The organism is Salaquimonas pukyongi, assembly GCF_001953055.1.
Taxonomy (GTDB): domain Bacteria; phylum Pseudomonadota; class Alphaproteobacteria; order Rhizobiales; family Rhizobiaceae; genus Salaquimonas; species Salaquimonas pukyongi.
In genome coordinates this window covers 57,672-114,961 of the sequence record NZ_CP019044.1, presented here as the reverse complement: position 1 = coordinate 114,961, position 57,290 = coordinate 57,672, and the positions used below count along the sequence as shown (strand labels likewise).

The window sequence follows — 57,290 nt, the reverse complement described above, 5'->3', positions numbered from 1 at the left end:
AGATAAACAAGTTTCTGCCGGCTATCGATCGAGTAGATGACCGGCGGGGTGAATTCGGGATCCGGGGCGATATAGGTGATGCTTGCTGTCAACCCCGGCGGGCAGTTGTCGCAATTGACCGCCAGCATGCTGCCGGCCGAAAGCTGCGCCAGTGCAGATTCTGGCACGTAGACGCGCAGTTTCACGGCACCTTGCGGCAGGACGGAGAGGACCGGTGCCTGGGGGCCGGCAATTTCGCCCGGATTGCGGATGATGTCATAGACCGTGCCCGCCACGGGAAGCGTCAGTTCGCGCTGGGAAAGCCGCCACTGGGCATTTTCAAGCGCGGCCTGTGCCTGTTGGACCCCGGCCTCGGCGGCGGAAATCTCGGCCGGCCGCGCGGGCAGCCGGGCAACGGCAAGATTGGCGCGGGTTTCGGCAACCTTGGCCTTGGCAACTTCAGCGCCCGTTACCGCATCTTCCAGCCGGGCCGCCGTGGTGGCGCCGCGTTTGATCAGGTTCTGCTGGCGCTCAAGCGTGCGCTCGGCCTCATTTGCCTGGGCGGCAGCGGAGGTAAGGGCTGCCTCCAGAACGGCGATTTCCTCCGCCCGGCGGCCGGTGCGCAGGTTTTCCAGCTTCATTTTTGCCTCGGCCAGGGCAGCGCGCGCCTGGGCAACGGCAATTTCCGCGTCGCGCTTTTCAAGACTGCCAAGCACACTACCGGCTTTAACGCGGTCGCCGCGCCGCACGGAAAGGGTTTCAAGCCGCGCCGTTTCCACAGGGGCGGCCAGCACGAACTCGCCTTCCACATAACCGGTTGCCAATGGTGGCGGCGGGGCACAGGTTTGGATCAGGGTTGCCGCCAGCGGCAGGGAACAAAGCAGGCCGGTCATGGCGCTTTCCTTTCTGTGGTACGGGCAGCGGTGCTGGCAGTGGCGGGAGCGGGCACCTCTTTTGCCTGCCGGGCGGCAAGGGCGGCGGCGCGCAGATTGGCCGTAATGGCCGCCTTGATGGCGTCGGCCTCCGCTTCTCCCATCTGCTGCCAGCCAAGCCGGCGCATCACCACCGGGCGGGCGATACGGAAATACACGATCTGGCCGATCAGCGAAAACACGGTGAGCTTCACCGTCTGGCTGTCCGGTTCGCCGCCGGTGGCCGCAGCCCAGAGCCGGCAGGCAGCGGTATGAACAGGCTGCATGATCTCGTCATAAAGAATATCGAGCACCAGGCCGGGACTGCCCAGTTCGCGCATGATGAAGCGGGCGATGGGCCGGGATGCCTGCTGGCGAACGAGAAAATCGACCATTGCGGAAAGGGCCCGTTCCAGCACCGCAAGCGAGGCATCGGGTGGCGGCAGTTCGCCTGCCTTGCCGCCGAAGGGAAGAATGGCGTTCCCGGCAATGGCGGAAAGCTTGGCGACGATGTCGCGGGCACAGGCTTCGTACAGCCCCTGCTTGCCACCGAAATAATAGGAGATGAGGGACAGGTTGACCCCCGCATCGGCGGCAATCGCCCGGATCGAGGTTGCCGCAAAGCCTGCCTCGCCGAACCGGGCGGTGGCGGCGGCAATCAGCGCCTCGCGGCTGCCACCGGCAGAGGCATCCGCCCGGCCCTTTTGATCCGGCGTCTCTTCAGGTCGCGCTTCTTTCCTTGATGATGGCGGCTTTTTCATCGTGCTGCTTTCGGCAGTTCCGGTATCGGCTGCGGGGGGACCAGCTTCTTCAGGATCCGTTCCGCGCCGCAGCCAACCGGCGCCGGGCCGTAGCACCCGGCTGCGTGCCACAAGTTTAATCAAACGATTGATTAATTGTCAAGAACAGGATGCCGTGCCCTGTCCGCTCGGATAAATGCCGGACAGATGGACGTGAACTGCCGTGATTTGACGGCAACGGTCATCCGCGCCACAAAAGGCGCAATGGGAATTGCCGGCCGCCCCCGGGGGAGGAGGGCGGAAATCTGCAATCTCCCTGAAGACGCGACAAACGGATACGAGACAATCGGGCAATATCGGCAATGGGCATTTTCGATACCGCGCTGGAAAAAATCGGGAAGTTTCTTGCCCGGGTGCTGGTCAAGGAATCCTCCGGCTACCGGCCCTATACCCCATCGGACCCGGCAACCCTGTCGCGCACCCTGGAGCCAGGCGACATTCTGCTGATCGAGGGCAACCAGTTCGTCTCTGCCTCGATCAAGTATCTGACCCAGTCGACCTGGAGCCATGCCGCCTTTTATGTGGGCGATGTGCTGGACAAAACCGATCCGAAGCATGGCGGGCCATGCGTGCTGATCGAGGTCAATCTCGGCGAGGGCTGCGTTGCCACTTCCCTCGACCGCTACAAAAGCTACAACACCCGCATCTGCCGTCCGGTGGGGCTGACCAAGGAAGACCGCCAGAAAGCGATCGATTTCATGATCTCGAAGATCGGGCTGAAATACGATACACGCAACATTTTCGACCTGTTGCGCTATTTCTTCCCAACCCCGCCAGTGCCCATCCGCTGGCGGCGGCGGATGCTGGCCTTCGGCTCGGGGGAGCCGACCAAGGCGATCTGTTCCTCGCTGATCGCCCAGGCCTTTCAGTCGATCAAATACCCCATCCTGCCGGAGGTGACGCTGGCGCCGGGGCGGGCGCATGCGGAGTCACGCTATGCACGGGGCGAGATCCTGCACATCCGCCATCACTCGCTGTTTACCCCGCGCGACTTCGACCTGTCGCCGTATTTTCGCATCGTCAAACCGACGATCGAATACGGCTTCGACTACAAGAAGCTTTCCTGGAGCGGCAAGGTCTCCGAACGCGACATTCTAAGGGCACGGCAGATCGTGGACGAGGAGAAGGGGTGAAGGGGAAGGGAAGCGGAAGTTCTGGAACTGGCAAAAGCAATCAACAGGTCCAAGAGAACCAGTTATTGGTGCTGAATTCCATCGCCCCCGTACCTTCCCGTCCGATCACCGCGTTCGATCCTCAAACAACCAGACCATTGATCAAGGCCCAAACTGTGTGATTTCGGCAACAGCGTTGTAGTAACAAGCCCAAATTGGACCGGGTTTTGCTGTGTCCAAGACGCAGATAGTGGCAAGCTTTCTCGATTAGCTTACCAATAAGATTTTGTTACCTTTGAACGAGTCACGTTTGGGGATATCGTGAACGCGTCGCTGAAGACCAGCACAAACAGCATCTCAAAAAAGTGGCAATCAACGTCGATTGGCACTGTGCTGTCGGGTGCGATGACCGCCTGTCTTTTTTTGGGATTGTCTGCCTCCTCGGCGAACGCTCAGTCCGCAGAGTTCCTTGCCTTGGGGGACCTACCGGGGGCGGGTTTTTTACCCAGTCATTTGGCATTTCTGCAGATGGTACTGCGGTAGTTGGTGGCGGTTCCTCGAGTAATGGCGATGAGGCGTTTCGTTGGACGCAAGCAACCGGCATGACCCCACTGGGTGACCTGCCAGGAGGGTCCTTTTCAAGTAATGCATTTGGTGTATCTGCCAGCGGTTCTGTTGTCGTGGGACAAAGCGAATCTGCCAGTGGTTTTGAAGCGTTTCGTTGGACGCAAGCAACCGGAATGGTTGGGCTCGGTGACTTGGCTGGAGGGAGTTTCAACAGCAATGCCCTTGGCGTTTCCTCTGACGGGTCCGTGATTGTTGGCAGAGGCAATTCGGGGTCTGGAACCGAAGCCTTTCGCTGGACGCAGGCAACGGGCATGGTCGGCCTTGACGATCTGCCCGGCGGTGGATTCGACAGCCAAGCATTTGCTGTTTCCGGTGATGGGTCTATCGTGGTCGGTCGAGGTAATTCCGCTCTTGGAACCGAGGCCTTCCGCTGGACGCAGGCAACCGGAATGGTCGGGTTGGGCGATCTGCCGGGTGGCAGTGCGTCATCGCAAGCTTTTGGGATTTCATCAGACGGTTCCACCATCGTCGGACAAAGTGCATCGGCAAACGGGACAGAAGCGTTTCGGTGGACACAATCGGGGGGAATGCGGGGGTTGGGCGATCTGCCTGGAGGCGCTTTCTATAGCTCCGCCCATGACGCATCCAGCGACGGATCGGTTATCGTCGGCCAAAGCCATGGTGGAAGTGGTTTCGAAGCCTTTCGATGGACCCAAGCAATCGGGATGGAGAGCGTCAGGCAGCTACTGGTCGATGACGGCATCGACATGACCGGCTGGTCTCTTGATACGGCGCAAGGTGTAAGCGATGCCGGTGATGTGATCGTTGGATATGGCAACAATCCATCCGGCAATACAGAGGCATGGCTTGCCCGGCTCGGTTCGGGCTTGATCACCGCATCTGCTGCCCAGAACTCCGTTGCGAGCCTTGCCGGTGTGACAGCGCGGCTTCAATACAGCGTTCACGATACCTCGGCAGGTCTCCTCGATGTGGCTTGGAATGGAGCATGCAGTACCCCAAAGCCTGATGATTTCTCAGATCGCTGGTGCGCATACATGGTCGGTCAGGGCACGTCCTCGCTTGATGACCTGGAGCAACTCACCGGTGCCTTGGCAGGCGGCTTTGCTTACAGGGGAGCAACTGGCTTCCGCACTGGTATAGGACCGACACTGATTGGTGGTCAGAGCGATCTTGCCGGGGGCGGCAGCAGCGATCATTTCGGCTATGGGATCGGAGGCTTTATTGCTGCAGGAGAACCCACCAGCGGTCCACAGGTTGCAGCCTCAGCGGCATGGGTAAGCATCGAAGCTGATATTGAGCGTGCCTATTTGAACGGCTCGGGGACAGACATGTCTCAAGGTACGACAAATGGCTCTGCTTATGGGGGCGAGATGCAAGCCGGTTGGCGTATTCAAACCGGACCCATGCAGAGCGTAACGCCCTTTGCCAACCTTCGCTACAGCCAGGTCGAACTCGATGGCTACACCGAGAGCGGAGGTGGTTTCCCGGCGATCTTTGACGACATCGACCAGGCAATGAGCACCTTGCGTCTTGGGATCGAAGGCAAACTGCAAGTCACGCAGACCATGGAGGTGACCTCGTCGGTTGCATGGGGAACCCACTTGAACAGTAGCGGTTCGGGCTTCAGCGGTAGTTTGATCGGATTGTTTGGTGTTGATGTAGCCAATCCAGATGCCGGAGAGGACTTCATCGAAGCATCCCTTCGGGCCAAGTGGACCAGCAATGGGACCCATATTGCCGCGACGATTGGCGGAATGATTGGTGTCGAAGGGGACGATGCCAGCCTGTTCGGTCGGCTCACCTTCACCAATTAGGCTTTTGGTCTGCCTCATTGGCAGACCGTGTCGCTTTAGCGACCCCGCGTATAAAAACCCGGGTTAGCCGGCGCGTTTATCAGCAACCAAATCACACTTATTCAAGCCCTCACCAGCCAATGCAGCTTTTACCAATGACCGCTTCGGTGAGCCACGCGCAGCGGATTTGAAAGGCAGCAACGGGCCGGAATCTTCCATGCCTGCCACACCGAACATCGGCACATCATGGAATGGATTCCCTCCTCTCGGCGATTGCAGGCAATCGCCTGCCGGGCAGTGGCGACAAGCACAGGAATGACGGCGGTGGTGGGATGAAGCCTTGCCCTAAGCGGGTATCGGGGACAACATGCCCGCTCTTGCCTCATGGTGAGCCTCCTGAGCTTGTCGAAGGGCGAAGGACGAGGGAAGCCCCTGAGGGGTTCAGCACAAAACAACCTGCGCCCCTTCGACAGGCTCAAATCCCTCCGTAGTCATCCTTGTGCCTGAAATCTTGCGCATCCCTTCGCTTCGCTGCGGTCCCATTATTGCGGTCTACGTGCGATTTCAGGTGAAAAACATATCCCCGCTCCCATTTCTTCCCCCTATCCTTTGCCCACTGTCTTCCAGCGCAAACGCCGGATTGATCGATCGCCGTCGAGACGGAGGAAGGCAGCAGCGGAGCGCAGCGCCGTTGGTGAAGGGTCTTGTCTGCTTTGGGCAAAGCCCGACGGACCATGGGCCTGCTCGAGGGCCGGGCTGGACTGTGTGCTGAATAGCCTCCCGGCACCCAAAATCTCCGCGCGGGGCGGCCTTCGGGGCCGCACGCAATGCCCCAGGAACATGGCGAGGCCGCCCCGCGGTTTGTGCTTGTTTCCTCAAACCAATGCATGCCACGGACAGGAAGGTGCCGCGTGGGCGATGATGCACATCCTCAGGAAGCCGAAGAAGCTGCACCAGCGCTTCGCTTTTCCGATCATCCCATTGCCCGGTTCAGGCAGAAAAAGGCACTGGCCCATTTTGCCGGCAAATGGCGCGATTGCATGTGGATGCGCTGCCGCCAGCGAAAACGCTGTACCGGCGGGCCGCGCGGGCAATGCCGGCGCTCCGGTACGCCCCTTTGCGAAACGGCGGAGGCAGCCTTCTGGCCATCGGCGCCGACGTGGCGCTGACATGAAGGCCCGTTCATGCAGGATGCCGGTAATTTTCCCCTTCCCGTTTGGCGCCGGCGCCTCTATATGCTCGCACCATGAGCAGCAATTCCACCTATCCCGGACGCGACCGCATCCGCAACTTTTCCATCGTCGCCCATATCGACCACGGCAAGTCGACGCTGGCCGACCGGCTGATCCAGGAAACCGGCAGCCTGGACAAGCGCGAGATGAAGGACCAGGTGCTCGACGCCATGGACATCGAGCGTGAGCGCGGCATCACGATCAAGGCCAATACGGTTCGGCTCGAATACGATGCGAAGGACGGCGAACACTATGTTCTCAATCTGATCGACACCCCCGGCCATGTGGATTTCGCCTATGAGGTTTCACGCTCGTTGTCGGCCTGTGAAGGCTCGCTGCTGGTGGTTGATGCCAGCCAGGGCGTGGAGGCGCAGACGCTGGCCAATGTCTATCAGGCCATCGACAACGACCACGAGATCGTCACCGTACTCAACAAGATCGACCTGCCGGCGGCCGAGCCCGAGCGCATCAAGGAACAGATCGAGGAGGTGATCGGGTTGGATGCTTCCGGGGCGATCGAGATTTCCGCCAAGACGGGCCTTGGCATTGGCGATGTGCTGGAAGCGATCGTCACGCAGCTGCCGGCGCCCAGGGATGGCGACATCGATGCACCGCTCAAGGCATTGCTGGTCGATTCCTGGTATGATGCCTATCTCGGCGTTATCGTTCTGGTGCGGGTCATCGACGGGGTCCTGAAGAAGGGCCAGACCATCCGCATGATGGGCACCGACGCCAAATACCCGGTCGAGCGCGTCGGCGTCATCACGCCAAAAATGGTGCAGACCGGCGAGTTGCGGCCCGGGGAAATCGGCTTCATCACCGCCTCGATCAAGGAGGTTGCCGACACCCGCGTGGGCGACACGATCACCGAGGACAAGCGACCGACGCAGACCGCATTGCCCGGCTTCAAGCCGGCGCAACCGGTGGTCTTTTGCGGGCTGTTTCCGGTCGATGCCGCCGATTTCGAGGACCTGCGCGCCGCGATGGGAAAACTGCGCCTCAACGATGCGAGCTTCTCCTTCGAAATGGAGACATCGGCAGCGCTCGGCTTCGGCTTCCGCTGCGGCTTTCTGGGACTGTTGCACCTTGAAATCATCCAGGAGCGGCTGGAGCGCGAATTCGACCTCGACCTGATCGCCACGGCGCCCAGCGTCGTCTACCGGCTGGAAATGAAATCCGGCGAGGCGATCGAGCTGCACAATCCCGCCGACATGCCCGATGTGACCTTGATCGAGGAAATCCACGAGCCCTGGATCAAGGCAACCATCCTCACCCCCGACGATTATCTCGGCGGCATTTTGAAACTGTGCCAGGACCGGCGTGGCATCCAGACGGAGCTGACTTACGTCGGCAAGCGGGCGATGCTGACCTACGAACTGCCGCTCAACGAGGTGGTGTTTGATTTCTATGACCGGCTGAAATCAATCTCCAAGGGGTATGCCTCGTTCGATTATCAGATGATCGGTCACAGGGCCGGCGATCTCGTCAAGATGAGCATTCTTGTCAATGAAGAGCCCGTGGACGCCCTTTCCATGCTGGTGCACCGCAGCCAGGCCGACAAGCGCGGCCGCACGATGTGCGAAAAACTGAAGGATCTGATCCCCCGGCATCTGTTCAAGATCCCGATCCAGGCGGCCATCGGCGGCAAGGTGATTGCCCGCGAGACGATCTCGGCGATGCGCAAGGACGTGACCGCCAAGTGCTATGGCGGCGATGCAACGCGCAAACGCAAACTGCTGGAAAAACAGAAGGCCGGCAAGAAGAAAATGCGCCAGTTCGGCCGGGTGGAAATTCCCCAGGAGGCATTCATTCAGGCCCTGAAGATGGGGGATGAGTGAGCGGTGCAGTTCGGAGCGCTACCGGTTAGTGAAAGTTCCGGCCCTTGGGCAGGACCTGGTGGGTTGAGGAAACCGCCGCATCGTTTTTCCGGCCGCTCTCCAGCGCCTGATCGAAAACCTGGCTCAGCCTGCGGCGGGGACGGTTTCCAGGCCCCGTCTGGTAGACGGGTTTTCGAAGCGCATCGGCGCGGGCAAGCCCGTCCAGCGGGGTATCCATGTTGACGACGGCCGAAAGCATCGGCGTCAGGTCTTCCAGATATTCCGCCACGAGGTGGACGACCCCGTCCTCGTTCTGCAGCTTGCCGCGCACGCCGATGCAGCGGCTGCCCAGAACGATGGTGCGGAACTTATCAAACACCTTGCGCCATATGATAATATTGGCGATCCCGGTCTCGTCCTCGATGGTTTCGAAAATCACGCCCTTGGCCGTGCCGGGTCGCTGGCGCACTAGCACAAGCCCGGCTACCTTTACACGCATTCCGGTGCGCATTTTTTCCAGGCAGACATTTTCCACACAGCCATGGGCAAGCAGGCGGCGGCGCAGAAATCGCATCGGATGATCTTTCAGGGAAAAGGAAAGACTGCGGTAATCGCTGATCACTTCTTCCCCGCCCGGCATAAGGGGCAAGGCAACCGCTGGCTCGCTTTGCAGGTCTTTACGGGCAGCACCCTGGCTTGCCGCCGCAAACAGCGGCAGGCGCTCCGCCGCGCTCAGCGGGTCGAGGGTCTTGACCGCCCAAAGCGCATCGCGCCGGGAAAGGCCAATGGAAGCAAAGCAATCGGCATCGGCCAGTTTTTCCAGCGCCCGTTTCGAAAGACCGGAACGCATCCACACATCGCGTATATTCGCATAGCCTCCGGCGCGGGCCTCAACCAGCCGCTCAGCATCGGTCTCGCCAAGCCCCTTGATCTGGTGCAGCCCCAGCCGCACTGCGTGGGTGTTTTTCATGATGCCGGCCATTTCCTGGTGGCGTGCATTGACGGCACAGGGCTCTGCGCCCGCCTCGAGGGTGGAATGCCAGCTGGAATGATTGATGTCAGCAGGCCGGATTTCCACGCCATGTTCGCGGGCATCGCGGATGAGCTGGGCCGGCGCATAAAACCCCATGGGCTGGGAATTCAGCATGGCGGCGCAGAAAACGTCGGGATAATGGCATTTCAGCCAGCAGGAGACATAGACCAGCAGGGCAAAGCTCGCCGCGTGACTTTCGGGAAAGCCATAGTCGCCGAACCCTTCGATCTGCCTAAAACAATGCTCGGCAAAGTCCCGCTCATAGCCATTGGCAACCATGCCCTCGACCATCTTGCGGTTGAAATTTCCGATGGTTCCAACACGGCGGAAGGTCGCCATGGCCCGTCTCAATTTGTCGGCCTCGCCCGGCGAAAAACGGGCGGCAACAATAGCGATGTTCATCGCCTGCTCCTGAAACAGCGGCACGCCAAGTGTCTTTTCCAGCACCTGTTTGAGTTCCGGTTTGGGGTAGCTGACATCCTCCAGCCCCTTGCGGCGCTTCAGATAGGGATGCACCATCTTTCCCTGGATGGGTCCCGGGCGGACGATCGCCACCTCGATCACCAGATCGTAATAACAGCGCGGCCTCAGGCGGGGCAGCATGGACATTTGCGCCCGGCTTTCGATCTGGAATACGCCAAGCGTGTCCGCCCGGCAGATCATGTCATAGGTTGGCGTGTCGTCCTCCTCGACGGAGGACAGGGTTTCCGTTCGCCCGTAATGGGTTTTCAAAAAAGCGAATGCCTTGCGCAGGCAGGTCAGCATGCCCAGCGCCAGCACATCGATCTTGAGCATGTTGAGGCTCTCCAGATCATCCTTGTCCCATTCGACGATGGTGCGATCCTTCATCGCCGCGTTCTCGATGGGAATAAGGGAAGAGAGTCGGTCGCGGGTGATCACAAAGCCCCCCACATGCTGGGAGAGATGGCGCGGAAAACCGATGATCTGGCGGGCAAGATCCATCATCTGCATGATGTGCTTGTCTTTCGGATCAAGACCCGCACGCTGGACATCCTGCGCATCGGGTGCGCCGGAATGACTGCCCCAGCGCGTGCCGGAAAGCGCGGTAATGGCATCTTCGGAAAGGCCGAACACCTTGCCCACTTCACGGATTGCCGATTTGGAGCGGTAGGTGATCACCGTTGCCGCCAGACCGGCCTTCTCCCGCCCGTATTTTTCATAGATGTACTGGATGACCTCCTCGCGCCGCTCATGCTCGAAATCGACATCGATATCGGGCGGCTCGTTGCGCTCCTCGGAGATGAAACGCTCGAACAGAAGATCGACCTTGCCCGGATCGACCTCGGTGATTTCAAGACAATAGCAGATGGCGGAATTGGCCGCCGAGCCGCGCCCCTGACAAAGAATGCCTTTGCTGCGGGCAAAACGAACGATGTCGTAGACCGTCAGAAAATAGGGCGCATAGTTCAGCTTGCCGATCAGCGCGGTTTCATGGGCAATCGCGTCAAGCACCTTTTGCGGGGGCCCGCCGGGATAGCGTTTCTTCAATCCGATGGCGGTCAACCGCTCCAGCGCTTCCTGGGAAGGAACGGGCTTGCCGCCAAGTTCCCTGAAAACCGGATCATCGGGATATTGATAAGACAGTTCGTTGAGGGAAAAACCGATCCGCGCGACGAGTTTTCCGGTTTCCTGGATGGCTTGCTCATATCCCTTGAACAAGCGCAGCATCTCTGCCGGCGCCTTAAGATGACGCTCGGCATTGGCAAGCAGTCTGGTGCCGATACTGGTCAGGGTTTCATGTTCGCGGATACAGGTGACAACGTCCTGCAATGCCCGCCGTTCGTGCACGTGGTAGAACACGTCGCCAATGGCCAGAAGCGGCGTTTGCGTCTTGCGCGCCACCGCTTCCATGGCCGCAAAGTGACGCTGGTCGCCCGCTCCATACCGCCGGCAAAGCGCAAGATAGGCATGTCCGGGGAAGGCACGGTGCAACTGCTCAAGACATTGTTCAACAGGGCCGGGCCGACTATCGGCTGGCACAACAGCCAGCAGGCAGCGCCCGCCCCATGCAAGCAAATCCTGCAAGGTCAGATGGCATTCGCCCTTGGGCGCGCGGCGTTTTCCAAGGCTGAGCAACTCACAAAGATTGCCATAGGCTTTGCGGTCCTTCGGCCAGATCAGGATGTCGGGCGTTCCATCCATGAATACCAGCCGGCAGCCGGTGACAAATTCAATGCCCGCTTCCTTGGCGGCCATGTGCCCGCGCACGATGCCGGCCAGCGAGTTTCGGTCGGTGATGGCAATTCCGGCAAGGCCGAGTTTCTTTGCCTGCTGCACCAGTTCTTCGGGATGCGAGGCACCGCGCAGAAAGGAGAAATTGCTGGTCGCACAGAGTTCTACATAACCCGGTTTGGAAGCGGTTTCGGGCGTCATGCAAACAGTCCGTGCATGAACCACTTGGGAGCGCTGGTCTCGCGCACGTAAAGCCCATGACGAAACAGCCAGAAACGGTACCCTGCCTCATCCTCGATACGGTAATAATCGCGCGTGTGATATCCGCGCCCGTCCTTCCACCATTCGCAGGCAATGCGTTCTGGCCCTTCGCACCGGTTGACCGAATAGGGCACCTTGCGCCAGCGGAACCGGCTGGGCGGGCCGTCGGGAACTTCTGCAATAACGTCGATCAGCTCAGGCCTCGTCAGCAGAAGAAGCGGACGGGTAACGGGACGCACGGTATCTGCCTCGGCAACGGCCAGCGCGCTTTCATGCAAACCGAACCGGGCGGGAGCAGAATGTATGGCGGGAGAAAAAGCGGCCCGGCGCTCCGGAATGTGGCTGTCATTGGCTTTGATAACCTGAATTTTGGCCGCCCCGAGCCTTGCCGACAGGCGGTCAAGGAGATACCCGATCCCGTCCTGTGTGCCGGAACTGGAAATCATGTCATGCTGACTTGCGGCAAGGGGTTCGGTTGCCTCGACGGACAGCCGCATCAGGTCGAAACCGAAACCGGCATCCCACCCGGCTTCACTGCCATCATGCAGGGCAGCGAGGCGCTCGTAAAACAGCGCTGCCATGCGGTCTGCCGCACGCAGGGCATTGCCCGACTGAACGCTCAGCGAAACGACATCGCCATCGACGCGAAAAAGGCGAAGCGTGCATTGGCGCATGCCGAGACCGCGGCGCTCAAGCAGCGGGACGATGTTGCCAATGAGCCGGGCAAGCATCTGCCGGATATCCTCTTCATGAACGATCGGATCGGCAAAGCGTTTTTCGGAAACCAGTTCCGCCACCGGCTGCATGGGCGAGAGCACTTCATCCTCCCGGCCAAGCGCATGGTCGAGCTGGCGCAACAGATGCGCGCCGAACCGGGCGGCAAGCGGCGCGCGAGGCAGTTCGGCGATGGAACCGATGTTGACAAGGCCCAGCTTGATCAGTTCGGCCGCTGTCTGCTGCGGCAGGCGCAAGGCGGATACGGGCAGGTGTTCGAGTGCTGCCGGGTGCTCGTCTGCAGGAACGATCCGCCGGGTCTTGTAGCCGGTCCCGTACCAGGCAATGGCCCAGGCAGCTCCGGCGGTATCGGCAATGGCGGCCGAGGCCTTGAAGCCCTGGGCGGCAAGCCGGGTTTCAAGATCTGCCAGCAAGGGAGCTTCCCCACCGAACAGGTGGGCACAGCCGGTAATGTCGAGAAACAGGCCATTGCCGTCACTCAGCGCCACCAGTGGCGTATAGCGTTCACACCAGCTGGCAAGGGTAGACAGAAGCGCGTGATCGGCCGCGCTGTCGTGCCGGATGCATTCAAGCTCCGGAATGATGGCGCGGGCATCGCTCAGATTCTGTTGTCTGGCAATTCCATGGCGCTCCATTCCTTCTTCATGAGCAATGATGCGCTGGGCATTCTTGATTGTGCCGATGACAACAAATGGAGGGCCTTCAGGACGCCCGGCCAAGCGCCAGGACCTGCCCCATTTCTGGCGGGCGATCCGGTCGGTGGCAAGAAACGGAAAGAGGATTGCCAGGATGCGCTGTTTGTGGGTTTTGCGCTGCATGTTCAAAGGCTCCGGTCCGCGGATTCCATGAAACGTGCCATTGTCCCGTCTGGCCGTTGCGGTTCTTCTCAAGGGTCAGGGCAAGCCGCATGCGCCCGATCCCCCAAGGGGTTTGTTCGCCGTACAGTCCTTCATCCGGCAGGGAGGGGCAGGCGCGCGCATGCCAGCGTGTCAGCGCAGCACTCGCCTCTTCCCCGCCGCTCTGGCGCAGAACCATGGTGAAAACACCGTTTTCACGCGCCCGCAGCAGCAAGCGCCGGCTTGCCGTTGCATCAAAGGCGGCCGGATTGCCCCTGATCTGGACAATCACCGCGGCCAATTCACCGCATCTGGCCGCCTCACCGGCGCTCCAGACCGCATCCTTCAGCCGCGATGGCCGGACAAGAACAAGGCGCCCTGCATCAATGCCGTGCTGCCGCAAGCCGTCGGCAAACGGCAGGCCGCCGTCGACAGCCGCAGCCGGATCGATGATCCAGAGGACCCGCCCGGCCACAGAGCCACCTGCCTTTCCGGCCCGCGCCAGCAAGGACAAGGCAAATCCCGTCGCTGCCCCGATGTCACGGCCATGGGCGCAGCGCACTTCGTGCAAGCCGTGCCGGGCAAGGCCGCCCGAAAGACAGCCATCGATGGCAGGCACGCCAAGAGACAGCCGGGATTTCTCCTGCGCGGCATTGGCATCCGGCAAGTGCCCGTCCTGCCCGGCCATCTGCTTGAGCATGGATAGGGAAGGCATGGCGTTTATCTACAATGTTCTTCTTTTGTTCCAGTTAATCAAAGCTGGTGAAGAGAGTCAAGCGGCTGCTTTCAGGAACCGTTCAGGCCGGATTGACCGGCGCATAGAGCAGGTCGGCAAAGGGTGCGAACCGCGCATTCTGCTCAACAAGCCCCAACCCGGCCTGCCAGATCTTGCCGGTGCGTTCCGGCCCGAGCATTCTCAATGTCATTGTATCGAATTTTTCGCGCAGTTCTTCATCGCTGAACGGCGAGTCGGGCCCGCCGCGGGCATTGATGTCTCCCGATTCAAACCGGGTACCATCCTTCAGTTCCACGGTTGCATCCGCCCAGCGCCCCGCGGGAAACCGGTCATTGTGGCGGTCGCATTCCTTAACGGTGATCAGGGAAAGCAGTTCGGCAGCTTTGGGGTCGGAAAGCGCTTCCCCTTCCACATGCTCCGGCCCGATGCGGCCATTAAGCAGAAAGGTCGCCACCGCAAAGGGCAGGCTGTATTGGGCCTGTGTTGTGTTTTCCGGTATTCCGGCAAAAAGCCTGGATCCCTCATGAAACGTCCGCACCTCGATGGAGGCAATGGCATCCGGCGTGATCTGGTTGGTGAGCATGATGGACCGCACCGCATCAATCGAGCCGTGCGCCCAGCGGCAGATCGGGTAGGGTTTTATGTAGTTGTGTTCAATGGTCCAGTGTTCGCCGAGGTCCTGCCAGAAGGGCGCTGCTTCAGCCGTTTCCACCGTCGCTGCCGGTGCGCCGGTAAAACCCATGGCTGCCAGAAGAACGGAGGATATGCCGACCATTGCCCCCATGCCGGAACCGTCATGCAACATGGAAGGATTGTCGATTTCGCGCATCATCTGGCTGCGGGGGCCGTGATATTCAGCAATGCCGATGGCATGGCGCAGGGTGTTTTCATCATGCCCGAGCAAGCGGCAGCCGAGAGCCGCAACACCAAGCGCATTCCAGGCACCGGAAGTGTGGTAATCGCTGACCGTGCCATGCAGCGCCAGTCCTGCCCGTGCGGCCACTTCATAGGCAATCACCAGGGCTTCAAGCGCTTCGCGCCCACCCAGCTCCGGCCGGTTCCCAGCAAAGGCCAACAGCGCGGGCACCACCGCACAGCCAATATGCCCTTGACCGGATTGAAGCCGTCATGACCATCCAGATTGTCGATCTGGGTTGCTGCCGCATAGGCGGCGCCCGGCAGGCTCGCCACTCTGCCGTCAAACAGGATCGGAGCGGATTTTTCTTCCGATCCCCCGGCAAGGAAACCGGTGGCAAATTCCCGTGCAATCTTTCCCACTTCCAGGTTTGCAGCACCGGCACAAACGCCAAGCGTATCGACCAGCAGCCGGGCGGCAAATTCAACCGAGCTATCGGGGATGGCCGGTTTGTCAGCCAGCACGAATTCGGCAATCTTTTCAAATTGCCCGTGAACCGGTTTGTATCCTGCGCCCGTTACGGAATCTGGCATGAAACCTCCTATACCGGATGGCCGGCCTGCTGGAACACCATCCTGCCTTTCAAGCGGCCAGGCAGCCTTTCAGATAACGACGGGATTTGGCAAGCCATGTCGGTATGAGAGAGTCAGCTTTGTCCGGGCTTGATGCCAAGCTGGCAAAGCGCAGCCAGCTTCAGGCTGTTCAACAAGGTTTCAAGATGACGGTGGTCGCGCGCTGTAAAGATGAAACTGGTGGCAGCGGAAACGACGAGCCCGGCAAGCGCCTCGGCCGTCGTGCCGCTCTTTTGCAATTCATCCGAATACGGAAGAAACATCGAGGTGAGAGCAGCCGTCTTCCTGTCTTCTGCCTTTTTGATCTCCGCTTTTCCTTCGGCATTGAAGCCTTCAATCAAATCACCGGAGTCGGGCATGGCGCGCAGCTGGTCAAAATAGGGCGTAACGCAGACGGCAAAAAAAGCATCCAGCTTGTCTTCCACCGCCTCAAGGCTGCTCCATGCATTGTCGACGGCCTCCAGCTTGTTTTCCGTGAGTTTTTTTATGACCGCGACCAGGAGCTCATCCTTGTTGGCGAAGGATGCATAAAGCGTCTGGCGTGAAATGCCGGCTTCCGCGGCAATATCAGCCATGGTCGTACGCCGTACCCCGTATCGGGATATGACGTTGACGGCAGCTTCAAGAATACAGGGTACGCGACGGTTCATTATTACAACTTGACAAAATTTGGTTATATGTCAAATACTGGTTTCCAGTATTGATGCCCCGGCCTTGTATTTTGAAGCTGGCAACATCGCGCACAACTAGCACAGGAGCGTTTGGTGACAAGTCTGACCGTGAATGGAAAACAATATGAAGTGGAAGTCGAAGGCGACATGCCACTTCTATGGGTGTTGCGTGACGAATTGGGCATAACCGGCCCCAAATATGGCTGTGGCATTGCCCAGTGCGGCGCGTGCACGGTGCACGTGGACGGCGTGGCCGTACGCTCCTGCCAGTTGGCAATCGGCGATCTGGACGGGGAAGTTACCACTATCGAGGGCCTCGGCACGCCGCAAACCCTGCATGCGGTGCAAGCTGCCTGGATCGAACATCAGGTCGCCCAATGCGGATACTGCCAGTCCGGCCAGATCATGCAGGCAGCTTCCCTGCTGGACGTCAACCCCGAGCCAACCGACGAGGATATCGATGCGGCAATGAGCGGGAACCTATGCCGGTGCGGGACCTATGTGCGCATCCGTGAAGCTGTCAAATCGGCAGCCGCCAAACTGCAGGAGGCGTAATCATGGGCAAGCTTGGAACCATCGCACGGCGCACATTCCTGATCGGCTCGGCGGCAGTGCTCGGGGGCGTTGCCTTTGGCACCTACATCGTGCGCAAACCCCACGACAACCCCTTGGCGGACAGCCTGCCGGAAGGATCGGCAACGTTTAATCCGTGGGTGCTTATCGACCAGGAGAAAATAACCCTGATCACGCCTCATGCTGACAAGGGTCAGGGCGTCGCATCGGCACAGGCCGCACTGATTGCCGAGGAACTTGACGTTGAGTTTGGGCAGTTTGAAATCAGTTTCGGTCAACCCAGTGCGGCCTACTGGAACACTGCCATGGCCGACGAAAGTGCTCCCTTCAAGTCCACAAACGAAAGTTTCACTGCCGAAACAGTACGTGGAATCATGGGAAGCGTGTTGAAGGTTATGGGTTTGCAGGGCACCGGCGGCTCGACCACCATTCCCGACAGTTTCGAGAAACTGCGATACGCCGGGGCGGTTGCCCGCGAAACGTTGAAACTGGCCGCAGCCGAACAGTCCGGCGTGCCCGTTGAACAGCTTAAAACCGCCAACGGGGCCGTTCTTCTGCCTGATGGCAGTCAACTAAAATATGTCGAACTGGCCGCAGCGGCCGCAAAGCTTGATCCGGTCGGTAACGTCACACTGCGCGATCCGGGCCAATGGCGCCTGATCGGCAAACCGATGCAGCGCCTTGACATTGTCGGCAAGTCGACCGGTACGCTTGACTACGGCATTGATCTGAAAGTCGATGGCATGGTCCATGCCGCCATCAAGCTGAACCCGCGCCAAGGCGGCGCGGTGAACGGCTATGATGCGAGCGCTGCGGAAAAAATGCCCGGCGTCAGCAAGGTTGTCCCGGTCACCGGGGGCGCAGCAGTCATTGCCGACAATACATGGCGTGCTTTTCAGGCAGCCGACGCAATTGAGTTTGACTGGGGCGAGGCACCTTATCCTGCCGAACAGGAAGAACATTGGAAAACGGTTGCCGCCTCCTTTACCGATGAACTTCTCGATAGCGAGTGGCGCAACGACGGTGATGTGGAAGCGGCCCAGGCAGAGGGTGGGGTGATCGAAGCCGAATACCGCTCGCCCTATGTCGCCCATGCCCCCTTGAACCGCTTAATGCTATCGTTCTGGTTACCGACGAACGCGTAGAGGTATGGACCGGTCACCAGCTTCAAAGACAGATGCAGGTTTTGGTAGGCGCCATCACCGGACACGAGCAGGATCAGGTGATTTTGCACAATCAGTTCATTGGCGGCAGCTTCGGCCACCGCCTTGAATTCGAGCACGTCAAACAAGCCGCCGAAATTGCCAACCAGATGCGCGGGACGCCCGTCAAGCTCACCTACACCCGTGAGGAAGACTTTGCCCATGACTTCCCCCGCCACATTTCGATCGGTCGCAGCAAGGGGACGGTGGCGAACGGTCAGGTAACCTCAATCGATCTTCAAATCGCATCACCATCGGTCATTGCATCGCAGATGGGTCGGGCGAACATTCCGATGCCTGGCCCGGATGCCCAGATATCAGCAGGGTCGTGGAACAATCCCTATGACCTGCCGAATTTCCGTATGCGCGCCTACCGCGCACCCGAACTGGCGCCGGTTTCTTCCTGGCGGTCCGTCGGTGCGCCGGGAGCCGGATTTGAATTTGACTGCTTCCTGGATGAATTAATCCATGCGGCCGGCGCCGATCCGATGGAGGAGCGCATCCGGTTGATGGGGCACGATGTGTCGAGAAAGGTCCTGGAGACCGTTGCCGATATGTCATCCTGGGGCGGCGAGCTTGGGGCCGGCAAGGGCAGAGGCGTTGCATTTATCGAAAGTTTCGGCGTGCCGACAGCTGAAGTCGTGGAAGTCACCGACACAGGTCAGGGCATCAGGATCGACAAGGTCTGGGTGGCCTGCGATGTGGGAACCATTGTCGATCCGGTGAATTTCGAAAACCTGGTTCAGGGCGGCGTTGTATTTGGACTGGGCCATGCGATGAACTGCGAGATTACCTATTCAGACGGGATGGCGCAGCAGAGCAATTATCATGCCCATGAGGCCATGCGGCTCTATCAGTGCCCCGAGATCTTCGTGAAAGGCCTGGAAAACGGCGCCAAGATAAGGGGCATTGGCGAACCCCCTGTCCCGCCGGCGGCTCCAGCCCTCTCCAATGCGATTTTCGCCGCAACCGGCAGGCGCCTGCGCGAAATGCCGTTCAACAAATTCATAGATTTCGTGTGAGGCTGAACAAGATGGGATCAACCTTGAAAACGCTGCACCTTGCAGCCTTCGTTCCGCTGTTTCTTGTTTGTGGCGGTACGGCACTCGCACAGACCACAGGCACTCAACAGCAGGCAGAATCCGAGCAGCCTGCGGCGGCTACCGCTGGCCGTGAGGAAGGCCTGGAAGCCTGGGCACGCATCCACGAAGTCGTCAGCCATCCGCGCTGCTCGAACTGCCATGCAGGGCCGGACAACCGGCCCATGTGGTCCGGTCCAAGTTATGGCAAGGCTCGCTTCCACGGCATGAACATCAATGCCGGTGAAAGCAGAATCGGGGCAGAGACAATTGCCTGCTCAACCTGCCACACCACGCTCTCCAGCGGCCGCGATGACGCCAACACAGTTCCTCACGCTGCACCGCGCGTTGCCGCGGACTGGCGTATGGCACCGGTGGAAGCGCATTGGTTCGGGAAATCCGGTGTGGAAATCTGCCGCCAATTGCGCGACCCGGAGCGAAATGGCAATCGTACATTCCAGGAACTGGCAGATCATCTGGACCATGACGTGATCCTGCACTGGGCATGGAACCCTGGGGCAGGCCGCGAAGCAGCACCTTATTCCCTCAAAGAGCATGTTGACGACATCCTTCTTTGGGGTGCTGCAGGAATGCCCTGTGAAGGCGACTGACAAAGCTGCACGCACCCTTCCGTTTTTCGCTGAACATTCACTTTCCGGCGCATACTGGTGACGGCCGATTCCGTTCTTGACGGTTCTGGCGGCACCGGTAACAGTTGAAATTCATCGCAAGGAGTGCTTTTGCAGGCGGGAAAGAACGAAAGGGAGGAATTGTAATGCGTATGAAATCTTTGGCATTTGCCGCAGCATTGTCGCTGTCGGTGGCTCTGCCGGTTGCAGCCGAACCGGTGAAGGTCGGCATGATCACCACACTTTCGGGAGGCGGCGCCGGGCTTGGAATCGACGTGCGTGACGGTTTTCTGCTGGCGGTCAAGCAGGCCGGCAACAAGGACATCGAGGTTGTCGTCGAGGACGACCAGCGCAAACCCGACATCGCCGTGCAACTCGCAGACAAGATGATCCAGAGCGAGAAGGTGGATATTCTGACCGGGATCATCTGGTCGAACCTTGCGATGGCGGTGGTTCCTGCCGCCACTGCGCAGGGAAAATTCTATCTTTCGCCCAATGCGGGCCCGTCCGCACTGGCCGGCAAGGGGTGCCATGAAAACTATTTCAACGTCGCCTGGCAGAACGACAATCTGCATGAAGCAGCAGGGGCCTATGCCAATGATGCAGGTTTCAAGAACTCGTTCGTCATGGCGCCGAACTACCCGGCAGGCAAGGATGCCCTGACCGGTTACAAGCGCTTCTACAAGGGAGAACTGGCGGGCGAAGTCTACACCCAGCTCGGCCAGAAGGATTATGCTGCCGAGATTGCGCAGATCCGTGCTTCAGGAGCCGACAGCGTCTTTTTCTTCCTTCCCGGGGGCATGGGCATTGCCTTCATGAAACAGTATGCAGCCTCCGGCGTGGACATTCCGCTGGTCGGCCCGGCATTTTCTTTCGATCAGGGTATTCTTCAGGCGGTTGGCGAAGCCGCGCTTGGCGTAAAGAATACGTCCCAGTGGAACAAGGACATCGACAATCCCGCGAACAAGGCTTTCGTCGAGTCGTTTCAGGCCGAATACGGGCGCCTGCCTTCGCTCTATGCAAGTCAGGGCTTCGACACCGCAAATCTCATTTTGTCAGCCATGGGCAAGGCCAGCGTAACAGATGCCGGCGCCTTCCGCTCGGCGCTTGAAGAAGCGGACTTTGATTCGGTGCGTGGTTCGTTCAAGTTCGGTACAAACCACCATCCGGTTCAGGACATCTATGTGCGCGAGGTGATCAAGGAAGGTGACGTCTTCACCAACAAGATCATCGGCACCGCACTGACCGGGCATGCAGATGCCTATGCGGGCGAGTGCACGTTCTAGGATTCGCCGATAAGGCGGAGACAGAATTGAACATCATCATCGCGGATGGGGCCGGCGCTCCGTCCGCCAGATATTTCTTCCGCCAACTGCCGGCGTCATCTGATAGCATCCGCAATGTCACCCATCCTGTTCATTGAACAACTGCTGAACGGATTGCAGTTCGGTGTCATGCTGTTTTTGATGGCATCGGGCCTGACGCTGGTGTTTGGCGTAATGGGGCTGATCAATCTGGCGCACGGTTCCCTTTTCATGATCGGGGCTTTTGCGGCAGCGGCGGTTGCCGGCTGGTCGGGGTCCTTTGTTCTTGGGCTGGCGGCTGCCCTGGCTGCCTCCGCTGCTGCCGGTGTCATCATCGAACTTGTTGTCATTCGCAAGCTGTACAATCGTGACCATCTCGATCAGGTTCTTGCGACGTTTGCCCTGATCCTCATCCTGTCAGAGGGAACCCGATGGGCCTTCGGCTCGTTCCCGCTTTATCTGGAGCGCCCGCAATGGCTCGCCGGGCCGGTCACCTTGCCGGGCGGGATCGAGTATTCCTCCTACCGGCTGGCGCTGATTGTTGCCGGCCTCGCGATCGCCGCAGGCCTGTTTTTTCTGGTGACCCACACCAGGCTGGGCGACCGCATCCGTGCCGGTGAAAGCGACCGGGAGATGATCGCAGCGCTGGGGGTCGATATTTCCAGGCTCTATACGATCGTTTTCGCCCTTGGGGCAGCCCTTGCCGGCCTTGCCGGAGCGCTGGTCGGCGCCATCCAGTCGGTTCAGGTCGGCATGGGCGAACCGGTCCTCATTCTGGCATTCGTCGTCATCGTCATCGGCGGCATCGGCTCGATCAAGGGAGCGCTGGTCGGAGCGCTGTTGGTCGGCTTTACAGACACGCTGGGGCGCTTTCTTCTGCCAATTCTTTTCGGAGCCGTAATGGACCCCGCCTCTGCCATGCTGGCAGGTTCGGCCCTGGCCTCGATGTCGATTTACGTGCTGATGGCACTGGTCCTCCTGATCCGGCCCCAGGGCCTTTTTGGAGAGGCGCCGTGAGCAGCACCTACCGGGAATGGGCGGTCAATGCGGTGCTGCTGGCTGGCCTCGTTCTGGTGCCGCTTTGGGCCTGGCTGACAGACGAACCCTTCACCATCACACTGGCAACGCGTGCGGTTATCCTTGCGCTGGCGGGAACCGGTCTTAACATCGCGCTGGGCATGGGCGGTCTGGTCAGCCTCGGACATGCGGTCTTCTTCGGCATTGGCGGTTATGCCATGGGCATACTGGCAAGCCATGCCCAAAATCATGAGCCGATTTTCATCTGGCCATTTGCCGTCGAGGGCACCCAGTCCATGCCGGCGATCTGGCTGACGGCGATGGTGGCCGGCGCCCTTGCTGCGCTTGTCATCGGTGCCCTTTCGCTTCGCACAAGCGGTGTCTATTTCATCATGATCACCCTCGCCTTCGGCCAGATGTTCTATTACTTCGCCATCTCGTGGCCTGCCTATGGCGGCGAGGACGGACTGGCGATCTATGTGCGCAACGGCTTTCCCGGCCTCAACACGCTTGACCCCATTCAGTACTTTGCGCTCTGTTTTGCCGTTCTTCTTGGCGTTCTCTTTTTCAATGCCCGGCTGATCCGCTCACCCTTTGGCCTGGCCCTCAACGCAGCCCGGCAATCGGTCCAGCGGGTTGAAACCGCAGGCATTGACCCCTTCCGCCTGCGGCTTGCGGCTTTCGTTGTATCGGGGGTGGTGACCGCACTTGCCGGCGCACTGTTTGCCGATCTCAACCGTTTCGTCAGCCCGGCAATGTTCTCCTGGCAGTTAAGCGGCGAAATCATGGTTTTTGTCATCCTGGGCGGTGTGGCGCGCCTGTGCGGCCCGCTGGCGGGCGCCGTGGTCTTTATCGTGCTTGAGCATTACCTGGGCGGTTTGTCGGAATACTGGCACATTTTCCTCGGCCTGCTTTTGCTGCTGGTCGTCCTGCTGGCAAAAGGTGGGCTTATCGGTCTGCTCTCCGGCAAGGGGGCTGCTCATGGTTGAGCATGATCAGGCCGCACTGGCGCTCCAAACACGAAATATCACCAAGGCTTTTGGCGCCTTGAAAGCCAATGACGATGTTTCAATCGACCTGAGGCATGGGGAGATTCATGCCATTATCGGTCCCAACGGGGCAGGCAAGTCGACGCTCATTCAACAGATCAGCGGCGCGCTGTCGCCCGACAAGGGGGAGGTCTATCTGGCCGGTGAAAACGTCACGCCTCTCAAACCCCATCGCCGCGCCCGCAAGGGGCTTGCGCGCACGTTTCAGGTTTCCGCACTTGCCACCGAGGACACCGTGCTGGAAAATGCCGTTCTGGGAGCGCTGGGTGCACGGGGCGGCGTGGCAGGGGTTTTCTTTCCCGCGCTTGGAAATCATGTGCTTTGCGAGAAAGCGATGACAGCGCTTTGCCGTGTCGGACTGCAGGACAAGTCCGACATACGCACCTCAAATCTTTCCCATGGCGAGCGCCGCCAACTCGAACTTGCCATTGCCCTGACGCTTGAACCGAAAGTGTTCGTGATGGATGAGCCCATGGCCGGGCTTGGCGCTTCCGGCTCAAAGCGGATGACAGGACTTCTGGACCAGTTGCGCGCCGAAGCACCAATCCTGCTCGTGGAACACGACATGGATGCAGTGTTTGCGCTCGCGGACCGTGTATCGGTGCTGGTTTATGGCCGCATCATCGCAACCGGGACAGTCGATCAAATCCGCGCTGATTCCCAGGTGCGCGAATCCTATCTGGGAGAAGATGCATGACGCTGCTGACGCTCGAAGGCGTTACCGCTTATTACGGCTCAAGCCAGGCGCTATTCAACGTCAACCTGGAGGTAGGCGCCGGTGAAGTCGTTGCGCTGATGGGCCGCAACGGCATGGGCAAGAGCACCACGGTCAAGTCGGTGTTCGGGTTGCTGCCAGCTGCGGGCGTTGTTCGCTTCTCCGGCCATGATCTTCTGCCGATGCCGCCCCATCGCGTCGCACGCCTGGGCATCGGTCTCGTGCCGGAGGGGCGTCGCTGCTTTGGCAATCTTAGCGTTGAAAAGAACCTCACCGCCGCAGCAAGGCCGGGCGACTGGTCCCTTAAATCGGTGACGGATCTCTTTCCCCGGCTTGGCGAGCGGCTCCCACAGATCGCTTCGTCCCTTTCAGGTGGAGAACAGCAGATGCTGGCGATTGCTCGCGCTTTGATGACCAACCCCAAACTGCTGGTTCTTGACGAAGCGACCGAAGGACTTGCGCCGCTGGTACGCAAGGAAATCTGGAAGGTTATCGCCCGGCTCAAACAGGAGTCCGACATGGCAATCCTGATCATCGACAAATCGGTTCGCGAGCTGCGCCAGATTGCCGACCGGGCGGTCGTCCTGCAGCGTGGCGAAACCGTGTGGAGTGGTCCGGTTGCCGCACTTACGCCCGAACTGACTGAGCGCTATCTGGGAGTGTGATTTTCTATTCTCCTCGCGGTTTCAGGAACGGCGTCAGCGCACGGATAATCCTGCTGTCGCGGCGCTCTTTCAAGGTGATGAGCGCTTCATCCATGACCAGCCTGGCATCGCGGATTGGAATTTTCACCAACCCCGAATCAGCGTCGAATTCCGCTTCCGAGACAATCCCCACCCCGCCACCGTGCAGCACAACATCACGCACTGCTTCGCGGCCCTCTACCTCTATGCCGGCGTTAAGCCTGACCCCTTTGCCAGAAGCATACTCTTCCAGCATGGCACGGGTTTTCGAGCCTTGTTCGCGCAAGACCAGCGGCAATTTCGCGAGTTCTTTCAATGTCAGCGAACCCTTGCGGGCCACTTCGCTTCCTTGCGGCGCAAAGGCGATGATCGGGGTGGAGCTCAGCCGCATCACGTCGAAATCCCGGCTGTCGGGAATATCGCCCAAAACGCCGACATCGGCCTTGTAGCTGTAGAGACTTTCCAGCACTTCCACCGAGTTTCCCGAATGGATCGAGACAAAGACATCCGGGTATCTCTGTCGAAATGGCCCAAGCAGATGCAGGATGTGATGCGGGGAGTCGGCGATGATGTTCAGGCGGCCGCTCTTGAGCGTGCGTTCAGCATTCAGATACTCTGCCGCCTGTTGTTCAACTTCGAAGAGCCGATGCGTAAATTCCAGCAGCTTTTCGCCGTGGGACGTCAGTGCAACCTGTTTTCTGTTCCTATCGAACAAACGGATATCATAGTCGATTTCCAGTTTGCGGACCTGATCTGAGACAGCGGGCTGCGTCAGGTGCAGGGCTTCAGCAGCCCGGGAGAATCCGCCGCACACCGCCACATGGTGAAAGGCTCGCAATTGCACATACCGCATGAAGCTGTCTGATCCCTATCATAAGTTTTTCACATACTTAGATAAGAACTATCGCTTTGAATGATGCAAGGGTGAATTCCGATAATGGCAAACCTCCGGCGCGCCGCCTTTCGTCTGGGCAATATCGATCTTTAGGTCGGAAAGTTTCCAACGGCAAATTCCGGTGGTACTCGTAAGGCCGGGAAAAACACCGGAAAAGGTACATGCAGCTTTCATTATTCTTGTTGCAACTGACCGCAGCGGTAATGCTGCTGCTTTATTCCACGCGCATGGTGCGCACCGGCATTGAGCGCGCCATGGGCGTCAACCTGCGCAACATGTTTCTGCGTTCCCGCAAGGGGACTGTCTTGAACGTGCTCGCAGGTATGCTGGCTGCGATATTGCTGCAGAGTTCAACGGCTGTCGCGCTGCTGGTATCCGGCTTTGCCGCGACCGGTGTCATGGGGGTAACCGGATCACTGGCCATCGTGCTGGGTGCCGATTTGGGAACGGCGGCGGTGGTGAAATTCCTCAGCCTCAATCTTTCGGCAATCGTTCCGGTACTTCTGGCCGGCGGAGGCATCCTGTTTCTCAAATTCGATTCGCGCACCACCAAGCAGGCCGGTCGGGTGCTGATGGGCATCGCTTTCATCCTGATCTCGTTGAAGATGATCGGTGAGGCCACCCTGCCGATGCGCGAAAGCCGGTTTCTTCCAGCTGTTGTTACCTATTTGAGCGCAGATCCCGTTACCGCTTTTGCAGGCGGAGCACTGATCACCTTTCTGTTCCATTCAAGCGTTGCTGCAATCCTCCTGTTTGCCACTTTTTGCGCGCTGGGCATTCTGCCGCTGGCGGCCGGGCTTTCACTGGTATTGGGGGCGAATGCCGGGGGCGGACTGGTAGCCGTCTGGCTAACCCGCAACTCGCACATAAAGGCCCGGCGCATTACCCTTGGAAATCTGATCGTACGGACGACCGGCGCCCTGCTAGCGCTTCTGGCTGTACGCTTTGCCGATCTCCCGCTTGACCTTCTGGGCAGCAGCGCAGCAACCCAACTGGTCAATTTTCATCTGGTGTTCAATGCAGCGCTGGTGATTGCCTTCCTGCCGCTGATCGTTCCGATGGCAACGCTTACCAAACGTCTCATATTGGAAAATGCAGAGGAAACTGGCGCCACAAGACCGGTGAGCGCACTCAATCGCGAGGTCCTTAATCAACCAAGTCTGGCGTTTGCCAGTGTAACGCGGGAATTGCTGCGCATGGCAGAACAGATCGAAGTGATGTTCAAGCCGTTGACGGACTTCTTTCTGGTTTCCAATCCTGCCGAAGCTGCCCGGATCCGCGCCATGGATGAAGAGGTCAACCGGCTGCATACAGGCATCAAACTCTACATTGCCGATCTCAGCCAGCGTGACCTGACCCCCGAACAGGCAGGCAGAGCAGCCCAACTGGCCAATTTCGCCATCGGCCTTGAACGGGCCGGTGATATCGTTGCCAAGGACATTCTGAAACTTGCCGACACGCTACACCGGGAAAGACTCAGCTTTTCCGAAGATGGCTGGGATGAACTTACCAGGCTGCATGACAGGGTTTGCGCCAACATCCAGCTTGCGATGAACGTACTGGTGTCAGAGGACCTTGAATCGGCCCGTCAGTTGATCCGCGAAAAGGAGAACATCCGCAACATGGAGCAGGAGAGCAACGACCGGCATCTGGAGCGGCTCAGCCATGGCGAAAAGGACAGCATTGCCACCAGCGACATTCATCTGGAGCTGGTGCAGGCGTTCAAGGAGATCAATTCGCGGTTCGTTTCCTTTGCCTATCCAGTCCTCACAAGGCACGGGGAGTTGTTGGAAAGCAGGCTGGCACAGGAAGGAAGCACATCATAAGTCTGACATATAGTTAGATACATGCTATCGATTTTACAGATGGTCAAGAAGCTCCTATACGCAGAAGGCATCGTACGTCCACCAGGGCCTTTCCCGCATTTTTCTGGAGTTTCTGATCCATGCCGGCAGACCACCATAGTGTACAACCCGCAAAGATTAGCCCTCCGGCCATGGGGGAGCCCTATTTGCTGACCCCTGGTCCCCTGACCACGGCGGCCAGCGTCAAGGAAATGATGCTGCGTGACTGGGGGTCCTGGGATGGTGATTTCCGAGCCATGACGGCGCAGATGCGCCGCGAACTGCTTTCCATGATCGGCGATCATGAACAGGCCTATGATTGCGTGCCGATCCAGGGCAGCGGCTCTTTTGTGGTGGAAGCCATGCTGGGATCGCTTCTGCCGCGCAATTCGCGCACGCTGGTACTGGTAAATGGCGCCTATGGGCAACGCATCGTCAAAACGCTGGCCTATATCGGCCGTGAAGCAGTGGTCATCGACAAGGGCGATTATCTGCCACCCAGGGGTGCGGAAGTGGCGGCTGTGCTGAAACAGGACCCGGCCATTACGCATGTGGTGGCCGTTCACTGCGAGACATCATCGGGCATTCTCAATCCGATCAAGGAAATTTCTGATGCTACCTACGCGGCAGGCCGAAAGCTGTTGATCGACTCCATGAGTGCCTTTGGGGCCATCCCCCTCGACGTAAACGAAATCCGCTACGAGGCGCTGGTGTCTTCCGCCAACAAATGCATCGAGGGCGTGCCCGGTTTCGGCTTTGTCATTGCGCGCAAGGGTGAACTGGAGGCGGCCCGCGGCAATGCCCATTCGCTGAGCCTTGATGTACATGATCAATGGGCGCATATGGAAAAAACCGGCCAGTGGCGATTCACCCCGCCGACCCATGTGGTTGCCGCCTTCGGTGAAGCCCTTCGCCTGCACCGCCTCGAAGGCGGGGTTGAGGGCCGTGGCGCGCGCTACAAGGAAAATTGCGAAAGCGTGGTGGAGGGCATGCGCAGCCTAGGCTTTGAAACCCTGCTGCGTGATCGTTGGCTGTCGCCGATTATCGTAACCTTCTTCTGCCCTCAGGACCCGAAATTCGAATTCGGCGCCTTCTATGATCTCATGAAGCAGAAGGGGTTCATCATCTATCCCGGCAAACTCACTGTGGTTGAAAGTTTCCGCATTGGGTGCATCGGCCAGATGGACCGTGCGGTGATGCGCAACGTAGTCGAGGCAGCCGGCCAATCACTCAAGGAAATGGGGGTGGACAGTGCCGCCCCGCCACAATCGGCGCTGGCTGAACGCGAAAAGCTGGCTGCATGAACAACAAGGAACGGAATTTGTCATGAACGATATGAGCGGTGTTAGGATTGGTGCAAACGGGCGCAGTTACGCTGTGCCGAAGGTGTGCGCGATCGGGATTTGTCTGGACGGTTGCGAGCCGGCTTATCTTGATGCAGCGATTTCGGCGGGTCTGATGCCGGTTTTGGAGCGGATGCGGGAATCCGGCACGGAGCGCCGAGCACACAGCGTCATTCCCAGCTTCACCAACCCGAACAATCTGTCGATCGCCACGGGCACGCCGCCGGCGGTTCACGGCATTTGCGGCAACTACCTCTTTGATCCAGACACGGGGGAGGAGGTGATGATGAACGATCCCAAATTCCTGCGTGCACCAACGGTATTCAAGGCGTTTTACGATGCGGGCAAGAAGGTGGCGGTGGTCACCGCCAAGGACAAGCTACGCGCCCTGCTTGGCCACGGGCTGACGTTCGATGACGGGCGGGCGATCTGCTTTTCCTCTGAAAAATCGGACACGACAACAGCCAACGAGCATGGCATCGACAACGCCTCTGCATGGCTGGGCCGGGACGTGCCGGAAGTTTATTCAGCGGAATTGTCGGAATTCGTCTTTGCTGCCGGTGTAAAACTGCTGAAGGAGTTTCAGCCCGATATCATGTATCTGACGACGACGGACTATGTTCAGCACAAATACGCGCCGGGCGATAAACAGGCCAATGCGTTCTACGAGATGTTCGACAAATATCTGGGCGAACTGGACGCGATGGGCGCGGCAATCGTGGTAACGGCCGACCACGGCATGAAGCCCAAGCACAAGGCGGACGGCACGCCGGCGGTGATCTATTTGCAGGATGTGCTGGATGAATGGCTCGGCAAGGATGCTGCCCGCGTCATCCTGCCGATCACCGACCCTTATGTGGTGCATCATGGTGCGCTGGGCTCGTTTGCCACCGCCTATCTGCCGGATGGCGCCGACGTTGACGGGGTTCTGGAAAAGCTATCCGCAATGGAAGGCATCATCGTTGCCGTAGGCAAGGCAGAGGCCTGCAAGCGGTTCGAACTTCCGGAAGACCGCATTGGCGACATCGTGGTAATCAGCGGCGAGAACCTGACGCTGGGCACCAGCGAACACCGCCACGACCTGGCGGCGCTGAAGGAGCCGCTGCGCTCCCATGGCGGGCTGACCGAGCAGGAAGTGCCCTTCATCGTCAACCGGATGATGGCCGATCTGCCAAACGCGCCTGAATTGCGTAACTTCGATGCCTTCTTCTATGCGGCGAAGGCGGCAGCGCTGTCGGCAGCATCATGCGAAAATGGATAATGCGATGAACACGATATCCCAGACGGTTCGCCATGAGGCGATGCGCATTGGCGGCGAGAAGGTAAGCACCGATGATGTTGTGGAGGTGCTCTATCCTTATACCGAAGAGGTGATCGGCACGGTGCCCGCCGGCAATGGGGAACATGCCGCCCGGGCTTTTGAAATCGCGGCAAACTACAAGCCACAGCTTACCCGCTATGAGCGCCAGCAGATCCTGTTCAGGGCCGGCGCACTGATCCGCGAGCGGCGCGAGGAGATTGCCCACTGGCTAACCCTGGAACTCGGCATCTGCCAGCAGCATGCGCTGTATGAGACCGGCCGCTCCTATGACGTCTTTATGCTTGCAGGGCAGTTGGCAATCCAGGATGACGGGCAGATCTTCTCCTGCGACCTGACCCCTCACGGCAAGGACCGCAGGATCTACACCATGCGCGAGCCGGCGCGCGCCATCTCGGCAATCACCCCGTTCAATCACCCTCTCAACATGGTGGCCCACAAGGTGGCCCCGGCGATTGCCACCAATAACTGCATGGTGTGCAAACCGACCGAGCTGACCCCCCTGACGGCGATCACGCTGGCCGATATCCTGTATGAGGCGGGACTGCCGTCGGAAATGTTCCAGGTGGTGACCGGCTGGCCGCAGGACATTGGCGAGGAGATGATCGTCAACGATCACATTGACATCGTCACCTTTACCGGCGGGGTGCCTGTCGGCAAGATGATCGCCTCGAAGGCCGGCTACAAGCGCACCGCGCTTGAACTGGGCGGCAACGACCCGCTGATCATCCTCAACGACCTCGACGATACTGACCTTGAGAAGGCCGCCACGATTGCCGTTGCCGGGGCGACGGGCAATTCCGGCCAGCGCTGCACGGCGGTCAAGCGCATTCTGGTGCAGGAGTCGGTGGCCGACAGGATTGTTCCAATGATTCTCGAGAAGGCGAAGGCGCTGAAGTTCGGCGACCCCATGGACCCGCAGACCCAGCTTGGCTGTGTCATCCATGCCAGGGCGGCCGAGACCTTCGAGAACCGGGTGCTGGCAGCCGAGCAGAAGGGAGCGAAAATCCTCTATCATCCCGGCCGCAAGGGTGCGCTTTTACCGCCCATCGTCGTCGACCATGTGCCTCATGATTCCGAACTGGTGATGGATGAGACCTTCGGTCCGATCGTTCCCGTTGTGCGCGTGCCCGATGACGATGCTGAAGTCATGGCAATCTCCAATTCAACGCCCTTCGGCCTGTCCTCCGGTGTGTGCACCAACGACTTCCGCCGCATGCAGGCCTATATCGGCGGCCTTGATGTGGGCACTGTCAACATCTGGGAGCAGCCGGGCTACCGCATCGAGATGTCCCCATTCGGCGGCATCAAGGACTCCGGAAACGGCGTCAAGGAAGGGGTGCTGGAAGCCATGAAGTTCTTCACAAACGTCAAAACATACTCCCTGCCATGGCCAAAACAGGCCAATCAGGGATGACGGCCAAAAACCAGCGGCCGGCAAAGGGAATCCGCCATACCGAGGGTGAGTCGAACACATCCAAAGCGCGGCTCGACTGGATTGCTGACAACGCCACAAATGTCTCCGGCCCGCTGCTGGAACGTGATGCGGCCGCCTTTCTGCATCAAAGCCTGTCGAGCCCCTGTGTTTCGACGATCGCCAAGGCCGAGGGCATCTGGATCGAGGATGTCGACGGACGCCGCTTTATGGATTTCCATGGTAACAGCGTGCACCATATCGGCTATGGCCATCCAAGGCTCAAGGAAGCCATCAAACGGCAAATCGATGAATTGTCCTTTTCGCCCCGCCGCTTCACGAACGAAGTTTCGGTGGAGCTTGCCGAAACCCTTGGGGAAATCGCGCCTGGCAAGCTCGACAAGGTCCTGTTCACCACCGGCGGATCCGATGCCAATGAAGTGGCGCTGCGCATCGCCCGTGCGGCAACGGGACGGTTCAAGACCGTAAGCTTCTGGGATGCGTTTCACGGCGCCGGTTTTGGCGCTGCTTCCGTCGGCGGAGAAGCTACCTTTCGCTCCCATATCGCCGGCCCGCTCCTGCCAGGCAGCGAGCATGTGGCGCCATTCAACTGTTACCGCTGCGCCTATGGCCATCAGGGACCGGACGCGTGCGGGCTTGCCTGCGCGAACATGGTGGATTTCGTTCTGAAGCGCGAGGGCGATGTTGCCGCCGTGATTGCCGAACCCATGCGCGCAGTCCCGATCGTTCCCCCGCCAGGCTACTGGCAGGCAGTGCGTGAGGCCTGCAACCGCCATGGTGCTTTGCTGATCATGGACGAGATTCCCACCGGGCTTGGCAAAACCGGACGCATGTTCGCCTTTGAACATGACGACATCGTTCCGGACATTGTCACCCTCGGCAAAGCCCTTGGGGTGGCATCCTGCCGATTGCCGCCGTGGTGGCGCGGAGTGATCTTGATGTCTGCGGCGATTTTGCCATCGGTCACTATACCCATGAAAAAAACCCGGTCACCGCGCGGGCTGCCCTGACAACGCTTGAAATCGTTCGCGAGGAGGGGCTGGCGGAACGGGCTGGCGAGCTTGGCGCCGAGGCCCTTGAGCGACTCGCAGGGTTCGCCCAAACATCACCCGTGATCGGCGATGTTCGCGGCCGTGGCCTGATGTTCGGCATTGAAATTGTTGCCGACAAAAACACGCGTCAGGCCGATCCTGGTCTAGCCGAGAAAATCTACTACCATTGCCTTGAAGCAGGCCTCAGTTTCAAGATCAGTGCCAGCAATGTGCTGACTTTGTCACCGCCACTGGTCATCTCCCGCGAAGAACTGGGCAAGGCACTCTCGATTGTCGAGAACGCCATCAACGCCTGCACATCCTGACATGCATTGATCTGATGGAACCACTTGCCGTTTCCGGCACCCCCTCTTCCTTTGCCATTGCGCTGATCCTGTGTGCAGCTTTGCTGCACGCGCTGTGGAACGCCATGGTCAAGGGGGCGGTCGATCAGCCAATGACCCTCGGGCTGGTCAATCTGGGGCATTTTCTGCTCGGCATTGTCATGGTATCGCTTTTCAGCATTCCAGCCGCCGAAAGCTGGCCGTTTCTCGTTGCTTCCACCGTCATACACTTTTTCTATTACGGCTTTCTGCTGCTTGCCTACCGCCATGGTGATCTCAGTCAGGTCTACCCGCTGGCGCGAGGCGTTGCGCCGGTGCTCGTGGCGCTCGGAGGTTGGGGTATCGCCGGTGAAGCCCTTCCGCTTTCCGGCTGGATCGGTATTGCGCTGGTAAGCAGCGGCATTGCCATCCTGCTGATCGGCCGGCGTATTTCCTTTCACGGCACTGCTTTGTTTGCCGCTTTCATGACCGGGCTCATCATCGCAGCCTACACGGTTGTCGACGGTCTTGGAGTTCGTACATCCCAAAACGCGTTCGGCTACATTGGCTGGCTGCTTGTTCTCGAGAGCATTTCTGCGGTGTTCCTGCTGACATGGCGCCGCCAAGCCCTCATGCAAACCGGTCCCAGACTTATTGCCGTCGGCATTTTTGGAGGTCTGCTTTCAGCCATTGCCTATGGCCTGGCAATCTATGCCATGAGCCTGACCCAACTGGCCAATGTCTCCGCCATCCGGGAATCAAGCGTGATCATGGCAGCGCTGATTGGTGTGATCTGGCTGGGTGAACGTCCCTGGAAGAAACGGGTTATTGCAGCCCTGGTGGTCGCTGCAGGTATCATCGTTCTGGCATCCGGCGGATAAGCCGGGACAAGCCATCGCGGATCAGGCAGGCACCATGTCAAGCAGCTCGCGCCAGCGGTGGCAGGCCACTTCATGGCCATCGCCTGGGTGTTCCAGCTTCGGTTCTTCCTGGCGGCAGATATCCTTTGCGTGCGGACAGCGCGTGTTGAACTTGCAACCCGGTGGCGGATCCGTTGGCGAGGGAATCTCTCCCTCAAGCTTCTGTGCCGCACCCCGATCATCGGGATCAAGGGAGGGGATCGCTGAAAACAGCGCTTTTGTATAAGGGTGGCGCGGTGCGGCGAACAACTGTCCTGTAGGAGCAGTTTCCACCAGCCTGCCAAGATACATCACCGCCACATGATCACAGATATGGGCAACCACCGACAGGTCATGGCTGATGAACAGGAAGGTCAGCCCCATGTCTTCCTGAATCTGCTTCAGCAGATTGAGAACATCGGCCTGGATCGAAACATCGAGCGCTGCAACGCTTTCATCGGCAACGATAAATTTCGGGCCCGACACCAGGGCGCGGGCAATCGAAATTCGCTGGCGCTGACCGCCGGAAAATGCATGCGGAAACCGGCGCAGATGCTCCAGGTTGAGCCTGCACTTCGCTGCGATCTCTCGCACCCGTGCATCGGTTTCTTCCCGCGTGTTCGTCAGACCCATCACCTCAAGGGGTTCTGCAATGATATCACGAACCGTCATGCGCGGGCTGAGTGCGGCATAGGGGTCCTGGAAGATAAGCTGCGCCCGCTTGCGATAGTCTTTCAACTCCGTCTTGGAGATGTCAGCCAGATCGTAATCCACCTCCCCGTCCGCGTAGCTGACATGGCCCGCCGAGATGGGGGCTGCCTTGAGAATTGCCCGGCCCAGTGTGGTCTTGCCGGACCCTGATTCGCCGACAAGGCCGAAGAAACTGCCGCTGTCGATGTCGAGGGAAACATCGTTGATCGCATTGAGATAGGTGTTGGCGCCCAGCAGGCTGTGGCCGATCTGATAGGTGACCGTTAGGTTCTTGACGGATACGACCGGCTTGCTCATTTCGCCTTACCTTTCCTGGTTCCGCCCTTCTTTGTGCCACCCTTCGCCTTGCGCGGTTTCGTTTGAACTCCCTTTTCCTCGACAAGATGGCAGGCGACCAGGCGACCCTTGTTGTCCTTGAGAAGCTGGGGAATTTCCTGTGTGCAGCGGTCGCCATACATAACCGGGCAGCGGGTATGAAACACACAACCGCTCGGGCGTTCCAGCGGGCTTGGAATATCGCCGGGAACCGGTGTCAATTCAGCTTCAAGATCATCCAGTTTCGGCAGAGCATTAAGCAGCCCCTGGGTATAGGGATGATGCGGTTCGCGAATGACCTGCCGCACTTCACCGGTTTCCACCAGTTCACCGAGATACATCACCGCCACCCGGTCCGCCGTCTGGGCGATTACGCCAAGATCGTGGGTAATAAAGAGGATCGCCATGTGGAATTCTTCCACCAGATCCTTCATCAAATCGATCACCTGCGCCTGAATGGTAACGTCCAGTGCCGTGGTCGGCTCGTCAGCAATCAGCAGTTTTGGGCGTGTGGACAGTGCCATGGCGATCATTGCCCGCTGACGCATCCCGCCGGAAAATTCGAACGCATACTGGCCAAAACGCCGCTCCGGCTCGGGTATGCCGACGCGTGCCAGCATGTCGACGGAGTGCTTCTTCGCCTCGGCCTTTGTCATTTCGGTATGAATAAGCAGCTGTTCGACCATCTGGTCGCCGATGGTGATCGCGGGTGCGAAGCTCGCCATTGGTTCCTGAAAGATCATCGAGACCGCACCACCACGGACCACGCGCAACTCGCCGGGTTTTTTCAGCGACAGGACGTCAACCTTGCCATCCTCCGTATCGAGAATGATGCTGCTTTTTTCGTCATACCGGGTGTTGCCGGCATTGAGCTGCATCAGCGCCTTGGCGGTGACCGACTTTCCCGAGCCGCTCTCACCAACGAGACCCAAGACCTCACCTGGCGCGATGTCAAAGGAGATGTTCTCGACCGCGGTAACAAGGCCTTCATCGGTGTTGAAGCGTATCGTCAGGTCTTTTACTGAAATCAGCGGCTCAGTCATTTCTTGGTCCCCGAATAGGGGTCGGATGCATCCCGCAACCCGTCACCGACAAACACGAACGCCAACACAAGCGCGATGAAAAAGAGCACCGGTATGAAATACCACTGGTAATTAAGCAAAACGTCGGCCTGACTGACATTCTGCATCAAGGCACCCAGCGAGTTGACCGGATCCTTCAAACCAAGACCGATAAAAGAAAGTGCCGTTTCCGAACGCACCATGTAAGGAAACGAAATCATCAGGTCGACGATGATGTAGCTGGTAAAACTGGGCAGCAGATGCCGGCGGATGATGTGCGAGGAGGAAGCACCGCACAATTCTGCCGCCAGCACATATTCCTGGCTGCGCTCGGTAAGAAGATGGGTGCGGATGCGCCGGGCAAGCGTCGGCCATCCGATGAAACCGAGAATGATCGAGATAAAGAAGAAGCGGGTCTCCGAACTCCAATGATCGGGCATAAAGGCCGCCAGTGCCATAAACAGCGGTATAGGGGGCACCGTTCGGATCGCATCCGTAATCATCTGCAGCAAGCCGTCAATCCAGCCGCCGTAATAGCCAGAGACGCCACCAATGATCAGCGCCAGGATGAAAGCGATCATCACGCCGAGCGTGCCGACAGCAAGCGATGTCCATATGGCGTGGAGCGTCCGGCCGAAAATGTCCTTGCCCGAAGCGTCGGTACCGAAGAGATGGATCTTTCCGCCTTCGACCCCGAACAGGTGCCGGTCGAAGGTGAGCAGTTTCAGATCAACATCCAGCCAACTTCCCGGCAAATCCCAGTCTATCTCGACAAAGCTGTATCTCCAGTCCTTGACGAAGAACTGCAGATAAAGCCGCTTGTCGCGGTTCTCTGTCATCACCCAGCGGAAATTGGTCTTGATCGACCGCTCTCGTTCTGTCGCATAGATGAAGGGCCGGATGGAGAAACCGTTTTCATCCCAGAACTTCGGGATCTGCGGAGCACCATTTTCATAATTGGCATCCCGCCCGGCAATGGTGGGATTGTATGGCGACAGGAAGGGTGCAAACAGCCCCATCAGCACCATGACAACCAGTGCCCACAGGGCGATCATTGCCGACCGGTTGGATTTGAATCGCGCCCAGATCAACTGGCCCTGGGACGCAGTGAAATAGGCTTCCTTGGCCTTCTCGTCGACACCGGCCTGTTTCTTGCGGCGCAGCCAGCCAAAGACCCCGCCCCCGCCTTCCGCAGCAATTGCCGTTGTCATGCCCGGGGCCGGCGCAGTTCCTTCCGCCCCGTGTACCCCATAGGCATCGAGATGTTCGGGCTGCTGAACCGGCGCCCTGTCAGGATCGTCTCTGGGAGGAGTTACGTTTTTGCCAGTCATCGTACTACCCCATCAGTCCGCGCCGCACCCTCGGATCGAGCAGTGCAAGAAGGATGTCGGTGACGAAATTCAGTGCCACGATACTTGCCGTTAAAAGGAAGATGATGGCACCCGCCAATTGCTGGTCGTTCGATCGCGCCAGCGCCTCGATGAGAAGCGCTCCTGCCTCGGTGAGAGTCAGGATCAGCGCCACGATGGGCAGCTCATTGAAGATACGATTAAGATCGAAGCCGAGCGAGTTGATCACCGGACCAAGGGCGTGCCTTGCCGGATACCGCCATAGCAGGCTTGATCCCGAAACACCCCGGGCGGCGGCGGCAGTGACATAGAGTTTGCCGATCTCATCCAGCATCAATGCGCGCACCGTCTGCAGTGCGAAGGCGGTGGCCGACCAGCCAAGAATGAAGATCGGCAGCCAGGCACGCGACAGGAAGTCCTGGAACTTGGCCCAGGACCAAGCCGCATCGCGAAATTCCTTTGAGAACAAACCGGTTAGCGAGTCACCGAACACAACGGTGGAAAACAGCATGATGATCAGCGCCAGCAGGAAGTTCGGCAGGGCAAGGCCAAGATAGGAAACAAAACGCAGCGTGTTGTTGGTTACCGGACTGTTCGAGCTTGCCGAGACGATTCCTATGGGCACCGCTATGAGATAACTGAGAAACAGTGCGGCAAGACAGATTCCCAGACTGATCCAGAATTTGTCGGCCAGCAGCTGATTGATGTTCAGCCGCAGGATACAACTGTCGCCAAACTCACCCTTGAAAAACACGTTGCCGACCCAACTGCCCCATCGAATGAGGAAGGGCCGGTCGAGGCCAAGGCGCTTTTCCTCCGCCTTGATATCGTCGATGGAAATCTGCGAACCCTGGGTGTTCTTGAACGCAAGATAGCGCTCGGCACAGGTGCCGGGAACCAGTTCCATCAATGTGAAAACGATTAGTGAAACGGTAAGCAGTGTCACAAGGGCCATGACTGCCCTGGTGAAGGCAAACTGCAAAAACTGCGCCATTCCCCCGGCCTCCTGTCGAGCAGATTCGTGATGAATCTTTTGTCTGACGGTCCGGGCGGAAACTATACCGCCCGGACCGGCTCAAAGAGAGCCTAACGGCTTACTCGTCCAAATACCACTGGTGTGCCCGGTAGGGGTAGGTCCGGTAGTATTCGTAGGAAGCAGTCTTGAACTCGACGAAGTTCTTCAACGCGTTGCGATGGTAGATCGGGTCTGGCGTAAGCGCCGTACCGATGAAGAGCAGGTTCGAAACCATGTTCTCAACCATGCGCGCCCCGAGTTTGTCGGATTCAGGCGTGCCGACAGGCGTCGACTGGAACGCGTTGATGTCGGCGATGAGCTGCTTGACGTAGTCCGGCGGCTCCACACCCTTTTCACCGTTGGAATCGACCCACTCGGCCCACAGCATTCCGGTGCGGTGTGCAAAGTAGTTTTCGAAGGGCGGAACCCAAAGCTCATTGTTGCCGAGGATAATACCGAGCGGCTGGCCTTTCTCCCACAAGCCCACATCGAGCTGGTTGGATGACTGGGCAGAGCGGTATTCATCCGGAGTAACCTCCTTCACCGTGGTCTTGATGCCCACATCGGACCAGTACTGGCCGATTAGCTCAACCACCTGGCCCGCAATGCCCTGGGTAGCAAACTGCAGGTTCAATACCAGCGGCTGGCCGTTGGGAAGGTCGCGGAAACCGTCACCATCGCCATCAACCACACCGACTTCGTCGAGCAGTGACTTGGCGCCGTCGGCATCATATTCGGTGGCAAAGGTCTTCCACTTCTCGTCGACAAAATCCGGCGCTGGCGAAAACCCGATATACTGCTGGATCTTGCCTTCGCCGAAATAGGCGACCTGATTGAGCTCTTCGCGGTTGATCGCGATCGACATCGCCTTGCGGAAACGAAGATCACCAAAGACCTTGCGTTTTTCCATGTCTTCCGAAGTAACGTTGAAAGACACTGCATGCATTGCGATCTTCGGCTTCAGATGGATCGTGTAGTCGCCTTTCTCCTGGTTTTCCAGAAGCAGCGGAGCATCCGAAAGTTGAAGCGACTGCGTCTTGTAGTCGGCTTCGCCATTGACCAGTTTAAGCAGGCGGACCTGCTGGTCGTTGGCATAGATTTCATCCTGCTCGCTGATGTAGGGTAACTGGTTGCCCTGGGTATCGACCATGTGGAAATAGGGATTGGCGACATAGTGCCTTCCCTCGGTCGTGTCACGGATGACGATATGGCTTTCCAGCGTCGGCATGGTGTTTGCCGGCAGCTTGTCCAGCAGATCCGGGCTGTTCAGCATCGGCGTTGGCGTATCCGTCCAGTCGGAATTGCCATAATAGGCCTTGATGGCAGCATAGCCGTTTTCAAATCCCATCGACTGGGCATGGCTGTCCGCATCGGCATTGATGTCGGGATGGAACTGGCCAAGGAAATGCTTCGGCTGGAAGCCCTGCCCGTAGTGGGTGGCGAAGTGGGCCAGCAGACCGGGCTTGGGTGCCGGCAGTTTGAAAATCACCGTTGTTTCGTCCGGTGTTTCGATCTGCATGCGCTCGCCGCCGACAAGCACATAATCCTTCGGTTTTTCGATCACGTTGGAGTCGAGCGCCAGATTGTCATACCAGAATTTCACGTCTGCCGAGGTGAAAGGCTGACCGTCGGACCATTTGTGGCCCTTGCGCAGGAAGAAGGTCAGTTCGGTGAAATCCTCGTTCCAGCTCCAGTCCCTGGCAACATTGGGTACGATGGTCGCCAGGTCATCGGAATAACGAACGAGGTTTACGTGGCGGGTGGAAAGGAAATCGGAAGTTCCGGCCTCGGTGGCATTGGACAGCGCATCAAGAGTGCCACCATATTTGCCGATGGATGCGTAGGGTGCAACGACCAGCGGCTCCTCCGGCAGGCGCTCTGCCAGCGGCGGCAGATCGGGATTGCCCTTGATCTGGCCATTCAGATCGCCAATGGCCGGGTTCTCGGCAAATTCAAGCGTGCAGTTTGCAGCGTCCTGAAATTCGCTCAATTCAAACTGTTGCGGATATTTTCCAGCGGCAACACCGCTCATATCGGCAACCGTCACAGCAGGACAGTTGGCGTTGGCAACTGTTGTTAATGCAAACAACGCCACGCCGGACAATAAAAACTTCTTCATCTTGTACCTCCACATTACGCCCATGCGACTTGCATTGCGGGCGAACCAACAATCCACCAACGCCAACTGCGTTGGCAACCAGTGGTCCGGTTTACTGTCTGCCAGGCCCATCTGCGAAAACCTGCAACGGTTCCCGCGGCTCTCCCCATAGACCAAGCCTATGGAAAGACTATTCCCTGCCTCAAATTTCCGTCAAGTAGCCAATGGGGCAAGACTCTGCGGACCAGACCGGCAGGCCACCGGCCAACCTTTTTAGCGGCACCGCAGAAACCAGACCTGTTTTCCGGCAGTTTCTCCTCCTCCCGGACCCGACATCGGGGACACCCACATGATGCGCACCAGACAAGCCATCTGTAAAATCGATAAATTGTATCGTTGCATCTGTCACGGTTATATCCTGATGGCAGCAGTTTTCAGGGTTGTCCCGACTACGGTAAGCGGAGGATAATGAAACACTTCACACCGGAAAACCATGCCTGCCGACATAAACAGTGCACCTTACCACGCCCCGGCACCTTACGACGAAATGCAGAACCGGGACCGCAAAAGAGCCGGGACGGCCAAGTCCTGCCCTGCGCCGGTAACAGTTTTATGACGCGTTGTGGCCGGGCGGGCTGCCTTGTCTTTTGTGCCCGCCATCGCAAAGCCGGTTGTCAGACCGCTCTGTTTTCAACAACACCCTTTCCGGTGATCATGACACGCGAAAACCGGCCTTCGGCATGTGTCATGCGGTGGTCGAGCATTGCCTGCGTCAACCGCAACAGGATGTCCTGTGAACCGGGATCGCGGGAAATGTCCCGCGCCTCGCCCTCGCCGTTCATGTCGAACAGCAGTGGCGGCAGGCCGCCGTTGAAATGCACCATGTTATAACGGCCGTCGCGGATTACCGCGAGATTGCTTTGCTCGCAGGCAAGGCCCAGCTCCCTCTGGGGAAGGCTCGGATAGAGGGGATTTCCGAATTCCAGTTCGGAATAGGTGTAGCGGCGCCAGTTGGCAGGCGTTTGCCCTTCCAGCAGCGGAACCAGGCTCTTGCCATCCATCGTGCCGGGAATCTCCGCGCCGATCATTTCGAGCAGTGTCGGCGCGAGATCAACGGACTCGCTTGGCAGATCAAGTGCCTTGCCGGCCAGGGCGTTGCGATCCGGGTCGCGGATGATCAGAGGAACGCGGAAGGCCGCATCATGGTAGCTGTGTTTTCCCCACAATCCGTAGTCACCGAGCATCTCGCCGTGATCGCCGCTGACCATCACAATGGTATCCTCATAAAGGCCGGCAGATTTCAGCGCGGCTAAAATACGTCCGAAGTGATGATCAACTTCAGCAGCAAGTCCGAGATAGATCGCCCGCAGCATGGCAATGTTCTCAGGCGTCGGTTCGAGATCCGGAAAGCCGATCACGGTGGAAGCCATGGGCTGGTCCGCCCGCGCCGGTGCAAGGTAAGGATGTTCACCGGCACCTTCTGCACCCGTTAATGCAGCTGGCAGGCCGGCGGGATCGACCAGCTTGTTATACGGTTCGGGTGCAACGAAGGGCGGATGCGGCCGGATATAGGTAACATGACCAAACCATCCGCCGGGCCTTGCCAGCAGCTCATCAATGACACGGTCGGTCAGAAATGCCGTGTCGCTATCTTCCGCCCGGTAGCGTGCCGGCCCGTTCAGCCGGCCGCCTGCAGGACGAAAGATTTCGGGAAAGTCCGGCACCTTGTATCCCCTGGCCTTCAGATGGGCCCGCCAGGGCCAACTTTCCTCCAACCGCATCTCCAGCGCTTCCACAAAGCCGGGCATGACCTGTTCGTAGGAATGCAGCACTGGATCGCCGGCGTCGAAGACACGCGGGTCCATCGTGGTGTCGGTGTAGCCGTAGAGCAGCGGCAGATAGCCGGCCTTGCGTGCTTCGGTCGCCAAGTTGGGCTTGTCGTGCGGCAGTGGCGTGCCATTGCGTACCGAGCGGTGGTTCATCGCATACTGCCCGGTCAGCAGCGAGATGCGCGAGGGCCCGCACGGGCTCGTTACCGAAACATGGTTGTTGAAGGTAACGGCCTCGGCCATGAAGCCGCGCAGATTGGGAAGCGGAACATGGTTGCCGAACAGGCCGGCCAGACAATCCGCACGGAACTGGTCAATAATGATGAAGAGGACATTCTTGCGGCGGCTCATGCCATTGCTCCCCGGTTTCAAGCGACAAATCTCATGGAGCTGCATGTAAGCTGCAGGCGGATAAATGCTCAAGGGCTTCGCCGCCTGTCACACGCAAACTTCCCGGCTGCGCCAAAGAACGGAGAGTATTGGGGCCGCCTTGTACCTTGTTGAACTCCTTCGTCGCCGAGACCCGCGCTTGTGGCGCCGATTGCAGGCCGTCCTTGGCCACGCTGCCACCATGGTGGCAGGCAATGCCAAGACGGGAGATAATCGTACGTTGGACAAATGGTGCCCAGAAGAGGACTCGAACCTCCACGGCCTTGCGGCCACTGGCACCTGAAGCCAGCGCGTCTACCAATTCCGCCATCTGGGCCCAACAAGGGCGAGGCCAGCCGGTTTTCCGGCGGCAGGCGTGACGTTTAGGCCGTGCCGCCGTGGCTGTCAACGCGTTTTCTCGCCCCGTCAGCAGCATGAATTTCCGCTTGTTGACGGACAGGGAAAACCGGTTTTCAGCGCGCCACTCTGCGCTCTGGACCGCGGCCGCATAATCGGCTAACCGGTAGACGGACAGCGGACCGGTTGCCGCAGTAATGCCGCCGGTGCGGGCGTTCTTCTCCCGGGCATTGTCCGCACCGAACTTTAACCGCAGGGCAGCGACCATGAAAAATCTTCCCCAACGCGTTACCGTTTTCGGCGGCTCAGGCTTTCTCGGCCGCCATGTGGTCAGGGCGCTTGCCAAGCGCGGCTACCGGGTGCTGGTGGCCTGCCGCCGGCCCGATCTCGCCCAGCATTTGCAGCCGCTTGGCGAACTGGGACAGATCAAGGCAATCCAGGCCAATGTACGCGTCAGATGGTCGGTCGACCGCGCGGTGCAGGGAGCAGATGCCGTCATCAACCTGACCGGTACCTTCAATACAGGCGGGCGCAACAACATGGCCGCAGTCCAGGATTTCGGTGCACGCGCCATTGCCGAAGCTGCCAGAGCCCAAAACGCCCGGCTGGTTCATGTCAGCGCCATTGGCGCCGATCCCGATTCGCCCTCCCGATACGGCCGCAGCAAAGCGTCGGGTGAAGCGGCTGTGCTTGAAACCGTCAAAAACGCGATCATCTTCCGCCCGTCCGTCATGTTTGGACCCGAGGATGATTTCTTCAACCGTTTTGCCGCCATTGCGAGGATTTCACCCTTTCTGCCGGCAATTGGCGGTGGCCATACCAAATTTCAGCCTGTCTATGCCGGCGATGTGGCCGAGGCCATTGCGCGTGCAATCGACGGCGATTTGAAAGGCGGGAAAATCTATGAACTGGGCGGTCCTCAAGTGGCAACTTTCCGCGAATGCATGGATGTCATGCAGGAAGTCATCCACCGGGAGCGGGGCTATCTCCCGCTGCCCTGGTTTGTGGCCGAAGCCCTTGCAAGGCTGACCGGCTGGCTGCCGGGTGCGCCCATTACCATTGATCAGGTGCAGATGCTCAAGCGCGACAACATCGTCTCCGAGGAGGCCCGGCGCCAGAAGCGCACGCTCGAAGACATTGGCATCAAGCCGCGCTCCATGCGCTCGATCCTGCCTTCCTATCTGGTGCGCTTCCGCCCGCAGGGCCAGTTCACGCGCAAGGGTGAAGCCTGATCGCGGCCTTCCCATCTACCCGGCATAACGCCTGTTCAAGCAGTCTGGCTGTGTCATGGACAGCCTGCTGAACCTGCCAGGAGAGATTTCCCCGGCCATTGCGATTGCCCTGTGTGCGGCGAGTTTTCTCACGTCTGGTTTCACGGCTGCCTTCGGCATTGGCGGCGGCGTGTCGCTGCTGGCGCTGATGGGGTTCCTGCTGCCAGTTGGCGTGCTCATCCCGGTTCATGGTGTGGTCCAGCTGGGCTCGAACACCGGCCGGGCACTGGTCCAGCGGGCGCATGTTCGCTGGCCGGTGCTTTGGATGTTTCTTGCCGGCGCGGCCATCGGCGCCCTTGCCGGCGCCCGTTTTGTCATCGAGCTTGACGATGCTGTGCTCAAGGTGGTGCTGGGCATGTTCATTCTTGCGACGGTCTGGCTGAAACTGCCTGCCCTGCGCAGGGCAGGCCGATCGACCTTCGCGGTGGGCGGGGTTGCCACCACATTCGCCTCGATGTTCGTTGGAGCGACGGGTCCCCTGGTCGTCATCCTGTTTGAAAAGCTGTTTGCAGACCGGCGTCAGGTTATTGCCACTCACGCAGCCGCCATGGTCGCCCAGCACGGTTTGAAGGTGGCTGCCTTCGGGGTTGCAGGGTTTGCATTTGCCGACTGGATACCCTTGCTTGCTGCCATGATCCTCGCGGGTTTTGCCGGCACGACAGCAGGTTCGCGCCTGCTCAATGCCATGCCTGAAGCGGCATTCCGCACCGGCTTTCGCCTTGTGATGAGCTTGTTGGCGATCGCCATGATCGTGCGTGGTGCGGCGGCGGCGCTGGGCTGAATACGCTATACCGCAGCAAGGCCCGGCAGCCCCGGCACCCAGTCGTAGAGCATGGCGAACAACAACAGGGCAAGCAGCAACCGGTAAATCATGAAGATGAGGAAGCTGACGCGTTTCACCATCGCCATCAGCAGTGCGATGGCAGCCAGGGCAGCAAGAAAGGTCAGCGCTGCCGCCCAGATAGCATCCGGCGGGATTTGTTGTCCGCTTTCGAGGAAATCAAGTGTCACGAATGCGCCGGCGCCGGCGATTGCCGGAATGCCGAGCAGGAAGGAGAACCGCGCTGCTTCCGGCCGCTCGAAGCCCATCAGCCGTGCCGCCGTCATGGTAATTCCGGAGCGGCTGGTACCGGGGATCAGTGCCAGGGCCTGCGCCACACCGATGATCAGCGCCGGTGCAAGCTTCATGTCCTCCATCTTCTTTAGATGCGGTCCGAAAACATCGGCCGCATAAAGCAGAATGCCGAAAATGACGGCGTTCCATGCAACCAGCTCCACGCTTCGCAGGCTGTTTCCGAGGCCGCTTGCGTTCAAAAAGATGCCGAACAGGACCGCCGGAATGGTTGCCAGCAGGATATAGCCCGCCATGCGGGAATTATCGTTGATGCGCAGCCTCAGCAGGTCGATGCCCCCGCCGATCAGCTTCAGCACATCGCGCCAGAAATAGGCGATGACCGCAAACAGCGAACCCACATGCACCATGACATCGGTTACCACTCCCTGATCCGGCCAGCCCGTGAAAGCGGGAATGAGAATGAGGTGCCCGGATGAGGAAATCGGCAGGAATTCGGTAATTCCCTGAACGATGGCAAGGACGATAATTTGTTCGATGGTCATTGAAAGAAGGTCCCGGTGGCTACCGCCTCGATCCTGCCGCAGGCAGCAACAGCACAAGCGCCAGCTTGCAGCGAATCGGCCCAGTCTCTATACCCGCTGCAGTAAAGGTTTTGAACGGTCGGCAGAACCATCTTTCATGATCCAGCTCTATCACCACCCCATGTCCGGCGCCTCGCGCTATATTCGCCTTATTTTGGGCGAATACGGTGTTCCTGCCGAGTTCATCGAAGAAAAAACCTGGCTGCGGCGCGAGGAATTCCTGACGCTCAATCCGGCCGGCACGGTGCCGGTGCTGGTTGATGATGCCGTTTCGAAGAACCGGGACACAACGCCTGCCGCCGTCGCGGGTGCCATGGTAATCGGGGAGTATCTTGACGAGACTGTCGGTGCGATGATGCGGGAAAAGCGCCTGATGCCGGAAAACTCCGCCACCCGTGCGGAGATGCGGCGGCTGGTCGAATGGTTCATCCACAAATTCGAGGCAGAGGTCGGGCGTTATCTTGTACAGGAACGGATCTGGAAGCATCTGATGCGCGGCGATGGAATGGGCGGGGCTCCCGACTCGGCAATGATCCGTGCCGGGCGCACGAACCTCAAATCCCATCTGCGCTACCTCGACTGGCTGGTTCAGTCCCGAAACTGGCTTGGCGGGAACCGGCTTTCCCTTTCCGATCTCGCGGCGGCGGCTGCCCTTTCGGTGCCGGATTATCTTGGCGAAATTCCCTGGGACAGCGAACCGGCGGTGCGCGACTGGTATGCCCGCGTCAAATCGCGGCCCTCCTTCCGACCGATCCTGGCTGACAAACTGGCGGGATTGCCGCCAGCCTCTCATTATGTCGATCTGGATTTTTAGAGGCATTTGTTGACCCGCCCAACCGACAAGACTGCCGTCCGCCAGCTGGCGGCATCGCTCGGCTTTTCCGGTTGCCGGTTTTGCAGCGCTGACCTTCCGAATAGTGTCGGTGAAGGCCTGCGCAGCTTCGTTGCCGCCGGATTTCACGGCACCATGGACTGGATGGAACAAACCCTCGATCGCCGGCTATCTCCCGAGACGATGTGGACGGATGCAAAAACGGCGATCGTTCTGGCAATGAACTACGGTCCCAACTTCGATCCACTTGCGGTGCTTGGCAAGCCGGACCGGGGCGCCATATCCGTTTACGCCCAGAACCGCGATTACCACGATGTCATCAAGGGGCGTTTGAAACAGATCGCGCAAAAGATCGCGGCCAATGGTTGCGACGTGAAGGTCTTTGTCGATACCGCACCGCTGATGGAAAAACCGCTTGGCCAAAAGTCGGGCCTAGGCTGGCAGGGCAAGCATACCAACCTCGTTTCGCGGGAGCTGGGATCATGGTTCTTTCTCGGCATCATCCTGACCGATGCGGTTTTCGAACCCGACGAAACGCACGCCGATCACTGCGGAAGCTGCAGGGCCTGCCTTGACGTTTGTCCGACCGATGCCTTTCCCGCGCCCTATCAGCTCGACGCACGCCGTTGTATCTCCTATCTTACCATCGAACATGCCGGACCAATCGACCGGGAATTACGGCCCCTGATGGGGAACCGTATCTATGGCTGCGATGACTGCCTTGCAGTTTGTCCATGGAACAAGTTCGCGGCGGCGGCGGCGGAACAGAAACTTCGCCCCCGTTCCGAACTGGTGGAACCAAGCCTGGCAAAACTGTCGGAACTCGACGATGCAGCGTTTCGGGCGCTGTTTTCCGGTTCGCCGGTAAAGCGAATCGGCCGGGACCGTTTCGTTCGCAATGTGATGATCGCCATTGGCAATTCAGGCAAAAAAGACCTTGCGGCCAGCGCCATTGAGCGGCTTGGTGATGGCTCGCCCACGGTGCGCGGGGCGGCTGCATGGGCCCTTTCGCGTCTGCTCGACGGACGCACCTATGCAAGGCTTGCAAAAGACCAACTGCAAATCGAAAACGATGAACAAGTGCGTGAAGAGTGGCAGAAAGCCAACGAAACGCCGTGACCCAGAAACAAAGAGGACGGGAGGCAATGCCGAAAGCTGAGGGAAAACTGTCGGATGAAGGTCCGTTGCTCATCTTCGGCTGTGGGTTTTCCGGCGAAGCGATTGCCGCGCAGGCCAACGGTAAATTCAACGCAGTTTTCGGCACGACCCGTAGTCGGGCAAATGCGGCACGGATTTCTCACGCCGGCGCCAAGCCGCTTGTCTTTGATGGCAAAGCCCTTTCGCCCCGGCTCATCGCAGCACTCGCCGATACCACCCATCTCGTGATTTCCGTGGCGCCGGGGGAAGAGGGGGATCCGGTTCTTAACGCATTTGACAGTGCAGCAATCGAATTGCCAGCCCTCAAATGGATCGGATATCTTTCCACCGTCGGCGTCTATGGCAATCATGATGGTGCATGGGTTGATGAAGAGACCCAGCCGCGTCCGGTTTCAAAACGCTCTCATCAGCGCCTTGTTGCGGAAACCGGCTGGAGTGACTTTGCCGAAACACGCGGTGTGCCTTTGGCTGTATTCCGACTCTCCGGCATTTACGGCCCCGGGCGAAATGCCTTTATCAACATCGAAAAAGGCACGGCACGCCGTCTGGTCAAACCCGGCCAGGTCTTCAATCGCGTCCACCGTGACGACATTGCCAGCGCGGTTCTGCTTGCAGCACAAAAGAACGCAGATGGCATTTTCAACATCACCGATGACGAACCAGCAGCCCCGCAGGATGTCGTTACCTTCGCCCACCAGCTTGCAGGCATCGCCCCCCCGCCGGTGACCGATTTTGTCACCGCCGAGTTGTCTCCAATGGCACGCAGTTTTTATGGCGAGAACAAGCGCGTCTCGAATGCAAAGTCGAAGGCCGAACTGGGCGTGGCCTATGCCTTCCCGGATTATCGCACTGCGCTGCGCCGCATGTGGCAGGATGGAAGCTGGAAGCCACGCTGAAGTTTGATCGTCAATCCCATTGACCCACCGCCGAGTGCAGTGAGGTCACTTCTTCATGCCAGCTTCGAATCCGGTCAGGACATTGGCGGTGTTGAGCCCGATTTCCTTTACGCCATAGCCGCCTTCCATGCAGAACAGGGTCGGCAGACCCGCCTTGGCGATTTCTTCGCCATAGCGCAGAAAATCATCACTTGAGAGGCGGAAAAAGGAAATCGGGTCTTTCTCGAACGTGTCGACGCCAAGCGAGATGATCAGCCCTTCTGCACCAAAATCCACGATGCGCTGCAGCGCATCCTTCAACGCCTCTTTCCATTTGCCATACAGCGTTCCCGGCGGCAGCGGATAGTTGACCGTGCTGCCCTCTCCTTCGCCTTCGCCTGTTTCGTCTGCAAACCCGAGAAAATGCGGAAAGGCATCAAGCGGGTCGCCATGGATGGATGCAAAGAAAACGTCACCGCGCTTGTAGAAAATGTCCTGCGTTCCGTTGCCGTGATGGAAGTCGACATCCAGGATCGCGGTTTTCCTCATGCCGTTGTCGCGCCAATACTGGGCTGCGGCACCGGCATTGTTAATGAAACAGTAGCCGCCATACTGGTCAATCGAGGCATGGTGGCCTGGCGGGCGGCAGAGCGCAAAGGCCGGCTTGCCGGTTTCAAGAACATGTTTTGCGCCGGTCATGGCTACCTGCATCGAGGCAATGGCAGCTTCCCATGTACCCGCGCTGATCGCCGTTTCAGCTGCAAAAGAATAATAGCCAAGGGCACCGTCAATATCGCGCGGCGGGCGGTTTGCCTGCATGCGGCGCGCCGGAAAGCATGCAGGTATTGCCTCGCCCTTATAGCCCTCGGCAACCCAGCGCTCCCAGATCGTTGCCATGAAGTCCAGATAATCCGCATCATGCAGCTTTCTGGCCGCCGAAAGGTCGAATGGGTCTGGTGATATGACTTCACCATGCCCCTGTTTCCTTACCGCATCAAGTATCCATTCGGCTCGGAACGGGGCTTCGAAGGGCGGCACGAGCTGCCCGCCGTGAAGTTCCGTCTTTGCATCACGAAGCGCATGCTTCTCGCTGTAAATCACCCGCATGAATTATCCTCCCCGTTGGAGCGCACCATAGCCGGGCGCCTTGTCTACGTCACGGCGGTTGAAGGCCTGTTTTGCCACTATCCTTTGGAAACTTCGAATTTTAACCATTTGCCCAACACCGCTTTTACCCGCTTCCTGTATGTTGAATTGGCATGATCCTTGACGGGCGGCGCCTTGCTGCAACCCTTTGCAGAAAGTGGCCGTACTGTGGGCGAAAGGAATTTGTAATGAGCTGTTGCGCTGTGAGCACACCCGTTGAAGCGCCGAGCCTGGTGCAACAGGCACGCGGCCTTGCCATGTATGTTCTTGATGACAATGCGAAGGTGGGTGACGCCAACAGGCCCTTCGCACAGGCGATTGCCTGGTCGAGCTATTTTGTTCTCGTCTTTGTTGGTCAATGCGTTTTCAACCAACCGGCCATGGCCGCCGCCATCACCGGCACGGGCGAACTGATGGGCCTGCTCGAACAGGCACGCACCATGGATGCCATGCTGCTGGAGTTGCGCGGGACGATATAGGGTTTAACGCTACTGCTTCCGAGCGCTGTGTTTCCGCGCGCCATCTCGGAAGATTCTCCACCGCAATTACAGGCCCAGTGGCGCACTGCCGCCACTCACTCAGCCGCACCCGGCAATCGCAGGGTGCAATGCAGCAGGATGCCCTGACAACATCACCATGATCACAGCGTCCAGACGAGTTGCCCAAGGGCAGGAAAAACATCTTGACATAAATACCAACCGGTTGGTATTTAATCTTCATGCCAAGGCCAACCAAACAAAATCCTGAACGCGGCGATGCCCGCAACCGGCTTCTCGAAGCCGCGCGCGATGTCATCCGAACCCAGGGCTTTACCGCCACAACAGTCGATGACCTTTGCAAAGCGGCGGGCGTCACCAAGGGTGCATTCTTCCACCATTTCGAGAACAAGGAGGCGCTGGGCGTCGCTGCTGCCGTCTATTGGACCGAGACAACCTCCGCTTTTTTTGCCAGCGCGCCCTATCACAACCATAGCGATCCGCTCGAGCGCCTGCTTGGCTATGTGGAATTCCGCAAGAACATTATCGACGGCGACTTGGCCGAATTTACCTGCCTCGTCGGCACCATGACCCAGGAGGTTTACGGCTCACACCCGGCGATACGCGATGCCTGTGCGGCAAGCATCTTCGGCCACGCTGCGACGCTGGAACCGGATATCGAAGAGGCCATGAAGGCGCGCGGGGTCACCGCGGACTGGACACCGGCCAGCCTCGCCGCCCACACCCAGGCGGTGCTGCAGGGTGCCTTCATTCTGGCCAAGGCCACTGGCGATCACGCGATCGCCCGCGACAGTGTCGACCACCTGAAGCGCTACATCGAAATGCTGTTCATGCAGAACGGAAGGAAGGGGAAGCCGCAATGAACCTCAAGCCTTTCTCATCACAACACTTCACCACAAAGGGAGAAACCAAAATGGAACCGACGATCTATCTTTTCTTCAAGGGCAATTGCCTTGAGGCGATGACCCACTATGCGAAAACCCTCGGCGGCGAAATACTGGACGTTTTCCGCAATGCCGACGCCCCTGATCCGGAAAGCCGCATGTCCGGTGGGGACGACATGGTCATGAACATGGCAATGAAGCTCGGCAGCGCCACCGTCATGGCTTCCGACAATACCGAGGAGATGTATGACAAGCCTCAGGGCTTCCGCATCTCCATCGCGCCGACATCGCGCGAGGAATTCGACCGCATCCATGACGCGCTGGCAAAGGATGCGGAGAGCATCGAGATGGCGCCGGACGAGACCTTCTGGGCCGAGCGCTTCGCCATGTTCACCGACAGATACGGCACGCCGTGGATGCTCAATTTCGAAGGCAACAAGGGCTCTGCCTGAACGGAACTCGCCTCAAGTAAGGAGACACAATCATGTATCGAGCTTTCATTGTGACCGCATTGCTGGCGGTAGCTGGCCCGGCATTGGCCGACGATAGACGGGTGGGCAATCGCGTCGAGGTCAATGGTATGACGTTGTATTACGAGGTTTCCGGCGAAGGCGATCCGCTGATCGTCCTGCACGGCGCCTACATGAACATCCCCTCGATGGGCGAGATCATCCCGATGTTGGCCGAAACGCACCGGGTCTATGCGCTGGAGTTCCAGGGCCATGGCCGCACAACTGACCTCGACCGGCCGATCACCTATCCAAATCTTGCGGGCGACGTGGCCGCTTTCATGGATGCGGCCGGGATCGAGAAGGCTGACGTGTTCGGCTATTCGATGGGCGCCGCCGCCGGGCTCCGACTGGCCATCGACTATCCCGAAAAGGTCGATCAACTCGTCGCGGCCTCGGTCGCCTACGATTTCGAGGGATGGCAACCGGCGTTCAGGGACTTCGTCCCGCAGATGAATGTCGAGATGTTCCTGAAGATGCCGTTTGCCGCCGAGTACCGCGAGCTGGCCGCCGACCCGGACGGATTTCCGGCGCTCGTCGAAAAGCTGATCGCCCTCGAACACGAGCCAATGGCATGGGGCGAGGCGGTGAAGGCATTGGAAATCCCGGTGCTGATCATCACGGGCGACGCGGACGTCGCGACACTCGAACATACGATCTCGATGTTCCGCCTGCTCGGCGGCGGCGTCATGGGCGACATGGGACAGCCGCTGCCGGAGTCCCGCCTCGCGGTGATGCCGGCGACCTCCCACACCGCGGTCGTCAACCAGCCCGAGCTTCTGCACGCCTTCATAGAACCCTTCCTTCAGGGCAAAACGCCGAAGGGATTCTTCGAATAACGCGGCACCGGGCCGGCTACTCGCGCAAGCACTTGGACCAATCAACATCTTGAGGAAGAATATCATGACCGATCTCGTTGCCTGCCTGTGGTTCGATCACGGCGAAGCAAAAAAGGCGGCGGAGTTTTATGCTGCAACCTTTCCCGGCAGCCATGTTGATCGCGTGAACACCGCCGTCTCCGACTACCCCGGCGGAAAGGAAGGCGATGAACTGACCGTGGAGTTTACCGTGCTCGGCCGGCCGTTCATTGGCCTGAATGGCGGCCCCAACTTCACGCCGAACGAAGCGGTGTCCTTTATGGTGGTTACCGAGACCCAGGAAGAGACAGACCGCTACTGGAACGCCATCGTCGGCAATGGCGGGCAGGAGAGCGCCTGCGGCTGGTGCAAGGACCGTTGGGGTTTTTCCTGGCAGATCACGCCAAAACTGCTGCTCGACCTGACGACGGGGCCCGACAAGGAGAAAGCCGGACGCGCCTTCGAGGCGATGATGACAATGGGCAAACTTGACATTGCAGCGATCGAAGCCGCAGCGAAAGGGAGTTAAAACCATGGAGAAGCATTACAAGGGTGGATGCCAGTGCGGCGCTGTGGCTTATGACGTCGATGTCGATCTGGACGAGGTGATTACCTGCAACTGCTCGCGGTGCCGGCCGCTCGGCGTTGTCCTGGCCTTCGCGCCGCGCGACAATTTCACGCTGCATAAGGGGGCGGAAAACCTGACCGAGTACCGGTTCAACAAACACGAGATCGCGCATCTCTTCTGCAAAACCTGTGGCATCCAGAGCTTTTCCTACGGCCGGATGCCGGACGGAACCGAGATTGCGGCGATCAACGTGAACGCGCTTGAAGGGGTCGACCCGCGGGCACTGTCACCGACCCATGTCGACGGGCGCGCGACGTAAACGAAAACCAACCTGGAGGAACAGATGTCTTACATAGACGGATTTGTGATCGCGGTTCCCACCGCAAACAAGCAGAAATTCATCGATCATGCGAAGAATGCCGATGGCGTTTTCACCGACCTTGGCGCAACACGCGTCATCGAGTGCTGGGGTGATGACATTCACGACGGCAAGGTCACTGACTTTCGCAAGGCTGTACAGGCCAAGGACAATGAATCCGTCGTTCTTTCCTGGGTCGAATGGCCCGACAAGAAAACCCGAGACTCGGCCATGAAAACGATGATGGAGTGGATGGAACACCCGGAAAAAGCCGACCCGCGCATGGATCCCGAAAGGAACCCGATGCCGTTTGACGGCAAACGCCTGATCTTTGGCGGCTTTACACCGGTCGTCGAGGTCGAAGCCAATACGAAGTAAAGGGAGATCCAATCATGCCAAACACCGTAACCCTGCACCGAGTCCTCGCGGCCAAGCCCGAGAAGGTCTATCGCGCCTTTCTGGAACCCGATGCCGTGGCAAGCTGGCTGCCGCCCTTCGGTTTTACCTGCACGGTGCATGAACTCGAAGCGAAGGAGGGCGGCAAACACAAGATGTCGTTCCGCAACTTCACCACCGGCGACAGCCATTCCTTCGGCGGCACCTATCTCAAACTCGTCCCCGGCGAGACGCTCGTCTACACTGACACCTTCGACGACCCCAACCTGCCCGGCGAGATGAAAGTGACCGTCACGCTGAAACCGGTCTCGGTGGGCACCGAAATGACGGTGGTCCAGAAAGGGATACCTGACCTGATCCCGCCGGAAGCCTGTTACCTCGGCTGGCAGGAGTCGCTGCGAAAGCTGGCGAAGCTCGTGGAGCCGGAAATCAAACAGTGAGGGAGTGGCGCATGCTTGATGCATATCGAAAGGAAGGCAGACATGACCAAGCAGCAGATTACCATCAAAACCACGATCGACGCACCGGTGGAACGTGTATGGGAAGCCTATACCACGCCTGCCGACATCACCCGGTGGAACTTCGCCTCTGACGAGTGGTGCTGCCCGAGCGCCGAGGCTGACCTTAAAGTGGGCGGTGCCTATAAAGCGCGCATGGAAGCCAAGGATGGCAGTCTCGGATTCGACTTCGAGGCTATTTATGACGAGGTGGAGCCCAACAAGGCGCTCACATTGGTGATGACCGACGGCCGCAAGGCACGCACCACGTTCGTAACCACAGAAAACGGTACCGAGGTTACCACTGTCTTCGAAGCGGAGGATCAAAATTCAATTGCAATGCAGCGTGATGGCTGGCAGGCGATTTTGAACAATTTCAAACGCCATGCGGAGAACGGTTAGACCCTGTCGCTTTCGGGCGAAAACGAAAGTTCCCGCCAAGCAACTGGATCGGGCAACGTCTTTCGGTTGTTCCGATTCCATCAAAACGAAATTGCTCTGGGTCCGGCAGCGATAATCAGTCCAGTTTTGTGCAAGTTCACCCGCGAGCCGGCAAGCGGTAGTGCCTGTCCGTTCCATGACAAGGCGGTTACCGTCACACCATGCGGCGCATCTGTTTCAACCGCCAAAAGATCAACCTCAGCCAGGTCTTTGCCGGTCAAACCGTCGGCATCAAACAGACCGACGACAAAATCTGGCTGGCCAGTTTCATGGACTATGATCTAGGATATTTCGACAATGAGACATGCAGGCTGGAACCACTTCAAAACCCCTTCGGGCCAAAAGTGTTACCCATGTCTCCGGTATGGACCTGGCGAGTCTGGCGCACCCGACAGGATTCGAACCTGTGACCTCTGCCTTCGGAGCGGGCATTTAGGTGTTTTTCGCACTGTTCCCAAACATGGCCATATTTGGAAAATACCATTATAATCATGATGTTAGAGCAATATCACGATTGACGGCTTTGGACTGAGATTTCCGACTTTTCGCTGATTTTGCTTCCGTATTGCTTCCGTGCGGGACCGCTGCCATGCCGAAAATTTCCAAGCGTCTGATCGACCAGAGCCCGCCAGGTGCGAAGGATTATTTCCTGTGGTGTGACGAGCTGAAAGGCTTTGGTGTTCGCGTCTTTGCGACCGGCCAGAAGTCATTCCTGATCCAGTATCGCGACGAAAACAATCGGACGCGCCGATACACGATTGGCCGCTATGGTCACCTTACTCCCGACCAGGCGCGCACAGAGGCGATGAAGAAACTCGGTGAAGTTCGGATGGGGCAAAACCCATCCGAACAGAAACGGCAAAAAAGAGCCGACATGACCATCGCCGAGTTGTGCGATCAGTACATGGATGACATCTGTGCCGGTCGATATCTTACCCGTTTCAACCGGCCCAAGAAGGCAACCACGATCGCCACGGATGTCGGCCGTATCGAGACCCATATCCGCCCGCTAATCGGCAAACTTCCAGTAGCATCACTGGACCGCCGAACAGTGGAGCGGTTCGTCATCGACATCCGGGAAGGAAAGACCAAGCGCAACATCAGGTCCGGCAAAAAGCGTGGGCGCTCCATTGTCTCTGGTGGCGGCGGAACAGCGCGCCGGACCGTTGCGCTTCTCAGTGGCATGATGACCTATGCTCGCGACATGGGATTGTGCGAAGCCAATCCTTGCCATGGCATCAGGTGCGGCGTCGATCAGAAGCGGACGCGGTTCTTCCGGCCTCAGGAATATGAAGCATTGGGACGGGCGATGGTTGAATTGGAGGCAGAAGGGATCAGTTCTGTTGCCATCAACGCAATCCGGTTATTGACGCTTACGGGATGTCGCGTCGGCGAAGTGCGGTTGCTCAAGCGCCGGGAGATCGATGAGCATTGCGGCTGCTTCAGGTTGGAAGACTCGAAGACTGGCGCGCAAATTCGGCCAATCGGCTCGGCTGCCTTTGCGCTGATCAGTTCGCTTCCAAGTGACCGTTCATCTGAATTCCTGTTTCCGGCGGTCAGGGGTAACGGCGCGTATGATGGTCTGCGCAAAATTTGGATCCAGATTTGCCAACGCGCCGAAATCGAAGGTGCCGTAATGCACACGCTCCGCCACAGCTATGCCTCAGTCGCGGCTGAGCTCAACTATTCCGACGCTACAATTGCTGCGATGCTAGGACACAGCCTTGGCACGGTCACCAGTCGATATACGCATTTTGTGGACGAGGTGCTAAGAGCCAGCGCGGATCGTGTGAGCAAGGAAATCGATTGCCGAATGAAGGCATATTCACCCTAAAAAACCAAGAATGTCAGCGAATTGACTTCATTTTCTTATTGGTGATCGGTTCGACTCTTTGTAACGCCGGGTGCGGATGGGGCTTTTTCTTAAATCTTAAGACCGGCAAATGGGCGTCAATTTCTCTGGTTTCGATCAAGTTAGAGATTCCTTTGGTTGTATCGATACTGCGTCCTCACGCACTCCGCGCTCAATTGGCGTCTACCGGGGGCTGCCGGAATTGTTTCCGGTTGCCTAAAAATTTTTTGCCCTAATACGAGCGGCACCAATTTGCGCAATGTCGCGCGTTTTTCATGTTGCGATTGAGTTGTTAAGCAAACATATCGTCTGCTTCTGTCTCGCGGAGGAATTAGCGCGTCGATTGCCAAGGTTTACCCAACACCGACATTCTGGCTTTAACACAATTCGTAAGCATGAAGCTTTACATTAATGGTGCGACGGCAGCGGTAACCGCCTATGATTGCTCGTGGGTGAATGTGGAGGCGAATTGTCGATTCATGCGGGATGTGTTCACCCCAATTCCTCATAGCGGCTGAAGACCGTTCCGGAACCGTCACGAGCAATCAGCATGACCTCATAGGCCTCGCGTTCCTCTTCCGGCCCCATGCCGGGAGAGCCGTAAGGCATGCCTGGCACAGCCAGTCCGATGGCATCCGGCCGTTCGGTCAAGAGGCGTCGGATATCGGCGGCGGGCACGTGACCTTCGAGGACATAGCTGTCGATCATGCCGGTATGGCAGGAAATCATGCTCTGCGGCACCCCGACCTCGGATTTGTAGGTCATCAGGAGGGTGCCATAGCGTTCCTCCTCGGTCACGCTAAACCCTTCGTCGCGCAGGTAAGCGATCCAGGCATTGCAGCATTCGCACCCGGTTCCCTTGACG

The 57,290-nt window shown here is 58.7% G+C and carries 51 protein-coding genes, 1 tRNA gene and 2 pseudogenes (2 of these 54 cut by a window edge); 35 read left to right on the top strand and 19 right to left on the bottom strand.

Annotated features, from left to right (window positions below; all coding sequences use genetic code 11):
- Both BVL55_RS00605 and BVL55_RS00600 read right to left on the bottom strand, forming a co-directional pair.
- Positions 1-872, bottom strand: the 5' portion of a protein-coding gene (locus BVL55_RS00605; RefSeq protein WP_075995278.1) for an HlyD family secretion protein. The gene continues 97 nt to the left of window position 1, outside the view; only the first 872 of its 969 coding nucleotides appear in the window; its start codon is at positions 870-872; the stop codon falls past the left edge of the window.
- Complete coding sequence (locus BVL55_RS00600; RefSeq protein WP_075997780.1) at positions 869-1,651, bottom strand: CerR family C-terminal domain-containing protein; 783 nt, start codon at positions 1,649-1,651, stop codon at positions 869-871. Before BVL55_RS00600 ends, BVL55_RS00605 begins: the two co-directional genes overlap by 4 nt.
- 341 nt (positions 1,652-1,992) lie before the next feature.
- Between BVL55_RS00600 and BVL55_RS00595 the strand changes: the two genes are divergently transcribed.
- The 4 genes from BVL55_RS00595 to lepA all read left to right on the top strand — a co-directional run bounded on the left by BVL55_RS00595 (position 1,993) and on the right by lepA (position 8,253).
- Complete coding sequence (locus BVL55_RS00595) at positions 1,993-2,823, top strand: C40 family peptidase (protein ID WP_156892370.1); 831 nt, start codon at positions 1,993-1,995, stop codon at positions 2,821-2,823.
- A gap of 581 nt (positions 2,824-3,404) precedes the next feature.
- On the top strand, positions 3,405-5,204 hold the full coding sequence (locus BVL55_RS00590; RefSeq protein ID WP_075995276.1) for an autotransporter domain-containing protein: 1,800 nt from the start codon (positions 3,405-3,407) through the stop codon (positions 5,202-5,204).
- 890 nt (positions 5,205-6,094) lie between these two features.
- On the top strand, positions 6,095-6,352 hold the full coding sequence (locus tag BVL55_RS00585; RefSeq protein ID WP_156892368.1) for a hypothetical protein: 258 nt from the start codon (positions 6,095-6,097) through the stop codon (positions 6,350-6,352).
- 77 nt (positions 6,353-6,429) lie between these two features.
- Positions 6,430-8,253: a translation elongation factor 4 gene (lepA, locus tag BVL55_RS00580; RefSeq protein ID WP_075995274.1), complete on the top strand. Its 1,824-nt coding sequence runs from the start codon at positions 6,430-6,432 to the stop codon at positions 8,251-8,253.
- 25 nt (positions 8,254-8,278) lie between these two features.
- Here the strand turns inward: lepA and BVL55_RS00575 are convergent, their stop codons facing one another.
- The 6 genes from BVL55_RS00575 to BVL55_RS00560 form a co-directional block, all read right to left on the bottom strand.
- Positions 8,279-11,659, bottom strand: a complete 3,381-nt coding sequence (locus BVL55_RS00575; RefSeq protein ID WP_075995273.1) for an error-prone DNA polymerase — start codon at positions 11,657-11,659, stop codon at positions 8,279-8,281.
- Entirely contained in the window at positions 11,656-13,272 is a 1,617-nt protein-coding gene (locus tag BVL55_RS00570) for a Y-family DNA polymerase (RefSeq protein WP_075995272.1), read from the bottom strand. Before BVL55_RS00570 ends, BVL55_RS00575 begins: the two co-directional genes overlap by 4 nt.
- A complete protein-coding gene (locus BVL55_RS16325; protein WP_156892367.1) occupies positions 13,157-14,005 on the bottom strand; it encodes an ImuA family protein in 849 nt (282 codons plus the stop codon). The genes BVL55_RS00570 and BVL55_RS16325 overlap by 116 nt, the downstream gene beginning before the upstream one ends.
- Positions 14,006-14,087: 82 nt before the next feature.
- A complete protein-coding gene (locus BVL55_RS00565) occupies positions 14,088-15,101 on the bottom strand; it encodes an MmgE/PrpD family protein (protein ID WP_205410827.1) in 1,014 nt (337 codons plus the stop codon).
- On the bottom strand, positions 15,041-15,475 hold the full coding sequence (locus BVL55_RS16770) for an MmgE/PrpD family protein (protein ID WP_205410826.1): 435 nt from the start codon (positions 15,473-15,475) through the stop codon (positions 15,041-15,043). The genes BVL55_RS00565 and BVL55_RS16770 overlap by 61 nt, the downstream gene beginning before the upstream one ends.
- A 113-nt stretch (positions 15,476-15,588) precedes the next feature.
- Positions 15,589-16,164 carry a TetR/AcrR family transcriptional regulator gene (locus tag BVL55_RS00560; RefSeq protein ID WP_075995271.1) on the bottom strand — a complete coding sequence of 192 codons (576 nt, stop codon included), beginning with the start codon at positions 16,162-16,164 and terminating at the stop codon, positions 15,589-15,591.
- A gap of 114 nt (positions 16,165-16,278) precedes the next feature.
- Here BVL55_RS00560 and BVL55_RS00555 point away from each other — a divergent pair, with 114 nt between their 5' ends.
- From BVL55_RS00555 to BVL55_RS00520, 9 genes are all read left to right on the top strand, one after another.
- Positions 16,279-16,740, top strand: coding sequence for a (2Fe-2S)-binding protein (locus BVL55_RS00555; protein ID WP_205410825.1), 462 nt, complete (start codon positions 16,279-16,281; stop codon positions 16,738-16,740).
- A 2-nt stretch (positions 16,741-16,742) separates the two neighbouring features.
- Entirely contained in the window at positions 16,743-17,903 is a 1,161-nt protein-coding gene (locus BVL55_RS17245; protein WP_342097858.1) for a hypothetical protein, read from the top strand.
- On the top strand, positions 17,828-18,982 hold the full coding sequence (locus BVL55_RS17240) for a molybdopterin cofactor-binding domain-containing protein (protein ID WP_342098072.1): 1,155 nt from the start codon (positions 17,828-17,830) through the stop codon (positions 18,980-18,982). Before BVL55_RS17245 ends, BVL55_RS17240 begins: the two co-directional genes overlap by 76 nt.
- Positions 18,983-19,005: 23 nt before the next feature.
- Positions 19,006-19,650, top strand: a complete 645-nt coding sequence (locus BVL55_RS00545) for a hypothetical protein (protein ID WP_205410824.1) — start codon at positions 19,006-19,008, stop codon at positions 19,648-19,650.
- A gap of 164 nt (positions 19,651-19,814) precedes the next feature.
- On the top strand, positions 19,815-20,954 hold the full coding sequence (locus BVL55_RS00540; RefSeq protein ID WP_075995269.1) for an ABC transporter substrate-binding protein: 1,140 nt from the start codon (positions 19,815-19,817) through the stop codon (positions 20,952-20,954).
- 114 nt (positions 20,955-21,068) lie between these two features.
- Positions 21,069-21,989, top strand: coding sequence for a branched-chain amino acid ABC transporter permease (locus BVL55_RS00535; protein ID WP_075995268.1), 921 nt, complete (start codon positions 21,069-21,071; stop codon positions 21,987-21,989).
- Positions 21,986-22,978, top strand: coding sequence for a branched-chain amino acid ABC transporter permease (locus BVL55_RS00530; protein WP_075995267.1), 993 nt, complete (start codon positions 21,986-21,988; stop codon positions 22,976-22,978). The genes BVL55_RS00535 and BVL55_RS00530 overlap by 4 nt, the downstream gene beginning before the upstream one ends.
- The gene (locus BVL55_RS00525; RefSeq protein WP_075995266.1) at positions 22,971-23,735 is read left to right on the top strand and encodes an ABC transporter ATP-binding protein; all 765 of its coding nucleotides are present in this window, start codon (positions 22,971-22,973) and stop codon (positions 23,733-23,735) included. The genes BVL55_RS00530 and BVL55_RS00525 overlap by 8 nt, the downstream gene beginning before the upstream one ends.
- Positions 23,732-24,418, top strand: a complete 687-nt coding sequence (locus tag BVL55_RS00520; RefSeq protein ID WP_075995265.1) for an ABC transporter ATP-binding protein — start codon at positions 23,732-23,734, stop codon at positions 24,416-24,418. Before BVL55_RS00525 ends, BVL55_RS00520 begins: the two co-directional genes overlap by 4 nt.
- Positions 24,419-24,422: 4 nt before the next feature.
- On the opposite strand, the gene BVL55_RS00515 is transcribed toward BVL55_RS00520, so the two are convergent.
- Positions 24,423-25,289 (bottom strand): LysR substrate-binding domain-containing protein, encoded by an 867-nt coding sequence (locus tag BVL55_RS00515; RefSeq protein WP_075995264.1) that lies wholly within the window; start codon positions 25,287-25,289, stop codon positions 24,423-24,425.
- Between the two features lie 203 nt (positions 25,290-25,492).
- Between BVL55_RS00515 and BVL55_RS00510 the strand changes: the two genes are divergently transcribed.
- The 6 genes and pseudogenes from BVL55_RS00510 to BVL55_RS00485 all read left to right on the top strand — a co-directional run bounded on the left by BVL55_RS00510 (position 25,493) and on the right by BVL55_RS00485 (position 33,506).
- Positions 25,493-27,157: a Na/Pi cotransporter family protein gene (locus tag BVL55_RS00510; protein WP_075995263.1), complete on the top strand. Its 1,665-nt coding sequence runs from the start codon at positions 25,493-25,495 to the stop codon at positions 27,155-27,157.
- A 119-nt stretch (positions 27,158-27,276) separates the two neighbouring features.
- Positions 27,277-28,479 (top strand): 2-aminoethylphosphonate--pyruvate transaminase, encoded by a 1,203-nt coding sequence (locus BVL55_RS00505; protein ID WP_075995262.1) that lies wholly within the window; start codon positions 27,277-27,279, stop codon positions 28,477-28,479.
- Positions 28,480-28,501: 22 nt separating this feature from the next.
- Complete coding sequence (gene phnA, locus BVL55_RS00500; RefSeq protein ID WP_075997778.1) at positions 28,502-29,779, top strand: phosphonoacetate hydrolase; 1,278 nt, start codon at positions 28,502-28,504, stop codon at positions 29,777-29,779.
- A 4-nt stretch (positions 29,780-29,783) separates the two neighbouring features.
- A complete protein-coding gene (gene phnY, locus BVL55_RS00495; protein WP_156892365.1) occupies positions 29,784-31,253 on the top strand; it encodes a phosphonoacetaldehyde dehydrogenase in 1,470 nt (489 codons plus the stop codon).
- Positions 31,226-32,628: pseudogene (gene pbfA, locus BVL55_RS00490) on the top strand ((R)-1-hydroxy-2-aminoethylphosphonate ammonia-lyase). The gene phnY and the pseudogene pbfA overlap by 28 nt, the downstream one beginning before the upstream one ends.
- 14 nt (positions 32,629-32,642) lie before the next feature.
- Positions 32,643-33,506 (top strand): EamA family transporter, encoded by an 864-nt coding sequence (locus BVL55_RS00485; protein ID WP_075995260.1) that lies wholly within the window; start codon positions 32,643-32,645, stop codon positions 33,504-33,506.
- Positions 33,507-33,527: 21 nt separating this feature from the next.
- Here BVL55_RS00485 and BVL55_RS00480 read toward each other — a convergent pair whose 3' ends face one another.
- From BVL55_RS00480 to BVL55_RS00450, 7 genes are all read right to left on the bottom strand, one after another.
- Positions 33,528-34,532, bottom strand: a complete 1,005-nt coding sequence (locus tag BVL55_RS00480; RefSeq protein WP_075995259.1) for an ABC transporter ATP-binding protein — start codon at positions 34,530-34,532, stop codon at positions 33,528-33,530.
- A complete protein-coding gene (locus BVL55_RS00475) occupies positions 34,529-35,593 on the bottom strand; it encodes an ABC transporter ATP-binding protein (protein ID WP_205410823.1) in 1,065 nt (354 codons plus the stop codon). The genes BVL55_RS00480 and BVL55_RS00475 overlap by 4 nt, the downstream gene beginning before the upstream one ends.
- Positions 35,590-36,942 (bottom strand): ABC transporter permease, encoded by a 1,353-nt coding sequence (locus tag BVL55_RS00470; RefSeq protein ID WP_205410822.1) that lies wholly within the window; start codon positions 36,940-36,942, stop codon positions 35,590-35,592. The genes BVL55_RS00475 and BVL55_RS00470 overlap by 4 nt, the downstream gene beginning before the upstream one ends.
- A 4-nt stretch (positions 36,943-36,946) precedes the next feature.
- Positions 36,947-37,954, bottom strand: coding sequence for an ABC transporter permease (locus tag BVL55_RS00465; RefSeq protein ID WP_075995258.1), 1,008 nt, complete (start codon positions 37,952-37,954; stop codon positions 36,947-36,949).
- A gap of 100 nt (positions 37,955-38,054) precedes the next feature.
- Positions 38,055-40,094 (bottom strand): ABC transporter substrate-binding protein, encoded by a 2,040-nt coding sequence (locus BVL55_RS00460; protein ID WP_075995257.1) that lies wholly within the window; start codon positions 40,092-40,094, stop codon positions 38,055-38,057.
- Positions 40,095-40,747: 653 nt separating this feature from the next.
- On the bottom strand, positions 40,748-42,253 hold the full coding sequence (locus tag BVL55_RS00455) for a sulfatase-like hydrolase/transferase (protein WP_075995256.1): 1,506 nt from the start codon (positions 42,251-42,253) through the stop codon (positions 40,748-40,750).
- A gap of 268 nt (positions 42,254-42,521) precedes the next feature.
- Positions 42,522-42,608 (bottom strand) — tRNA-Leu (locus BVL55_RS00450).
- Positions 42,609-42,894: 286 nt separating this feature from the next.
- Between BVL55_RS00450 and BVL55_RS00445 the strand changes: the two genes are divergently transcribed.
- Together BVL55_RS00445 and BVL55_RS00440 are read left to right on the top strand one after the other, a co-directional pair.
- Positions 42,895-43,860 carry a complex I NDUFA9 subunit family protein gene (locus BVL55_RS00445; RefSeq protein WP_075995255.1) on the top strand — a complete coding sequence of 322 codons (966 nt, stop codon included), beginning with the start codon at positions 42,895-42,897 and terminating at the stop codon, positions 43,858-43,860.
- Between the two features lie 55 nt (positions 43,861-43,915).
- Positions 43,916-44,680, top strand: a complete 765-nt coding sequence (locus BVL55_RS00440; RefSeq protein WP_075995254.1) for a sulfite exporter TauE/SafE family protein — start codon at positions 43,916-43,918, stop codon at positions 44,678-44,680.
- A 5-nt stretch (positions 44,681-44,685) separates the two neighbouring features.
- Here the strand turns inward: BVL55_RS00440 and BVL55_RS00435 are convergent, their stop codons facing one another.
- A complete protein-coding gene (locus BVL55_RS00435; RefSeq protein ID WP_075995253.1) occupies positions 44,686-45,516 on the bottom strand; it encodes an undecaprenyl-diphosphate phosphatase in 831 nt (276 codons plus the stop codon).
- Between the two features lie 136 nt (positions 45,517-45,652).
- Between BVL55_RS00435 and BVL55_RS00430 the strand changes: the two genes are divergently transcribed.
- From BVL55_RS00430 to BVL55_RS00420, 3 genes are read left to right on the top strand one after another with little or no spacing between them, the layout of a single operon-like run.
- Positions 45,653-46,369 carry a glutathione S-transferase family protein gene (locus BVL55_RS00430; RefSeq protein WP_075995252.1) on the top strand — a complete coding sequence of 239 codons (717 nt, stop codon included), beginning with the start codon at positions 45,653-45,655 and terminating at the stop codon, positions 46,367-46,369.
- Positions 46,370-46,375: 6 nt separating this feature from the next.
- The gene (gene queG / locus BVL55_RS00425; protein ID WP_075995251.1) at positions 46,376-47,506 is read left to right on the top strand and encodes a tRNA epoxyqueuosine(34) reductase QueG; all 1,131 of its coding nucleotides are present in this window, start codon (positions 46,376-46,378) and stop codon (positions 47,504-47,506) included.
- A gap of 26 nt (positions 47,507-47,532) precedes the next feature.
- Complete coding sequence (locus tag BVL55_RS00420) at positions 47,533-48,441, top strand: SDR family oxidoreductase (RefSeq protein WP_075995250.1); 909 nt, start codon at positions 47,533-47,535, stop codon at positions 48,439-48,441.
- Between the two features lie 45 nt (positions 48,442-48,486).
- On the opposite strand, the gene BVL55_RS00415 is transcribed toward BVL55_RS00420, so the two are convergent.
- Positions 48,487-49,527, bottom strand: coding sequence for a histone deacetylase family protein (locus tag BVL55_RS00415; RefSeq protein WP_075995249.1), 1,041 nt, complete (start codon positions 49,525-49,527; stop codon positions 48,487-48,489).
- Positions 49,528-49,769: 242 nt separating this feature from the next.
- Between BVL55_RS00415 and BVL55_RS00410 the strand changes: the two genes are divergently transcribed.
- The 11 genes and pseudogenes from BVL55_RS00410 to BVL55_RS00360 all read left to right on the top strand — a co-directional run bounded on the left by BVL55_RS00410 (position 49,770) and on the right by BVL55_RS00360 (position 56,407).
- Positions 49,770-50,045 (top strand): hypothetical protein, encoded by a 276-nt coding sequence (locus tag BVL55_RS00410; protein ID WP_075995248.1) that lies wholly within the window; start codon positions 49,770-49,772, stop codon positions 50,043-50,045.
- Positions 50,046-50,284: 239 nt separating this feature from the next.
- Positions 50,285-50,926, top strand: a complete 642-nt coding sequence (locus BVL55_RS00405; RefSeq protein WP_075995247.1) for a TetR/AcrR family transcriptional regulator — start codon at positions 50,285-50,287, stop codon at positions 50,924-50,926.
- 50 nt (positions 50,927-50,976) lie between these two features.
- Positions 50,977-51,399: a VOC family protein gene (locus tag BVL55_RS00400; protein ID WP_075997776.1), complete on the top strand. Its 423-nt coding sequence runs from the start codon at positions 50,977-50,979 to the stop codon at positions 51,397-51,399.
- A gap of 32 nt (positions 51,400-51,431) precedes the next feature.
- On the top strand, positions 51,432-52,295 hold the full coding sequence (locus BVL55_RS00395; RefSeq protein WP_075995246.1) for an alpha/beta fold hydrolase: 864 nt from the start codon (positions 51,432-51,434) through the stop codon (positions 52,293-52,295).
- A gap of 64 nt (positions 52,296-52,359) precedes the next feature.
- Positions 52,360-52,842, top strand: a complete 483-nt coding sequence (locus BVL55_RS00390) for a VOC family protein (RefSeq protein ID WP_075995245.1) — start codon at positions 52,360-52,362, stop codon at positions 52,840-52,842.
- 4 nt (positions 52,843-52,846) lie between these two features.
- Complete coding sequence (locus BVL55_RS00385) at positions 52,847-53,200, top strand: GFA family protein (protein WP_075995244.1); 354 nt, start codon at positions 52,847-52,849, stop codon at positions 53,198-53,200.
- 24 nt (positions 53,201-53,224) lie between these two features.
- On the top strand, positions 53,225-53,617 hold the full coding sequence (locus BVL55_RS00380) for a DUF1428 domain-containing protein (protein ID WP_075995243.1): 393 nt from the start codon (positions 53,225-53,227) through the stop codon (positions 53,615-53,617).
- 14 nt (positions 53,618-53,631) lie between these two features.
- Entirely contained in the window at positions 53,632-54,075 is a 444-nt protein-coding gene (locus BVL55_RS00375; protein WP_075995242.1) for an SRPBCC family protein, read from the top strand.
- A gap of 42 nt (positions 54,076-54,117) precedes the next feature.
- Positions 54,118-54,534, top strand: coding sequence for an SRPBCC family protein (locus BVL55_RS00370; protein WP_075997775.1), 417 nt, complete (start codon positions 54,118-54,120; stop codon positions 54,532-54,534).
- Positions 54,535-54,702: 168 nt separating this feature from the next.
- A pseudogene (locus BVL55_RS00365) lies at positions 54,703-54,983 on the top strand (hypothetical protein); the annotation flags it as partial.
- A 179-nt stretch (positions 54,984-55,162) separates the two neighbouring features.
- A complete protein-coding gene (locus BVL55_RS00360) occupies positions 55,163-56,407 on the top strand; it encodes a site-specific integrase (protein WP_075995241.1) in 1,245 nt (414 codons plus the stop codon).
- A 510-nt stretch (positions 56,408-56,917) separates the two neighbouring features.
- Here the strand turns inward: BVL55_RS00360 and BVL55_RS00355 are convergent.
- A protein-coding gene (locus BVL55_RS00355) for a DUF411 domain-containing protein (RefSeq protein WP_244530552.1) crosses the window boundary here: on the bottom strand, positions 56,918-57,290 show its 3' portion. Its footprint extends 68 nt past the window's final position; 373 of the gene's 441 nt are visible here — the last part of the coding sequence; its start codon lies beyond the right edge, outside the window; its stop codon occupies positions 56,918-56,920.

What these genes read in the sequence shown, in the direction of transcription:
- BVL55_RS00600 (WP_075997780.1), bottom strand. Translation starts at nt 1,651, where the DNA reads ATGAAAAAGCCGCCATCATCAAGGAAAGAAGCGCGACCTGAAGAGACG.
- BVL55_RS00595 (WP_156892370.1), top strand. Translation starts at nt 1,993, where the DNA reads ATGGGCATTTTCGATACCGCGCTGGAAAAAATCGGGAAGTTTCTTGCC.
- BVL55_RS00590 (WP_075995276.1), top strand. Translation starts at nt 3,405, where the DNA reads ATGACCCCACTGGGTGACCTGCCAGGAGGGTCCTTTTCAAGTAATGCA.
- lepA (WP_075995274.1), top strand. Translation starts at nt 6,430, where the DNA reads ATGAGCAGCAATTCCACCTATCCCGGACGCGACCGCATCCGCAACTTT.
- BVL55_RS00575 (WP_075995273.1), bottom strand. Translation starts at nt 11,659, where the DNA reads ATGACGCCCGAAACCGCTTCCAAACCGGGTTATGTAGAACTCTGTGCG.
- BVL55_RS00570 (WP_075995272.1), bottom strand. Translation starts at nt 13,272, where the DNA reads ATGCAGCGCAAAACCCACAAACAGCGCATCCTGGCAATCCTCTTTCCG.
- BVL55_RS16325 (WP_156892367.1), bottom strand. Translation starts at nt 14,005, where the DNA reads ATGCCTTCCCTATCCATGCTCAAGCAGATGGCCGGGCAGGACGGGCAC.
- BVL55_RS16770 (WP_205410826.1), bottom strand. Translation starts at nt 15,475, where the DNA reads ATGCCAGATTCCGTAACGGGCGCAGGATACAAACCGGTTCACGGGCAA.
- BVL55_RS00560 (WP_075995271.1), bottom strand. Translation starts at nt 16,164, where the DNA reads ATGAACCGTCGCGTACCCTGTATTCTTGAAGCTGCCGTCAACGTCATA.
- BVL55_RS17245 (WP_342097858.1), top strand. Translation starts at nt 16,743, where the DNA reads ATGGGCAAGCTTGGAACCATCGCACGGCGCACATTCCTGATCGGCTCG.
- BVL55_RS00540 (WP_075995269.1), top strand. Translation starts at nt 19,815, where the DNA reads ATGCGTATGAAATCTTTGGCATTTGCCGCAGCATTGTCGCTGTCGGTG.
- BVL55_RS00535 (WP_075995268.1), top strand. Translation starts at nt 21,069, where the DNA reads ATGTCACCCATCCTGTTCATTGAACAACTGCTGAACGGATTGCAGTTC.
- BVL55_RS00525 (WP_075995266.1), top strand. Translation starts at nt 22,971, where the DNA reads ATGGTTGAGCATGATCAGGCCGCACTGGCGCTCCAAACACGAAATATC.
- BVL55_RS00520 (WP_075995265.1), top strand. Translation starts at nt 23,732, where the DNA reads ATGACGCTGCTGACGCTCGAAGGCGTTACCGCTTATTACGGCTCAAGC.
- BVL55_RS00515 (WP_075995264.1), bottom strand. Translation starts at nt 25,289, where the DNA reads ATGCGGTATGTGCAATTGCGAGCCTTTCACCATGTGGCGGTGTGCGGC.
- BVL55_RS00510 (WP_075995263.1), top strand. Translation starts at nt 25,493, where the DNA reads ATGCAGCTTTCATTATTCTTGTTGCAACTGACCGCAGCGGTAATGCTG.
- BVL55_RS00505 (WP_075995262.1), top strand. Translation starts at nt 27,277, where the DNA reads ATGCCGGCAGACCACCATAGTGTACAACCCGCAAAGATTAGCCCTCCG.
- phnA (WP_075997778.1), top strand. Translation starts at nt 28,502, where the DNA reads ATGAACGATATGAGCGGTGTTAGGATTGGTGCAAACGGGCGCAGTTAC.
- phnY (WP_156892365.1), top strand. Translation starts at nt 29,784, where the DNA reads ATGAACACGATATCCCAGACGGTTCGCCATGAGGCGATGCGCATTGGC.
- BVL55_RS00485 (WP_075995260.1), top strand. Translation starts at nt 32,643, where the DNA reads ATGGAACCACTTGCCGTTTCCGGCACCCCCTCTTCCTTTGCCATTGCG.
- BVL55_RS00480 (WP_075995259.1), bottom strand. Translation starts at nt 34,532, where the DNA reads ATGAGCAAGCCGGTCGTATCCGTCAAGAACCTAACGGTCACCTATCAG.
- BVL55_RS00475 (WP_205410823.1), bottom strand. Translation starts at nt 35,593, where the DNA reads ATGACTGAGCCGCTGATTTCAGTAAAAGACCTGACGATACGCTTCAAC.
- BVL55_RS00470 (WP_205410822.1), bottom strand. Translation starts at nt 36,942, where the DNA reads ATGACTGGCAAAAACGTAACTCCTCCCAGAGACGATCCTGACAGGGCG.
- BVL55_RS00465 (WP_075995258.1), bottom strand. Translation starts at nt 37,954, where the DNA reads ATGGCGCAGTTTTTGCAGTTTGCCTTCACCAGGGCAGTCATGGCCCTT.
- BVL55_RS00460 (WP_075995257.1), bottom strand. Translation starts at nt 40,094, where the DNA reads ATGAAGAAGTTTTTATTGTCCGGCGTGGCGTTGTTTGCATTAACAACA.
- BVL55_RS00455 (WP_075995256.1), bottom strand. Translation starts at nt 42,253, where the DNA reads ATGAGCCGCCGCAAGAATGTCCTCTTCATCATTATTGACCAGTTCCGT.
- BVL55_RS00445 (WP_075995255.1), top strand. Translation starts at nt 42,895, where the DNA reads ATGAAAAATCTTCCCCAACGCGTTACCGTTTTCGGCGGCTCAGGCTTT.
- BVL55_RS00440 (WP_075995254.1), top strand. Translation starts at nt 43,916, where the DNA reads ATGGACAGCCTGCTGAACCTGCCAGGAGAGATTTCCCCGGCCATTGCG.
- BVL55_RS00435 (WP_075995253.1), bottom strand. Translation starts at nt 45,516, where the DNA reads ATGACCATCGAACAAATTATCGTCCTTGCCATCGTTCAGGGAATTACC.
- BVL55_RS00430 (WP_075995252.1), top strand. Translation starts at nt 45,653, where the DNA reads ATGATCCAGCTCTATCACCACCCCATGTCCGGCGCCTCGCGCTATATT.
- BVL55_RS00420 (WP_075995250.1), top strand. Translation starts at nt 47,533, where the DNA reads ATGCCGAAAGCTGAGGGAAAACTGTCGGATGAAGGTCCGTTGCTCATC.
- BVL55_RS00415 (WP_075995249.1), bottom strand. Translation starts at nt 49,527, where the DNA reads ATGCGGGTGATTTACAGCGAGAAGCATGCGCTTCGTGATGCAAAGACG.
- BVL55_RS00405 (WP_075995247.1), top strand. Translation starts at nt 50,285, where the DNA reads ATGCCAAGGCCAACCAAACAAAATCCTGAACGCGGCGATGCCCGCAAC.
- BVL55_RS00400 (WP_075997776.1), top strand. Translation starts at nt 50,977, where the DNA reads ATGGAACCGACGATCTATCTTTTCTTCAAGGGCAATTGCCTTGAGGCG.
- BVL55_RS00395 (WP_075995246.1), top strand. Translation starts at nt 51,432, where the DNA reads ATGTATCGAGCTTTCATTGTGACCGCATTGCTGGCGGTAGCTGGCCCG.
- BVL55_RS00390 (WP_075995245.1), top strand. Translation starts at nt 52,360, where the DNA reads ATGACCGATCTCGTTGCCTGCCTGTGGTTCGATCACGGCGAAGCAAAA.
- BVL55_RS00385 (WP_075995244.1), top strand. Translation starts at nt 52,847, where the DNA reads ATGGAGAAGCATTACAAGGGTGGATGCCAGTGCGGCGCTGTGGCTTAT.
- BVL55_RS00380 (WP_075995243.1), top strand. Translation starts at nt 53,225, where the DNA reads ATGTCTTACATAGACGGATTTGTGATCGCGGTTCCCACCGCAAACAAG.
- BVL55_RS00375 (WP_075995242.1), top strand. Translation starts at nt 53,632, where the DNA reads ATGCCAAACACCGTAACCCTGCACCGAGTCCTCGCGGCCAAGCCCGAG.
- BVL55_RS00370 (WP_075997775.1), top strand. Translation starts at nt 54,118, where the DNA reads ATGACCAAGCAGCAGATTACCATCAAAACCACGATCGACGCACCGGTG.
- BVL55_RS00360 (WP_075995241.1), top strand. Translation starts at nt 55,163, where the DNA reads ATGCCGAAAATTTCCAAGCGTCTGATCGACCAGAGCCCGCCAGGTGCG.